General features: G+C 62.3%; 47 protein-coding genes and 2 pseudogenes (1 of these 49 running past the window's edge). 25 read left to right on the top strand and 24 right to left on the bottom strand.

Annotation, left to right across the window (positions count from 1 at the left end):
• Positions 1-373 carry the end of a Na+/H+ antiporter NhaA gene (nhaA, locus tag ASE72_RS00230; protein WP_056015381.1) on the top strand. Its footprint begins 830 nt before the window's first position, so the window shows 373 of its 1,203 coding nt (coding positions 831-1,203); the start codon falls outside the window, past its left edge; the stop codon is at positions 371-373.
• A 126-nt stretch (positions 374-499) separates the two neighbouring features.
• Positions 500-1,576 carry a rod shape-determining protein RodA gene (gene rodA, locus ASE72_RS00225; protein ID WP_200916128.1) on the top strand — a complete coding sequence of 359 codons (1,077 nt, stop codon included), beginning with the start codon at positions 500-502 and terminating at the stop codon, positions 1,574-1,576.
• 441 nt (positions 1,577-2,017) lie between these two features.
• On the opposite strand, the gene ASE72_RS00220 is transcribed toward rodA, so the two are convergent.
• Positions 2,018-2,680, bottom strand: coding sequence for a recombinase family protein (locus ASE72_RS00220; protein WP_056015377.1), 663 nt, complete (start codon positions 2,678-2,680; stop codon positions 2,018-2,020).
• A 209-nt stretch (positions 2,681-2,889) separates the two neighbouring features.
• Here ASE72_RS00220 and ASE72_RS00215 point away from each other — a divergent pair, with 209 nt between their 5' ends.
• The 6 genes and pseudogenes from ASE72_RS00215 (at position 2,890) to ASE72_RS00185 (ending at position 6,665) form a co-directional block, all read left to right on the top strand.
• The gene (locus ASE72_RS00215; RefSeq protein ID WP_056015375.1) at positions 2,890-3,222 is read left to right on the top strand and encodes an ArsR/SmtB family transcription factor; all 333 of its coding nucleotides are present in this window, start codon (positions 2,890-2,892) and stop codon (positions 3,220-3,222) included.
• Between the two features lie 11 nt (positions 3,223-3,233).
• Positions 3,234-3,662 carry an arsenate reductase (glutaredoxin) gene (arsC, locus tag ASE72_RS00210; RefSeq protein WP_082445131.1) on the top strand — a complete coding sequence of 143 codons (429 nt, stop codon included), beginning with the start codon at positions 3,234-3,236 and terminating at the stop codon, positions 3,660-3,662.
• Positions 3,662-4,947 (top strand): annotated as a pseudogene (locus tag ASE72_RS00205) (arsenic transporter). Before arsC ends, ASE72_RS00205 begins: the two are co-directional and overlap by 1 nt.
• Positions 4,944-5,267 carry a YnfA family protein gene (locus ASE72_RS00200; protein WP_056015373.1) on the top strand — a complete coding sequence of 108 codons (324 nt, stop codon included), beginning with the start codon at positions 4,944-4,946 and terminating at the stop codon, positions 5,265-5,267. The pseudogene ASE72_RS00205 and the gene ASE72_RS00200 overlap by 4 nt, the downstream one beginning before the upstream one ends.
• A complete protein-coding gene (arsH, locus tag ASE72_RS00195; RefSeq protein ID WP_056015372.1) occupies positions 5,267-6,025 on the top strand; it encodes an arsenical resistance protein ArsH in 759 nt (252 codons plus the stop codon). The genes ASE72_RS00200 and arsH overlap by 1 nt, the downstream gene beginning before the upstream one ends.
• A gap of 451 nt (positions 6,026-6,476) precedes the next feature.
• The gene (locus ASE72_RS00185) at positions 6,477-6,665 is read left to right on the top strand and encodes a hypothetical protein (RefSeq protein ID WP_041394287.1); all 189 of its coding nucleotides are present in this window, start codon (positions 6,477-6,479) and stop codon (positions 6,663-6,665) included.
• Positions 6,666-6,908: 243 nt separating this feature from the next.
• Here ASE72_RS00185 and ASE72_RS00180 read toward each other — a convergent pair whose 3' ends face one another.
• From ASE72_RS00180 to ASE72_RS00160, 5 genes are all read right to left on the bottom strand, one after another.
• Positions 6,909-7,595 carry a ZIP family metal transporter gene (locus ASE72_RS00180; protein WP_031393017.1) on the bottom strand — a complete coding sequence of 229 codons (687 nt, stop codon included), beginning with the start codon at positions 7,593-7,595 and terminating at the stop codon, positions 6,909-6,911.
• A gap of 11 nt (positions 7,596-7,606) precedes the next feature.
• Positions 7,607-10,831 (bottom strand): efflux RND transporter permease subunit, encoded by a 3,225-nt coding sequence (locus tag ASE72_RS00175; protein ID WP_056015367.1) that lies wholly within the window; start codon positions 10,829-10,831, stop codon positions 7,607-7,609.
• Positions 10,832-10,834: 3 nt separating this feature from the next.
• A complete protein-coding gene (locus ASE72_RS00170; protein ID WP_056015365.1) occupies positions 10,835-12,004 on the bottom strand; it encodes an efflux RND transporter periplasmic adaptor subunit in 1,170 nt (389 codons plus the stop codon).
• Positions 12,001-13,266, bottom strand: a complete 1,266-nt coding sequence (locus ASE72_RS00165; protein WP_056015363.1) for a TolC family protein — start codon at positions 13,264-13,266, stop codon at positions 12,001-12,003. The genes ASE72_RS00170 and ASE72_RS00165 overlap by 4 nt, the downstream gene beginning before the upstream one ends.
• Positions 13,267-13,686: 420 nt before the next feature.
• A complete protein-coding gene (locus tag ASE72_RS00160) occupies positions 13,687-14,349 on the bottom strand; it encodes a cation transporter (protein WP_056018551.1) in 663 nt (220 codons plus the stop codon).
• A gap of 69 nt (positions 14,350-14,418) precedes the next feature.
• Between ASE72_RS00160 and ASE72_RS19465 the strand changes: the two genes are divergently transcribed.
• Positions 14,419-14,823 (top strand): MerR family transcriptional regulator, encoded by a 405-nt coding sequence (locus tag ASE72_RS19465; RefSeq protein WP_235513447.1) that lies wholly within the window; start codon positions 14,419-14,421, stop codon positions 14,821-14,823.
• Positions 14,824-15,232: 409 nt separating this feature from the next.
• Here ASE72_RS19465 and ASE72_RS00150 read toward each other — a convergent pair whose 3' ends face one another.
• The 7 genes from ASE72_RS00150 to ASE72_RS19980 all read right to left on the bottom strand — a co-directional run bounded on the left by ASE72_RS00150 (position 15,233) and on the right by ASE72_RS19980 (position 24,743).
• Positions 15,233-17,716, bottom strand: a complete 2,484-nt coding sequence (locus tag ASE72_RS00150) for a helicase C-terminal domain-containing protein (protein WP_327196447.1) — start codon at positions 17,714-17,716, stop codon at positions 15,233-15,235.
• Between the two features lie 600 nt (positions 17,717-18,316).
• The gene (locus ASE72_RS00140; RefSeq protein ID WP_056015357.1) at positions 18,317-19,591 is read right to left on the bottom strand and encodes a hypothetical protein; all 1,275 of its coding nucleotides are present in this window, start codon (positions 19,589-19,591) and stop codon (positions 18,317-18,319) included.
• Between the two features lie 215 nt (positions 19,592-19,806).
• Positions 19,807-20,613 carry an HNH endonuclease gene (locus tag ASE72_RS00135; RefSeq protein WP_056015355.1) on the bottom strand — a complete coding sequence of 269 codons (807 nt, stop codon included), beginning with the start codon at positions 20,611-20,613 and terminating at the stop codon, positions 19,807-19,809.
• A 99-nt stretch (positions 20,614-20,712) separates the two neighbouring features.
• Positions 20,713-22,908 (bottom strand): ATP-binding protein, encoded by a 2,196-nt coding sequence (locus ASE72_RS00130; RefSeq protein ID WP_162235442.1) that lies wholly within the window; start codon positions 22,906-22,908, stop codon positions 20,713-20,715.
• A gap of 4 nt (positions 22,909-22,912) precedes the next feature.
• Positions 22,913-23,413 carry an ABC-three component system middle component 5 gene (locus ASE72_RS00125; protein ID WP_056015351.1) on the bottom strand — a complete coding sequence of 167 codons (501 nt, stop codon included), beginning with the start codon at positions 23,411-23,413 and terminating at the stop codon, positions 22,913-22,915.
• Positions 23,410-24,594, bottom strand: a complete 1,185-nt coding sequence (locus ASE72_RS00120) for an ABC-three component system protein (protein WP_056015349.1) — start codon at positions 24,592-24,594, stop codon at positions 23,410-23,412. Before ASE72_RS00120 ends, ASE72_RS00125 begins: the two co-directional genes overlap by 4 nt.
• Positions 24,594-24,743: a hypothetical protein gene (locus ASE72_RS19980; RefSeq protein ID WP_156350007.1), complete on the bottom strand. Its 150-nt coding sequence runs from the start codon at positions 24,741-24,743 to the stop codon at positions 24,594-24,596. The genes ASE72_RS00120 and ASE72_RS19980 overlap by 1 nt, the downstream gene beginning before the upstream one ends.
• Before the next feature lie 131 nt (positions 24,744-24,874).
• Here ASE72_RS19980 and ASE72_RS19460 point away from each other — a divergent pair, with 131 nt between their 5' ends.
• The 5 genes from ASE72_RS19460 (at position 24,875) to ASE72_RS00100 (ending at position 31,847) form a co-directional block, all read left to right on the top strand.
• A complete protein-coding gene (locus ASE72_RS19460; protein WP_235532169.1) occupies positions 24,875-25,375 on the top strand; it encodes a hypothetical protein in 501 nt (166 codons plus the stop codon).
• Positions 25,376-25,899: 524 nt separating this feature from the next.
• Positions 25,900-26,595 (top strand): ImuA family protein, encoded by a 696-nt coding sequence (locus ASE72_RS00115; protein WP_056015347.1) that lies wholly within the window; start codon positions 25,900-25,902, stop codon positions 26,593-26,595.
• Positions 26,510-28,300 (top strand): Y-family DNA polymerase, encoded by a 1,791-nt coding sequence (locus ASE72_RS00110; protein WP_327196445.1) that lies wholly within the window; start codon positions 26,510-26,512, stop codon positions 28,298-28,300. The genes ASE72_RS00115 and ASE72_RS00110 overlap by 86 nt, the downstream gene beginning before the upstream one ends.
• Positions 28,297-31,560: an error-prone DNA polymerase gene (locus ASE72_RS00105; protein WP_056015345.1), complete on the top strand. Its 3,264-nt coding sequence runs from the start codon at positions 28,297-28,299 to the stop codon at positions 31,558-31,560. Before ASE72_RS00110 ends, ASE72_RS00105 begins: the two co-directional genes overlap by 4 nt.
• The gene (locus ASE72_RS00100; RefSeq protein ID WP_056015342.1) at positions 31,560-31,847 is read left to right on the top strand and encodes a hypothetical protein; all 288 of its coding nucleotides are present in this window, start codon (positions 31,560-31,562) and stop codon (positions 31,845-31,847) included. The genes ASE72_RS00105 and ASE72_RS00100 overlap by 1 nt, the downstream gene beginning before the upstream one ends.
• A 545-nt stretch (positions 31,848-32,392) precedes the next feature.
• Here ASE72_RS00100 and ASE72_RS21140 read toward each other — a convergent pair.
• Genes ASE72_RS21140 through ASE72_RS19445 form a run of 3 tightly spaced genes read right to left on the bottom strand, consistent with a single transcriptional unit; the run spans position 32,393 to position 36,057 of the window.
• Complete coding sequence (locus ASE72_RS21140; protein WP_082445691.1) at positions 32,393-33,424, bottom strand: TniQ family protein; 1,032 nt, start codon at positions 33,422-33,424, stop codon at positions 32,393-32,395.
• Complete coding sequence (locus ASE72_RS19450) at positions 33,425-34,333, bottom strand: TniB family NTP-binding protein (RefSeq protein ID WP_082445690.1); 909 nt, start codon at positions 34,331-34,333, stop codon at positions 33,425-33,427.
• Positions 34,330-36,057 carry a Mu transposase C-terminal domain-containing protein gene (locus tag ASE72_RS19445; RefSeq protein WP_156340313.1) on the bottom strand — a complete coding sequence of 576 codons (1,728 nt, stop codon included), beginning with the start codon at positions 36,055-36,057 and terminating at the stop codon, positions 34,330-34,332. Before ASE72_RS19445 ends, ASE72_RS19450 begins: the two co-directional genes overlap by 4 nt.
• 369 nt (positions 36,058-36,426) lie before the next feature.
• Here ASE72_RS19445 and ASE72_RS00095 point away from each other — a divergent pair.
• From ASE72_RS00095 to ASE72_RS00065, 7 genes and pseudogenes are all read left to right on the top strand, one after another.
• Positions 36,427-37,101: pseudogene (locus ASE72_RS00095) on the top strand (ATP-binding protein); the annotation flags it as partial.
• A 162-nt stretch (positions 37,102-37,263) separates the two neighbouring features.
• Complete coding sequence (locus tag ASE72_RS00090) at positions 37,264-38,070, top strand: EAL domain-containing protein (protein WP_443024692.1); 807 nt, start codon at positions 37,264-37,266, stop codon at positions 38,068-38,070.
• 73 nt (positions 38,071-38,143) lie between these two features.
• Positions 38,144-38,956 carry a DUF1206 domain-containing protein gene (locus ASE72_RS00085; RefSeq protein WP_056015340.1) on the top strand — a complete coding sequence of 271 codons (813 nt, stop codon included), beginning with the start codon at positions 38,144-38,146 and terminating at the stop codon, positions 38,954-38,956.
• Between the two features lie 100 nt (positions 38,957-39,056).
• The gene (locus ASE72_RS00080; protein WP_056015338.1) at positions 39,057-40,667 is read left to right on the top strand and encodes a M28 family peptidase; all 1,611 of its coding nucleotides are present in this window, start codon (positions 39,057-39,059) and stop codon (positions 40,665-40,667) included.
• A gap of 114 nt (positions 40,668-40,781) precedes the next feature.
• Positions 40,782-42,380 carry a L,D-transpeptidase family protein gene (locus ASE72_RS00075; protein WP_082445687.1) on the top strand — a complete coding sequence of 533 codons (1,599 nt, stop codon included), beginning with the start codon at positions 40,782-40,784 and terminating at the stop codon, positions 42,378-42,380.
• A gap of 11 nt (positions 42,381-42,391) precedes the next feature.
• Positions 42,392-42,769, top strand: coding sequence for a hypothetical protein (locus ASE72_RS00070; RefSeq protein ID WP_235532168.1), 378 nt, complete (start codon positions 42,392-42,394; stop codon positions 42,767-42,769).
• Positions 42,766-43,770, top strand: a complete 1,005-nt coding sequence (locus tag ASE72_RS00065) for a D-alanyl-D-alanine carboxypeptidase family protein (RefSeq protein ID WP_056015334.1) — start codon at positions 42,766-42,768, stop codon at positions 43,768-43,770. Before ASE72_RS00070 ends, ASE72_RS00065 begins: the two co-directional genes overlap by 4 nt.
• 55 nt (positions 43,771-43,825) lie before the next feature.
• On the opposite strand, the gene ASE72_RS00060 is transcribed toward ASE72_RS00065, so the two are convergent.
• Complete coding sequence (locus tag ASE72_RS00060; RefSeq protein ID WP_056015332.1) at positions 43,826-44,125, bottom strand: hypothetical protein; 300 nt, start codon at positions 44,123-44,125, stop codon at positions 43,826-43,828.
• A 29-nt stretch (positions 44,126-44,154) separates the two neighbouring features.
• Positions 44,155-44,658, bottom strand: a complete 504-nt coding sequence (locus ASE72_RS00055; RefSeq protein WP_056015330.1) for a hypothetical protein — start codon at positions 44,656-44,658, stop codon at positions 44,155-44,157.
• A gap of 263 nt (positions 44,659-44,921) precedes the next feature.
• On the opposite strand from ASE72_RS00055, the gene ASE72_RS00050 reads away from it, so the two are divergent.
• Both ASE72_RS00050 and ASE72_RS00045 read left to right on the top strand, forming a co-directional pair.
• Complete coding sequence (locus tag ASE72_RS00050) at positions 44,922-46,127, top strand: ROK family protein (RefSeq protein WP_443024730.1); 1,206 nt, start codon at positions 44,922-44,924, stop codon at positions 46,125-46,127.
• Between the two features lie 70 nt (positions 46,128-46,197).
• Positions 46,198-47,094, top strand: a complete 897-nt coding sequence (locus ASE72_RS00045; RefSeq protein ID WP_056018534.1) for an ROK family protein — start codon at positions 46,198-46,200, stop codon at positions 47,092-47,094.
• Positions 47,095-47,097: 3 nt separating this feature from the next.
• Here the strand turns inward: ASE72_RS00045 and ASE72_RS00040 are convergent, their stop codons facing one another.
• The 5 genes from ASE72_RS00040 to ASE72_RS00020 all read right to left on the bottom strand — a co-directional run bounded on the left by ASE72_RS00040 (position 47,098) and on the right by ASE72_RS00020 (position 51,430).
• The gene (locus ASE72_RS00040) at positions 47,098-47,859 is read right to left on the bottom strand and encodes an SGNH/GDSL hydrolase family protein (RefSeq protein WP_056015328.1); all 762 of its coding nucleotides are present in this window, start codon (positions 47,857-47,859) and stop codon (positions 47,098-47,100) included.
• Between the two features lie 57 nt (positions 47,860-47,916).
• The gene (locus ASE72_RS00035; protein WP_056015326.1) at positions 47,917-48,663 is read right to left on the bottom strand and encodes a dienelactone hydrolase family protein; all 747 of its coding nucleotides are present in this window, start codon (positions 48,661-48,663) and stop codon (positions 47,917-47,919) included.
• Positions 48,660-49,757, bottom strand: a complete 1,098-nt coding sequence (locus ASE72_RS00030) for a sensor histidine kinase (protein WP_235532166.1) — start codon at positions 49,755-49,757, stop codon at positions 48,660-48,662. The genes ASE72_RS00035 and ASE72_RS00030 overlap by 4 nt, the downstream gene beginning before the upstream one ends.
• Before the next feature lie 81 nt (positions 49,758-49,838).
• Positions 49,839-50,645 (bottom strand): class I SAM-dependent methyltransferase, encoded by an 807-nt coding sequence (locus ASE72_RS00025; protein WP_056015322.1) that lies wholly within the window; start codon positions 50,643-50,645, stop codon positions 49,839-49,841.
• A gap of 131 nt (positions 50,646-50,776) precedes the next feature.
• Positions 50,777-51,430 (bottom strand): carbonic anhydrase, encoded by a 654-nt coding sequence (locus ASE72_RS00020; RefSeq protein ID WP_056015320.1) that lies wholly within the window; start codon positions 51,428-51,430, stop codon positions 50,777-50,779.
• A 624-nt stretch (positions 51,431-52,054) separates the two neighbouring features.
• Between ASE72_RS00020 and ASE72_RS00015 the strand changes: the two genes are divergently transcribed.
• Positions 52,055-54,859: a TonB-dependent receptor gene (locus ASE72_RS00015; protein ID WP_056015317.1), complete on the top strand. Its 2,805-nt coding sequence runs from the start codon at positions 52,055-52,057 to the stop codon at positions 54,857-54,859.
• 229 nt (positions 54,860-55,088) lie between these two features.
• The gene (locus ASE72_RS00010) at positions 55,089-56,543 is read left to right on the top strand and encodes a porin (protein WP_082445686.1); all 1,455 of its coding nucleotides are present in this window, start codon (positions 55,089-55,091) and stop codon (positions 56,541-56,543) included.
• 66 nt (positions 56,544-56,609) lie between these two features.
• Here the strand turns inward: ASE72_RS00010 and ASE72_RS00005 are convergent, their stop codons facing one another.
• Positions 56,610-57,455: a Crp/Fnr family transcriptional regulator gene (locus ASE72_RS00005; protein ID WP_056015313.1), complete on the bottom strand. Its 846-nt coding sequence runs from the start codon at positions 57,453-57,455 to the stop codon at positions 56,610-56,612.
• Positions 57,456-57,671 lie beyond the last annotated feature (216 nt).

Below are 57,671 nucleotides of genomic sequence, written 5' to 3'. Positions count from 1 at the left end.
TGCCAATGCCGGCGTATCGCTGGGCGGTATCGGGTTGCAGGCGATCATCGCACCGTTGCCGCTGGGCGTCGCTGCCGGCCTGTTCCTCGGCAAGCAAATCGGCATCTTCGGCGCATTGCAGATCGGCAGGCGGCTGAGGCTGTTCGGTGCTTTGCCCGGTGCCAGCATGATGCAGACATACGGCGTCGTTCTGCTGTGCGGCATCGGCTTCACAATGAGCCTGTTCATCGGTGCCCTTGCATTCCCGGCATCTCCGCATCTCGCGGAGGAAGCGAAGATCGGCATCCTGCTGGGATCGATGATGTCCGCGCTCGCCGGATATGGCGTTCTGCGATTCTCCCGGCCCAAGGCCTTCCCGGCGTCGATGATCTAGTTGCCAGCGCCCGACTGACCACCGCCACCAAGCCTTCATCATTCTACCCGCTGTTGCGGATACCCAAGGACGCCTGCCATTTCCCGCGAACATGTTCCCGTCGCGATCAAGTCGCTGCCATGGTCGATGCTTCTCGCCGTCTGCATCGTCATGTCTGCAAGTCTGCTCACGCTCTACTCTGCGGCGAACGGAAGCATGACACCGTGGGCATTCAACCAAGGTCTCAGGTTCGGCTTCCTGTTCGTGGTCATGCTGCTGGTGTCGTTCGTCCCGGTGTCGTTCTGGCGCGATTATTCGCTGCCTTTCTACGGCATCACACTCGGGCTGCTGCTGATCGTCGAGCTGTTTGGCAAGATCGGGATGGGTGCGCAGCGCTGGATTGATCTCGGGATCATCCGCCTGCAACCCTCCGAGTTCATGAAGATCGCTATCGTGCTTTCGCTGGCGAGCTATTTTGACCGTGTACCCCCCGGTTTCATCCGCCGCCCGATGACGCTGCTGCCACCTGTCGTGATGATCGGTCTGCCGGTCGTGCTCGTCCTACTGCAACCCGATCTGGGCACTGCGATGATGATCGCGCTCGCCGGCACCGCCATCCTCTTTCTTGCAGGCATCCCGCTACGCTGGTTCGTGGGGGGAGGGCTGGCATTCGCCTGTGCGCTTCCCGTCGTCGTGAACAACCTGCTCCACGACTATCAGCGACACCGGGTGCTGATCTTTCTTGATCCCGAAAGCGATCCGCTCGGCACGGGATACCATATCGCGCAGTCAAAGATCGCGATCGGATCAAGCGGCATCTGGGGCAAGGGCTTCATGCAGGGCACCCAAAGCCACCTCGCCTATCTGCCTGAGCCTCACACCGACTTCATCCTTGCGACGATGATGGAGGAATGGGGCCTGGTCGGCGGGGTCGTGATCCTGTTGGCCTATGCGTGGATCATTCGCTGGGCGAGCGGGGTTGCCATGCGCTCAACCGATCGCTTCGTAAAACTTGCTGCGATTGGGCTGACCTTCACGATCTCGCTGTACGTCGGGATCAACATGGCGATGGTGCTGGGTCTGGCTCCGGTCGTCGGCATCCCGCTGCCGCTTCTGTCCTACGGCGGATCGGCAATGATGACGGTGCTGATCCTGCTCGGCATTCTCATGTCATTCGACAGAGTCGAGCGCAAAAGCGGAAGCTCCTCAACCTTTAGCTTTTAATTGCCGAGACAGGTTCTCAATTAGGAACGTGGGGCGGGGAAACGGCACTGCCGACCGGCTGCCGGCCACAGGCGGGTTTCGCTTTCCCAAAATCTGTTCCCGAAATGAAATTCTCGAAATTGCGAATTTCGATGGGAAAACGGGAAAGCTTAGAGTGACGGAAAACACACGATTGTCGTCAGGCGGTAGGTTAGGCGACCGGGGCTGCCCCAACCTATGCGTGGCACACGCGACAAACCCTGTCGCTTTGTCCGACTGTATAGAAACCAAAATCCGGAGGTTTTCCGTCACCTATCAAAATGGGCGGGAAGTCACGCTTGGCGTCAATCCGGGTATACCCTGAGTGGGCAGGGGCTTTGGTACACGAAACCCGTTCAATCAGGGTCGGTAGCAGCTAAAATGGACACCTCATTATGAGGGTCTAGAGTCTGCCTGAACACATTAGCGATGCGCTACTGACTCAGCAGCCCGGATCGCTGCGTCAGCCTCTGCCTGTAGACGGCGATCACGAGCAATCTTGGCGAGCAGCGTTCGACTGCACCCAGTCGCATCCATTATATCGCGCCAGCTTCGACCATCGCGGAGAAGGCTCGAGATCGCCGCGTTGCGGGTCTTGTTCTCGGGGCGTCCCTTATAAAGGCCCGCTGCCTTAGCTTTCGCAGTACCTTCGGCCTGTCGACGACGGCGATCCTCATAGTCCTTGCGGGCAACCGCGGCGAGTACGTCCAGCATCATGGCGTTGACCGCTGCGAACATTCGGCCGGTGAACTCATCGGTCGGTGCCGTCAGGATCCAGGACGTCGGCAGGTCGAGCGCGACGATCCGGACCTGCTTGGTGTCGAGCAGATTGCGCAGCTTGATCCAGTCCGGTGAGGTCAGGCGAGAAAGCCGATCAACCTGCTCGACCAGGAGCACGTCTCCCGGCTCGCAATCCGATAGCAGGCGGAACAGCTCGGGCCGGTGAAGCTTGGCACCACTTTCGTTTTCGACATAGCGAGCCGCAATCCTAAGCCCGTGCTCCGTCGCAAACACGTCGAGGGCACTCTTGGCGCGCGACGCGTCCTGTTCGGAGGTAGATGCGCGAAGGTAGGCTCGGATGAACATGCCGCAGTCTGCTATATGTGGTACTTATTAGTCCAGTCCTTTTTACGCAGTCAGGACGGTAATAAAGTACCAGCGATAGGGGGGTCTGCGAAAGGCATACCTAAAAAGCACTAGCAAAAATTCGATCAATGTCGCGGGAAAGCAGGGGAGGGGAGCCAAGTGTCGCACCCGGCTCTAGCTTAATTTATTATATCGTCTATGCTGGATATATGGAAAGCAACACCGCAATCGCCGCGCTTAGCGCACTAGCGCAAGGAACACGGCTCGACGTGTTCCGCCTACTGGTTCAGCACGAGCCAGACGGCGTCGCTGCGGGCGATATTGCTCGGCAGCTCGATGTGCCGCAAAACACGATGTCGGCGCACCTTGGCATCCTCGCGCGTGCGGGCTTGGTCCGCTCTGAACGGCATAGCCGCTCCATCGTCTACCGCGCAGATCTGGGCGGACTGCGCGCACTGACCCTGTTCCTCGTCAAAGACTGCTGCGCCGGCTCGCCCGAACTGTGCGCGCCACTGCTGGCCGAACTCACCCCCTGCTGCTGAAAGGACGCCCCGTGGCCGTCGATATCGTGATCTATCTCAACCCCGAGTGCGGCACGTCGCGCAACACGCTGGCGATGATCCGGAATGCCGGCATCGAGCCGCATATAGTCGAATATCTGAAGACGCCGCCCTCGCGCGCGCTGCTGGTCGAGCTGATCGATCGCGCCGGGATCACGCCCCGCGATCTGCTGCGTGAGAAAGGCACGCCCTATGCGGAGCTAGGCTTGGGCGACACGTCGCTGTCCGACGACGTGCTGGTGGACGCTATGATGGCGCATCCGGTCCTCATCAACCGGCCGCTGGTTGTCTCTCCGGTCGGCGTGAAGCTGTGCCGACCGTCCGAAGCGGTCCTTGATCTGCTGCCCGAGCCGCAACAGGGGGCGTTTGCCAAGGAAGACGGCGAAAAGGTCGTGGACGCCTCGGGTCAGCGCATCGCCTGATGCTGCTCGCGCTTGCTATCTTCGTCGTCACGATTGCGCTCGTCATCTGGAACCCAAGGGCCTCGGCATCGGGTGGAGCGCGCTGGGCGGTGCAACCGTTGCGCTGCTCGTCGGCGTCGTCTCGCTCTCCGATGTGCCGGTGGTGTGGGGCATCGTCTGGAATGCGACCGCGACGTTCGTCGCGATCATCATCGTCAGCCTGTTGCTCGATGAAGCCGGGTTCTTCGAATGGGCGGCGCTCCATGTCGCGCGCTGGGGCGGGGGGCATGGTCGCCGGCTGTTCGTGCTGATCGTGCTGCTCGGCGCGGCGGTGTCGGCACTGTTCGCCAACGATGGCGCGGCCCTGATCCTGACGCCGATCGTCATCGCGATGCTGCGCGCCTTGGGATACAAGGACAAGGCGACGCTGGCGTTCGTCATGGCGGCGGGGTTCATTGCCGATACCGCCAGCCTGCCGCTGATCGTTTCCAACCTCGTCAACATCGTGTCGGCCGACTTCTTCCGGATCGGCTTTGCCGATTATGCCTCGGTAATGGTGCCGGTCGATCTGGCGTCGATCGCCGCGACGTTGGTCGCGCTGTTGCTGTTCTTCCGGCGCGACATACCGGGCAGCTATGATGTGGCTCAGCTCCGCGCGCCCGCTGACGCGATCCGCGATCCTGCCACGTTCAAGGCGGGCTGGGTCGTTCTCGCCCTGCTGCTCGCCGGCTTCTTCCTGCTTGAACCTATCGGCGTGCCGGTCAGCGCCGTTGCCGCTGCCGGCGCGGTCCTCCTGCTTATCATCGCCGCGCGCGGCCATGTTATCCAGACGCGCAAAGTGCTGGCCGGCGCTCCGTGGCAGGTCGTGATCTTCTCGCTCGGCATGTACCTGGTCGTCTATGGCCTGCGGAATGCTGGCCTGACCGACCACCTTGCCGGCCTGCTCGATCGCACCGCGCAAGGCGGCGTGTGGGGTGCGGCGTTCGGGACCGGGATCATTGCCGCGCTGCTGTCATCAGTGATGAACAACATGCCGACCGTTCTGGTGGGGGGGCTGTCGATCGACGCGACGCACGCCACAGGCGCGATCAAGGAAGCGATGATCTACGCCAACGTGATCGGCTGCGACCTCGGTCCGAAGATCACGCCGATCGGCTCACTCGCGACGCTGCTCTGGCTGCATGTCCTCGGGCAAAAGGGCATCCGGATCGGCTGGGGCTATTACTTCAAGGTTGGCGCGACACTGACGATCCCGGTGCTGCTGGTAACGCTCGCGGCACTCGCGATCAGGATCAGCATGGTATGACGGCACTCGTCTACCTTGCCGCGTCGCTTGCGGAAATCGCGGGCTGCTTTGCCTTTTGGGCATGGTTGCGGCTGGACAAATCGCCCCTGTGGCTGGCTCCGGGCGTGGTCTCGCTAATGCTGTTCGCCTGGCTGCTGACACGTGTGGATAGCGATGCAGCGGGGAGGGCCTATGCTGCCTATGGCGGCGTCTATATCTGCGCATCGCTGGTCTGGCTGTGGGCTGTCGAAGGGGTGAGGCCCGATCGCTGGGACGCGGGTGGAGCGGCGCTCTGCTTGATCGGCACCTGTATCATTCTGCTTGGCCCAAGGACCGCCTGATGCCGCTCCGCACTCTCTCCGATCCTGATAATCTGCCCGCACTCGATCGGCGCTATGCGCTCGATCGTCCTGCCCTTGGGCTGGGCGCTGGTGATCCACCTCCGCGGATCCTGCTGCTCTACGGATCCCTGCGGGAGCGGTCCTTCTCGCGGCTGTGCGTCGAAGAAGCTGCTCGCCTGCTACAATTCTTCGGCTGCGAAACGCGGATCTTCGATCCTTCGACGTTGCCGCTGCCCGATCAGGTGACGGGGGACGATCACCCGGCCGTCCACGAGTTGCGCGAACTGTCGATGTGGTCGGAGGGGCATGTGTGGTGCAGCCCTGAACGACACGGCCAGATTACCGGCATCATGAAGCTGCAAGTCGATCACCTGCCGCTGTCGATGGGCGGGATGCGCCCAACGCAGGGCCGCACGCTCGCCGTCATGCAGGTGTCGGCGGGGTCGCAGTCGTTCAACAGCGTGAACACGCTGCGCGTCCTTGGCCGTTGGATGCGGATGGTGACGATCCCCAACCAATCCAGCGTCGCGAAGGCGTTTGCCGAGTTCGACGAAAGCGATCGAATGAAGCCTTCGGCCTACTATGATCGGATCGTGGACGTGATGGAGGAATTGGTACGCTTCACGATCCTGCTACGCCCGCACACCGCACAACTGGTCGATCGCTATTCCGAACGAAAGGAGGCAGGCGTGCCGATCGATAGCGCCACGGACCTTTCGAGCATCGCAACCTCACCAACGTATCGGAAAGGCGAGTAAAGTCCGCTTAGTGTGGCAAACCGCTCCTGCGACATTGTGCATCACGAAGTGTGCTTCTAGATGCATGCAATGAAACGCCGGGCTCGCCCACTCTCCAAGATATTGCATTCCATGGCGTTTTTCGTCCTGGCAGTGATGTTACTGGTCCGGCATGGTCCGCTCTGCGAGACGATGGCGATGGCCGCGCCTCCGGCTGCGTCCGCGATGATGGACTGCGCCAGCAAATCAGCAGGCGCTCCCGTCAAAAAGGCGCCTGCGTCGGCCTGCGCCATACCGTGCGTTGCAGTTGCCGGCGAAACCGTCGAACATATCGAGCTGGTTCCGTCCTCCCGTCTATCGCCATGGCCGGCTCCACAGACGGGCCTTTTAGGCATGGCATACGCTCCGGCCACACCCCCTCCGCAAACCGTGTGAAATTGAACACCATCACACGTAAATTTCGGAGAATATCATGACCAAGTTTAAGCTCATCAGCGCTGCTTTCGCCCTCACCCTGTCGACTGGCGCATTCGCCGCTGTCGCCAATTGCTGCGCCGACATGGCGTGCTGCAAGGACGGTGCGGACTGCTGCAAGGATGGCGCAAAAGCCAAGGCCGCGGACTGCTGCGATCATGCCAAGGGCGGCATGAAGCACGGCTAAAGCTGGATAGGGGCGGGCAACCGCCCCTATTTTTCTAGTCTACGTCTACTCGGCGCGGCACGCCGTCCCGCCACGGTCGCTGCGACGAGCGGAGAGTTACCCTCAGGGTTGAGGCTCTTCCCCGAACCGCATCCATCGTTCGTTCCATCTCGCGCGCAATTACCGCCAGCGTCTGCCTGGCCTCGATACGCCGACGAAGCTCGGCGTCATCATCATCGGTCCAGGACGTTCCACGTCGAGCGGTCAGCCCAATACCTCCTCAATCAGGAGCAATCCCAGAAACCCGATGAAGAACATCGCGCTGATAAGCGGGGTGTCAGGCTTCTCGTGCGCTTCGACCAACAGCTCTTCCGTCACGAGATAGAGCAGCGCCATCAGACCGAAACTGAGAAACCCGGCGATGACGACGGGCGGAAACGTCGCAACGGGCGTCGCTATCGCTGCACCGATCGGCAGCAACAACGCGATCCCCATAGTAATCGCGATAATACGCGCCTTGGACTTGATCGTCTCGCCCAACTCGGTCGTCACGGTCAGTCCGAGAAACAGAACCTCCAACGTCAACGCGATCGTCAGCAACACGCCGGCTTTCCCGCCAGCGACGAACGCCAACCCGAGAACAAGCCCGTCGATCAGGATATCGACGGCTACCGCACCCAACATGGCGATCGGGCCACTGGCGCGACCCTCAAGGGCTTTGAGCGACAGCATCACGAGAATGCCAAGCGCGCCGCCTGTGAATGTCGCGATCGGTGAACCTTCGTGCATCACCTGGGGCAGGATCTCGGCTGCCGCTGCGGCGAACACGACGCCTGCCGCCAAGTGCTGCATAGCGCTTACGAAGGCATCACTTGGCCGTCTCGATACCGCGAATAGCGAGCCGATCAGTACGGCGACGACGGGAATGAGCGTGAAGGCAACGGCCTGCATAGCTTAAGCCCTCACGCTGTCAGATTCAAAGGCGGCAGTTCGATGTGTCCCCCTGATGGGGCTGGCAGCTCGCGCCGTCCGAAACGAGCGTAGAGCGTCGGCAGCACGAACAAGGTGAGCAAGGTTGCGGATATCAGGCCACCAATGACGACGGTCGCCAGCGGCTTTTGCACCTCGGCTCCAGCACCATGACCAAGTGCCATCGGCACGAAGCCAAGCGACGCAACGAGAGCCGTCATCGCAACCGGCCGGAGCCGCGCCAGAGCGCCTTGATGCGCCGCTACCGCACGATCCATGCCTTGCCGCATCAGATCATGGATGGACGACACCATGACCAGCCCATTGAGGACCGCGACGCCCGATAGCGCGATGAAGCCAACTGCCGCTGAAATGGAGAACGGCATGCCTCTTAGCACCAGCGCCAGGATGCCTCCGACCAGCGCCAGCGGAACGCCAGTAAACACGATCAACGCATCCCTGACGGAGCCTAGCGCGCCGTAAAGCAGGAACATGATGACCACGAAGCATATCGGCACCACAACGCTGAGCCGATCGCGGGCAGATGCCAGATTCTCGAACTGACCGCCCCATTCGAGATACGTGCCGGGCGGCAACTTCACCTGAGCGTCGATGGCTGACCGGGCATCAGCCACGACGCCGGCCACGTCTCGATCGCGCACGTTGGCCTGCACCACGACACGCCGCTTGCCGTTCTCGCGACTGATCTGGTTGGGACCATCGACCACGGCGATATCCGCCACAGTCGATAGCGGTACGAAGCCGCCACTGCCGGTCGGCACCGGCACCTGAGCAACCGTCGTCAGATCGGAGCGCGAGCTTTCCGCCATCCGGATCACGACCGGGAAGCGACGATCGCCTTCAAAGATGACGCCAGCTTGTCGGCCGCCAATGGCTGCTGCAACCGTGTCCTGCACATCACCCGCCGTCACCCCGACGCGGGACATGGCAGTGCGGTTCGGCCGGATATCGAGCATCGGCAAGCCTTCGGTTTGCTCAACCCGCACGTCTGCTGCACCCCGCGTCTTTCGCAGAATGCCGGCGATCCGATCTGCGGTCGCGTTCATCTCGCCAAAGTCGTCGCCGAATACCTTGATCGCGATATCGCCGCGTACGCCCGCGATCAGCTCGTTAAACCGCATCTGGATCGGCTGGGTGATCTCATAGGCGTTGCCCGGCAGAGTAGAGAGGCGCTTTTCCAGCCGGTCCACGAGCTCTTCCTTGGACAGGCCGGGGTCGGGCCACTCCTTCTTCGGCTTCAGGATGACGAAGGTGTCGGTCGCGTTAGGCGGCATCGGGTCCGATGCGATTTCGGACGTGCCGGTGCGCGAGAAGGCGAAGCGGACCTCAGGGGCCTTGGCCAGTGCCTTTTCCACCTGGAATTGCATCGCCTGGCTCTGATCGACCGATGTGCCCGGGATGCGGACCGCCTGCACGAGGATGTTGCCCTCATCGAGCTGCGGCAAGAACTCCTGCCCCAATGTCATGAAAGCGGCCCCGGCGAGTGCCAGCGCACCGATCGCGACGCCGATGGTCAGGGTGGGGCGGCGCATTGCCGCATCGAGTCCCGGCTCATAGCGCTGCCGGAGGAACGTGACGACGCGGCTTTCCTTTTCCTCGACCCGCTTGCTGAGCCAGATCGCAATCGCTGCCGGTATGAAGGTCAGCGACAGGATGAAGGCGAACACCAGGGCGATGATGACCGTCAGTGCCATCGGCTCGAACATCTTGCCTTCGACGCCCGTGAAGGTGAGCAACGGCGCATAGGCAAGGATGATGATAGCCTGCCCGTACACTGATGGGCGGATCATCTCGCGTGCCGATGCCGCGACAATCCCGAGACGTTGCTCGATCGTCAGCACGTCATCGCGACCATGCTGCGCCTCGCCCAAACGCCGTAATGCGTTCTCCACGATAATGACCGCGCCATCCACGATCAGACCAAAGTCGAGCGCACCAAGGCTCATCAGATTGGCCGAAACGCCCGCTTCCAACATGCCGATGCTGGTCAGCAGCATCGTGATTGGAATGACACAGGCCGCGATCAGCGCCGCGCGGAAATTGCCAAGCAGCGCAAACAGGACGACGATCACCAGCACCGCACCTTCGGCAAGGTTGCGGGCAACCGTCGAAATCGTGGAGTTCACAAGCTCGGTCCGGTTCATCACCGGCTTCACAACCACATCGACCGGCAACGAGCGGCCGATCTGCGTCAGCCGTTCGGCAACGCCAGTCGATACCGTGCGGCTATTTTCCCCGATCCGCATGACCGCGGTCCCAACGACAACCTCATGGCCGTTTTCCGACGCCGATCCCATGCGCAGCCCTTGTCCGGTGCGAACGGCCGCAATCTGGTTGAGCAGGATCGGAACGCTCTCGCGGGTGGCAACGACGGTACGGGCCAGCTCGTCGGCGTTGCGGACACGCCCATCCGATCGAACCGCCAGCCCTTCGCCGTTGCGGTTGACCACGCCCGCGCCCGCGCCGGTATTGCTGCGCTGAAGGGCGGTGGTGAGATCCTGAAGCGTCAGCCGCATCGCTGCCATGCGCTGTACGTCCGGAACGACGAGATATTCCTTGGTGTAGCCACCAAGGGAGTCGACGCCGGCAAGCCCGGCCGTGCTTTTTAGCTGCGGCGTGACGATCCAATCCTGCACAGTGCGCAGGTAGGTCGCCTTGTCGGCGTCACTGACGAGGTGATCCCCCTCGGGGGTGATATAGCTGGCATCGCGTTGCAGGCCGGGTTCGCCGTTGCGGTGATGGACCTGATCCAGCTCGCGGTATTCAACGGTCCACATGAAGATATCGCCCAGGCCCGTGGCGATCGGCCCCATCTCCGGGTTCACGCCTTCGGGGAGGTCTTCCTCGGCGGTTCTCAGGCGTTCGGCGACCTGCGCCCGCGCGAAGTAGATATCGGTCTTTTCACCGAAAACTGCTGTGATCTGGGCAAAGCCATTGCGGCTTAGCGAGCGGGTGTATTCAAGGCCGGGAATGCCCGCGAGCGCGGTTTCGACGGTGAACGCAACCTGCTTCTCGATCTGATCGGGGGACAGGGCAGGAGCGACGACGTTGATCTGCACCTGGTTGTTGGTGATGTCGGGTACGGCGTCGATTGGAAGCTGACGCAGCGCGCCAATCCCGAGCAACGCAGCCGCGATGGTGAGAAGCAGGACGAGCCAACGCTTCTCGACGGATAGGGTGACGATGCGACCGATCATGGCTCAGTCCTCATCCCCGCCTGCGCCCTTGCCGAGTTCGGCCTTGAGCGTGAAGCTGTTGGTGGAAGCGATGCGCTCCGAGCCGGTAAGGCCTGCCGTTACGGTAACCTGTCCGCCATTGGTGCGGCCAAGTGTCACTGGAATTGCCCGGAAACCTGTCGCCGTCCGGACGAACACAAACGACTTGTCCTCGATCATCTGTACTGCGGCCGATGGTACGGCGACGGTGCGGTCCCCGGTCGCAGGAACGAGGATCGATACGTTGACCGTCTCACCGACGCGCCATGTGCTGCCGGCGTTGTCGAGGGTGGCGATCACCGGCACCAATCGGGTCGTCTCGTCCAGAATGGGGGACACGAACGTGACGCGTCCCTCCTGACGCCGCCCCGGCGCTGTCACTTCGACACGCACGCCGGGTTTCACCCGACCAGCATCCGTGGGAACGAGTGATGTGGTGACAGTGACCTTCGACAGGTCGGCGACGCGGAACAGCTCTGCATCGGCCGCGACTGCCTGCCCGAGGGTCGCCGATCGCGCGATCACTTGGCCGGCGATCGGCGAGCGGACCGCGATGCGGTTGAGCGCGCCGCCTCCGCTGCCCGTCGCTGACAACTGCTGCTGCGCCAGACGAAGGGCAATGCTGGCCTCCGTTGCGGCCGTTCGCGCCGCGACCAGATCCTGCTCCGGCGAAACGCGTTCGGCGAACAGGCGCTGTTCGCGGCGAAGGTTCGATTGGGCGAGTGCGGAACGCGCGCGCGCAGCCTCTACCTCCGCTTTCAGTGATGCCGCTTCCCGGCTTTCGATGATAGCCAGCGGGTCGCCCCGGCTGACTGACTGCCCGAGATTGCGGGTGAGGGAAACGAGCCGACCGCCTACGGAGGTGGACACAACCTGCACACCCTGAGGATCGCCCTCGATCGTTGCCGATAGCTCGATCGCTCCGGCCACGCCGCCTACTGTAGGACGCGTAACCTCTATCCCGGCATCCGCGATCTGCTGGGCGGACAGGGTAACAATATCCTTTGGGCCCTCCTTGGCTTCGCCGGCCTCGGCACCTTCCGCCTTCTCGGCTCCGGCTTTCTCACCGGCCTCGCTGCTGCCACCCCCGCCGCATCCGGCAAGGAGGATAGCCAGGGTCATAGGCGCGAGCGCCCGCATGATGGTCTTCGTCATTGATTGGTTTCCTCGGGCGAGGGCGCTGCGGCAACGAGCCGTTCGAGGCGTGCCTTGGCGTCGTGATAGGTGGCGAGCGCATCGATCGCGGCGGTTCGTGTTTCGGACAGGGTACGTTCGGCATCCAACAAATCGAGCTGACCGAACTTGCCCTCCCGGTAGCCGATCCGGGCAATCCGAGCGGCTTCGCTTGCCGATGCCAATGCCGGCCCGCTGGCGTTGCGAGCGGTCGTCGCGGCATTCGCGACGTTCGCCTGTGCGCTTGCGATATCCTGCGCGGTATCCAGCTCGGCCGCGCGACGTAGCGCCTGCGCCGAATCGGTCTGCGCCCGCGCCTGCGCCACTGCCGCCTTGCCGTTGTTGAACAGCGGAAACGGGATCGACAGGCCGAACACCGCTGCCACGTCGTTCGTAGCCTCAAGCCGTCGTGCGCTGGCGCTGAGTGTCACGTCGGGAATGCGCTGCGACCTGGCAAGCCGCACCTGGGCCTCTGCCGTTTTTACGTCCGCGCGTGTCGCTGCCAATGCCAGCGTCCCGGCGGTCTCGATCGGCCGCGCTGGACCAAAGCTCTCGACACGGCCGAACCACGCCAAGTCCAACGGTCCTGTGAGGGGTTGGCCGATCCGTCGGGCAAGATTGCTTCGCGCGACCTCGGCAAGCCGCTGCGAGCGCTCCACAGCCGTCTCCGCGTTGATCCGCAATACATCGGCTCGCTGCTGTTCGAGCGGTGATGCTCGCCCCGCCTGAACGCGGACGCCGGCTGCACGCAAAGCCTCGCGGGCGATACCGGCCTGCTGACGGGCGATCACAAGCCGACGCTCCGCTGCTGTCGCCTCGATGTAGAGCTGAGTGACGGCAAGCCGTAGATCAGCCTCAGCCAACGCCGTGCCTATCCGCGCTCGATTACCAATCGCATCCGCGACGGCGATCCGTGCCGATCGTTTGCCACCCAGCTCGATCGGTAGTGCCAATCCTGCTGTTGTCTCGGCGCTGCGAAGGCCGCGATATTGACCGCTACCGGCAATGTTCTCGGTCTCGGCGACGATCGACGGGTTAGGGCGGTAGCCGGCAACCGTGCGGCCTGCCTCTGCTGCCCGGACGGCTGCTGTGGCAGCCTCAAGGCTAGGGGCGGTCGCTCCGGCAAGTGAAAGCGCCTGATCAAGGGTAAGCGGGGGACTGGTCGATGTTGGATCGGCTGACTGCGCCTGCGCGATCGACGCGCATGACGCCACGGCCAATAAGGCCGCAATAAAACGGTGCATGGGAACGGACTCCTGACGAACCTTTGAGCATCCGCACGGGCTTTCCCGGCGAGATTAGGCGTTGGTCAGGCTTGGGGAGGACGTAGGGCTGGGTCCGACGCTACCGGGGCCTTGGGCGCATTGCGCCACACCGACGCATTCATACGAACGCTGCTGGCTGGTCCGGTTGAATCGGACGCGAACGGCACGCCGACATGATGGCCGTGGCAACCGCCATGATGGTGAGGATACGCCTTGTCGGCGTCTGCCGGCACTTGGTCAGCGTCGCCGTCGCAATGATCGAGGGAGCTGACCGCTGTGGTATCAATGCACGTCACGCCTTCGGTCGCATGCGCGACTGATCCAAGCCCGAGCATAAGCACGAGCATGAAACTGAGGAACAGGGCGGAAAGGCGGTGCATCGGCCCGCGTCTTAGCAGCTTACCGACTGCCATGTAACGACTGCTGGTAAGTAGCGGGGACGGGTGAGGGCTCGCTACGCATTTCGGCGCGTGCCTGCCGCATGATCTGAACACCGCCCGATATGCCCAACACAGCCATCAAGGTGGCGACGGCAAGATCAGGCCACGCGCTGTTGAGGCCGAACACCCCGCCTGCGGCTAGCACGACGGCAATGTTGCCAATCGCGTCATTGCGCGAGCAAATCCATACTGACCTCATGTTCGCGTCACCGCTTCGGAAGCGGTACAGCATGACCGCGACGACAAGGTTCGCCATCAGCGCGGCGATGCCGACCACACCCATAATGTCGGCATGGGGCGTCGCGTCGTGGAGCGCACCCCATCCCGCCGCGAACAGGACATAGACGCCTAGCAAAGCAAGCGTCGCCCCCTTCAACATCGCAGCGCGTGCGCGCCAGGCTATCGCCATTCCGGCAACACCAAGACTGATTGCGTAGTTCGCGGTGTCACCAAAAAAGTCGAGCGCGTCGGCTTGGAGCGCCTTCGATCCGCCCGTGATGCCGGCTATGATCTCGATAACGAACATGCCGCCATTGACGGCAAGCGCGATCCATAGCGCCCGGCGCCACTTTGGATCGTTGAGAGTACCCGCCTTGTCGGACGCGCAGCTTGTGCAGGCCATGTTCGCCACCTCGATAGAATCGATCTGACAGCCTATATGCACCCTCTAGTCGCTAGAGGGTCAAGCGCTGTGTCTGAGAAACTGACAATCGGAAAATTGGCTGGTGCGACTGGCACGAAGGTCGAAACGATCCGCTACTATGAGCAGATTGGCTTGCTGCCGGCACCTGCGCGATCGGCGGGGAACTATCGGACCTATGAGGGTGCGCACCTGCGCCGCCTGTCCTTCATTCGTCGTGCCCGCGATCTTGGCTTCTCGATCGACCAAGTACGCGAGTTGATGGGGCTTGCCGATCGACGAGATCAGTCCTGCATCGCTGTTGATGTCGTTGCCAATCAACACCGCGACGCGATCAGGCGTAAGATTGCCGATCTCACCGCACTGGCTGGTGAACTCGATGCGCTGATAGATTCCTGTAGCCGGAACACCGTCGCCGACTGTCGGATCATCGAAGCCCTTGCGCCTCCTGAGTAGTCCCACAGGACTTAACGGCTTCCTGTGACGGATCCTTTGCCAGGCGTCGCCAGCAATCATCATATAAGTCGAGGGTTTTGCGATGCCCGCGACACCGCTGCCGAGGATCGTGATGCTAAGACAGAAACCCTGATACTTAGATACTTACCCCTGCAGTGAGAAATCGACGGTGTTGTTTGATTGGGTGCCGTATGGTCCTCCTTGGCTGGGACTTCAGCCGGACCAAGGCAACAAATAGCCCCGAATTCTATGGATCATCTATTGATCTAAAAAGGACCGGCCTGGAAGGATGCGCTGGGGGTATACCCTAAAGGCACCGGCGAGTCAGGGATGGCCAAGTGGGGGGGGCGATGCACCATAGGTGTCGGACAGCCGCTGCGAAAAGGACCGACCGACACCACCACGATTTCTATTTAGAAAACGCCTTTGTGTAACGAGTTGGGAACTTTGCAGCGGTGAATTGGTGACTATCAAGTAACGCAGCTACTGCCGATGCATCATTGAATGTTCCAAGCGATGCCACCGCCCCGCCGAACGATCGAATAGCGTCCCGTAACGCCCTCAGCTTTTCATCATCAATCACTCGCATATCAGAAGAAGGCGAAGCCTCCTGCTGAAACCTACTCACTGGCTCGATGAGGATAGGAGTGTAAGTGCAGCTTGCGTCGTAATTTAGACGAAACCAAGATATAGATCCTAGCAACTGATTACAGTGATCCTTCGAGATAAGGCGGCCGTCGTTCTTCACGCCAGACTTGCACTCAATGACGAAGAAGTGCAGGCCGCCCACGGCCCAAAGATTGTCCGGGCCACCGTCACGATATTCATTGTCGGGCCGTTGCGATCCAAACCCAACTAATTTTCCCAACTCACGTATCGATGCTTCGAAGCGTTCTGTACGAAGTTCGTCCCATACCAAGTCGTCCGCGAGAGCGTTCGCAAGAAGGACTATCTGGTTTGGGTTGATACAGCGCGACGAGATAAACGACAGGCTTGCCTCGGCTTGTACCGCGGGCGCCGTAATCCGTGTGTGCGTTATACCGGCGATCGGTTTCACGACACGCCGGTTGTCGGAAACCGCCGATAATAGGACGGCCTGAGCCTCAGCGGGATCTGTTATTGTAAGAGCCTCAGCAAGCTGCTGCTTCAAGTAGCCCCGCACGGAGCGATCACTCTCTGCGTTCACCGCTTGCTGCAGCTTCTGCTCTGCTTGCTTACTTTGCGACATTGCAAGGAGATCGAAAGCCTCTCTCTGCAAAACTATCGAGGGATTTACCCAACTGGCTTGTCCCTCTGGTGCGTGGGCGAGGCGGGACCGACCAGCTTGCCACCATTGAACGTTTCCCTCGATGCAGTAATCTAGAAGAGGTCGAAGCGCGCTCGCCGGTTGCCCCTTGACCTGTTGCGTTACCTCCCGCCCCAAATCCAATTGCGCAAGTGTCGCAGGCGTGAACATGGACCTTGCAGAAGGTTGATTAATTCTCTGGGCCAGGCGGTTGCCGAGTAGCAGCACTGCACAGCGGTCTTCGGAGGATCGAACGCCGCGGCCCATGCCTTGTTCCACCTTTTGAACTTGGCGAAGCAACTCTAAATCGGTGCCCTCCAATACCGAGGATTCTATCCTATCGAGTAGTCCTAGAAACTCTGGTAAGCCGTCGATTATCAACAGACGGCAAGCGTCATCAGGTAGGTCAACACCGTCATATCTGTTGACGAGAACAGTGATACCTACATGTTCTCCCCCCTTTAGACGATCGACTCCCAATGCGATTGTGTCACTTTTTAGAATCTGGCCAGCAACGTCCGACCAGAAAGCCGCCCTGCGATCAGACGGTACGATAACAGCAACGTTCTTAGTTCTAGCGATCTCAACTGCCAGAGCTTTAACGTCGCCTTCCACAATATTGGTGTTTATCTCCTGCGGAACGACGATCATACGATCCCCGATTTCGCCAGCTCCCTTCGGTTTGATAGGCGACGAGACCATGCCTGGGTCGGCATCGAGTTTCGTCACAAGGACACCGTCGTCGGCTAGCGTTGCGGTCATGTAGATCCGTCGCTTAGCATGCTGGAATGCGGCGATCTTCTCGATCGGTACGCAGCGTGGGGCTATCTCTAAGCCCGCTCCACCAACTGCGCATTGACAGATCGCGAGTACGTCCTTGAGCAAAGGCCACTTGAATAAGAGACCGTCATCTTCCCGGTGCGAATGAAGAATGGAGATGACCTGTTCGCGCTTTTGGTGCCAAGCCCAGAACGGTATGAGCATCAATGCTTGGGGATCACCATTCTTTAACTCAACCAGGCCAACCTCTGATTGGGCTCTCAAGTCATCCTCAAAAATACGAAGAAGCTCGTTATACACAGGATGAATAGCTGGTAACGATATTGAAAACTGATCGTCTACAGTCGAAAGGCACGCGTGGGCGTCGTCTATCACAATAGATCCGATTGGCTTTCGTATCCCCCCAACACCGAACACCGACTTGCCGTTAACTAGCTTATGTATATTGATAACCAAGATGGTACGACCAGCAAGGAACGCGGGATCATCCGCATCTCCGGTTGCGACAATGCCTAGGTCACGTGCTTCAGTTAAAACCTGATGGAGAAGGTAGTTGTCAGGAACGACATAAACGGCTGGGCCGACGCCCTCGTTGAGACAGCTTTGGAGCGCTAGCAGTCCAACGAGCATCTTACCAGAACCAGTATTCATCTTTATAGTGTTATCTCGACGTCCGCGAAGATCGAACCACTTATCCAATACCTCACCCTGGTTCGCGGATGGAAACCGAAAGCGGGGTTGTCGAACAAGAGTGGTGAAGATTTTCCGAGGCTCCAGAACTGGAGCACCGTTGCCTCCGCCCCCGCCTAGTGCGTTGAAGTCCAACATAATAATCTCCAACCTAACTGCTTTCGGCTTCCGATCTCCGCAGACTATCGGGTGCTGTCGAAAAGGCCACCGCTCCAGGATCGTTTTATTTCTAGCTCTCGCTGTGTAGGATCCGGAAGCATACCTAAAAAACACCGGCTCTGAGCGAAATAAAGCCGCCACGGAGCTGCAGCGGCGCGACGATAAGCGCGCGGAGAGATCGCTTGGGCGGGACGAGCGGCGGAAGCTGCAGAAATGGAACGTCGGCGACCTGTTTACAGGATGGAGCGAGCAAGATCTCGATGCATGGCCCCGCCGGTTCGTCTGCATTCATCGACCTCGCGTACGGGCCAGCTACTGGTTTTACCGGCGAGCCCATGAGACCCTAATGGGGGAGGATGCTGGGGTGGTGTTCGCGGAGCGACCACGCAATCTACGCGCCGAGCTCGGCTTTCTACATGGGTGCGAGGCGATGCTCGCGAACGACGCACGGTTGTTGGACCGTATGTTCAAGCACTGCGAGGAGCAGGGCCACTGGCTTTGCGAGAACGGCGAACGCCTTGTACAGCTGATTGAGCAGGTAGGTAGTGACAATCACTCCTGACCGAGCAGGATTCCAGCTCAACCGGTACTTTCCGCTGCGATCTCTGCCATCGGGCGACACCCAGGGAAGCTCAGATACTCGGACCGGTGCAGCCAGCTCTGATATTGACCGGAAAAGCCGATCGCATGGAGCATGATGCGCGTCACCACCTCCCGCGCCCAAACGATATGATCGAGCAGGCGCGCATCGGGGGCGGACAGGTCGGGCGCGACCCCGGTATGAACGATCACGTTGCGAGCGTCGGTGACGGCGCGCAGCCAGCCGACCGGAAGGTCGCTTGTAACAATCGCGTGAGACGTCAACAGGTCCTCGACCTTGTCGCGGAATGGGCGGCGGTTCAACTCGTCGGCCTTGCCGCCCATGCGTGATGGCGCGCGCTCCGCGCGGAGAAAGCGACGCACGCGCCCGCGAAGGTCACGAAAGGCGTCTGGCGTCATGAAAAGATCGGGAAAGTCAGAGCGGGCAAGGATGCTTTCGAGTGCGCTCATCGCGTTGATGAGCCGGCTCTCTTCGTAGAACACTGTGGCGGTCATCCAGCGGATGGCGGGTTCCAGCCGCTCGACCGCATCGGGCCGCTCCTCGTACGAGGCGACAGCGGTCGCGAATATCTGGTTCATGAAGAGCATGTCGAAGGGCGGCATGTAGGGAGCAGGGGAGGGACTTCGCCGCACCACGCGCAACGTCTTCACGCCGTGACGGACCGACAGCTCGTAGACCGGCAGCACGTAGACGCCGCTCGCGAACGAGAGGACGCGCGATAAATGTATCAGGAAGCGCTCGCTCTCGTCCCACCAGCCTGGCACCTCCTGCGTACCCGCATGCAGAGCGATGATGGCCGATGGTGCCTGGGACGGACGCTCGGCATGGCCGGTGAAGACTAGTCGGCCAAGGTTGGTTTGCCGCTCAATACCATGGAAGGTGCCAAGCTTGCGGACATACCACGCACGGACGTCTTGATGATCGGGCGGCGCATCGCGGCTGAACGTGGCCAGGCCGGCGTCTGCCTCAAGCTCGACCCGATCATCGGGCGGCCGACGCCAGCTGGTGACGTAGAGCGCATCGGTGGCGAACCGCCAGCCATCCGCGGAGCGACCGGTGAGCGAGCAGGCGACTTGCGGTTGAAGAAGTTCGCCTTGCGGATGGAAGACGGTTCCGGCCCGGGCTGGCCTTATATCGCCCAGGCTCAGCATAAGCCCGCCCTCGTTGTCGATGCCGGCATCGAAGCGAATTGGGGCGGAATGATCTCGTAAGGAGAGCGTGCCTTCGAAGGCGATGGGGTCGAGGATCGGCATGGTTCGAGCAGAATACCACGTCCGATGCCCGGACGCGCCGCTCGGGAACAAGGTGCTGAAGAGTGTAACGTTGTTTGCCGCATTCGAGGCAACGGTCGTGACGGACCGCGTGACTGCGCTTGGCAGCGGCGCTGCTTCCCCGCTAAACGATGGAGTGCAGTGGCGACGAGATGGTGGCGGAGGGTGATTTCGCCGAAGTAATGGTCACGAGGCTGTTAGTCATTCTTGCGATGGTACTGTCGCTTGATCATTTTCCCCACCACATAGATAGAAGGGCAAAGCGGATCCCGGTTCTTCAGCTTGGCCATCTCGCGCGCCGGACCGATTGCACCAAACATCACGAAGGCCCCGGCAAAGCTCATCCGGACGCCAAAAAACCCATGAGCCTCGTGGTAGCCATACTGAAAGCTGAACTGGTTTCCCATATCAACATTGCGTCGCTGCCCAACCTTATGTTCGTCAATCCACTTGTCAGCTGTTGTTAGCATCTGGCGCGCGGCGTCTGTGCCGGTCTGAGCCCAGTTGAGATTATACCGATTGCTCGAGCCAGCGAAGCGGGCAGTTATCTTGTAATACAAGGCGTAGAGCACTTTAAGGCCGAACAGTTCAATGTGTGCCTTAGCCGCGGGCGGCGCCGTCGTCGTGCGGTCGGCTTCGTAGATGCCGTGCGTGAACAGGGCGAGGCCTGCGGATGGACGGGGCGGCATCCGAGGCACCGCCTCAGGCGCGTTATTAACTAGGCCAGAAACTAATTTTTCGAATTCTGCTTCGTCAAGGCCACGAGCCGATCGGTCGAAACTGCGGATGTAGAACGCCATGACCTGCTCGCTTAGCCCAGCGATACGGTTGCACTCCGAGCATGACGGGAACAGGAACCCTTCCGGGCCATGTTTTTTGATGAAGACGATCCGAGCGGGAGCGTGATCGATCTCCGTCGTCGGCCGCCTCCCGGCGCAATAGCAGCAAAGCGGGTGACCCGCGATGAACGTAGCGCGATCAACCTTCTGCGGCGTTTTTACCATGCCTTGGCCTCGTCTTCCCACAAACCGGCGTCACTAACCGCCGAAGCTTTAGAAGCGAGGAATTTGCACGCAGTCGAATAGGGCGTCGGACAGGACGCCTCATTCGTACAGGAAACTGTCGTCGATGTCCGCATCCGAACCGTCGTCTGGAGGTAGGATCTCGCTCCATTGCTGGCCGGGTACACCAAACACCTCCACCCCAACCGGAGGGCTGTCCTCCCATATCAATCGCCACGAATAGACTAAATCGTCGTCGCTCGCGTATTCCTCGACATGGAATGGGTGATCGGCAAGGGTCTCCTCATCGATCCCCAGCGCAGCGGCCACAAGCCGGATCAGCCCGTCATCCGTGTCCGGAAGCGGGATTTCCTGTGCGAATAGATCGGGTGTCTTACAGGGCGGCACGCCTGAAAAGTTGAGGGTCGGTAACTCCTCAGAGTATGTTGGGCCAACGACGAGATCGGGCCGCTCCAGGGCCGGGTTCGGCATCGATGTAGTCAGAATAATCTGTATAGGCGTAATCGCAGCCCTAGCTTCCGCTACAATCAATTCCTGAAAGCGATGGCTTCGAGCTAGCTCCATACCTTTGTCCTCGACGTTATCCATCAGCAGAAAACGCGGATGCCAAAACTCTGGGTCACGAGAGGCCGCGCCGACAAGAGCCAGTAGAGCGGCGTTCTTTAGAACGACGTTGCTGCTTTCTGCAAAGTTCATACTACCATCGACAGAGACTGCATCATCTCCAAAATCAAGCGATACCATTTCGGCCTTTTGAAACTCGGCTTGGCGTGGAAGATCGCTATGCAATATACCACGCGCTGATTGGCTAACTTGTCCTAGCGCCCTGCGTCGGCGAGCATCGCCCTGTGCGGATAAGCTTTCGGCACGAGCATTCAACTTCATGAAATCATCGTCGGCCTGATCACGCTCCGAAATAAGTCGGGTAAACCGCTCCGCAACCTCCCGCCGCCCTATCGACTGCTTAATCAGTTCGCCAATTTGACCCAGGCGATTATGAAGCTGAGCGATACGAGCCTGACTTGGAGATCCGGCAAGTTCGAACTGTCCGACGAATTCGCTTCGCGCCCGCCGCAAATCCGACCGGAGACGCCGAAGCTCATTATTCTTTGAGGAGACATTCTGAGACTTCGCAGTCACGAGCTGACGCGACTCGCGCAATTGCAGAGATGTATCAATCTGAATTTCTAGATATCGCGCTTCCTGTTTTCCGGAATCAAAAGGCCTAGTGCAAACGATACAGTGATCGCTGTCATCCGGGACCTCTAAGATCTTGAGACAATTCGGACAATGGCTGAACTCTAGACTCCCGATCGAGCCCGCAAGCTGAGATGTGGCGCCTATCTTTCGAAGTGTCTCTTCAAGATAGTCGACAAAGATATCGAGGTCATCAAGCTCAAGGGCCAGCTGTTCTACCTCTTCCTCAAGACGCCGCATGAGGCGCCGGCGCTGTCGCAATGCGTCCCGCGCTAGGTTGCGGGCGGAAGCGTACTCGTCGTCTTCGTCCACCATCTCGATGCTCTCGAGGGCCTCAATCTCACCAATATGCCGTAACTGTTCAGCCTCTAGATCAGCCTGTTCCTGATCAATCTGATCGAGCCGAACACTTCCAAAGTTTGGTGGCAGGTTTGTCCGAAATGCATCAAGTCTAATTGTTGCGCTATCTAACTTTTTGCGTGCCGATCGAAGCTCTATCTGAGTTTCGTAGAGGGCGTAGCTGTTGACCCCCAAAATGAGATCACCGACCGCTACTCGGATGTCACGAGTATCGAAGCTCTCGAAACGGAATAGTCGCGGAGCTGGCGTGCGTTGGTCCGAGTAGAGCAGCCGCATGATTTGATGGGCGGTGACATTCGATCCCTCACTGCCTGGGGCATCGGGAATGCCGACGGCACGAAACAGTGCTTGCGAGAAGCTCAGCTGCTTCTCGCTCCGTTGAATTGGAAACCGGCTCCACCGCTCTGCAATAGCTGCCTCATCGTTGTCCATTGCGCCAAAGAAGACGGCGATGGGCTCCTTGCGTGTAGTCACGAACCGGCGGAGGGTAATGACTCCCGACCGGGTCAGTATTTCCGCTCGGACTTCCGTGCAGAGCTTAGCCTTTTCCTTCCACTGGTCGAATTCTCCCCCGAGGACGAAAAAAATGAAGTCGGCAATGGTCGATTTACCGGAGCCATTTTGACCGCGGATGATATTAACACCAGGATGAAATCTCTCATCGTACACGCGCCTCGTCCCTGCGAAGACGACGAGCCGTTTCAAAGCCAGAAGGCTCACAGCGCTATGCTCCTGCACGACGTAGCCCGGTTGAGTTGCGTAACGCCCCAGGTTCATTCTCCCCGATGGTTGCGAAGTATGCTGCTATGAAATCGGCAGCTAAACTCTCGCGATCCGTTAGGTGCGGCAGAACAGATTCCTCGTTATAGCTTTGCTGTAAAGCGACGCGCCCCTGGCGAAATAGTTCGAAATCAAGCAGCCCCTTGCCCAATAACGTTTGCAGAGCGTCGCGCTGTACGCCCTCCATTTTCGCGAACAGGACAGGCGCGGCGGGATAGCTCAGAAATTCCGCTGCGGGACGGGCAATCTGAAACGAGCGGAAGGCCTCGCGAATAGGTCCGGGCATGTGCGTCTCGTGCAAGAGCGCCGGGCTAGCGAGAAAAAAGTCACAGATGAAGAGCCGCTCAAGCGTTGGGGCAGGTCTGCTCCACCGGCTTAGCAGTGCCATTATCCTGCGGATTGTGTCGTAGGAATCGAGATGAGCGTACCACTGACGTACGATCATGCAGCGTCCCATCGGATGTGGCATTGCTCCGCTAAGAAGTAGATCGCCTGCATTACAGTGAGCGGCGTTGCACCGTATTCGGCGCCGTACTTATTTACAATAGGATCAATGACTTCACTCTGCAGCGCGGCTGTACTAACCTTTTCAGGTTCGCCTTGGCAAATCTTAGCATGGTAGACGTGTGTTTCGAACCGCTGTTTGACTTCCGCAAGCAGTATGTCGTTTAACCTGCGAGCCGAAGTATGGAGGCCAAAGCGCATGTAGTTTTGCGCAAACCTGTTTTGTGCGTCGTTGGCGAGGGGATATTCATGCTCTTTGCCGGCATCTATCAACTTTTGCTGAAGAGTTCGGCGGTCACTCGTGGGCGCAATGTAGTCATCCTGCGCAAACTGATATGGTGATGCATCAACTGAATGCAGCGGTAGTAATGCCGCGCATTGCCCCGCAAGCTTTTCAAGATGGCGTTTAGTGCTGAGATATATAGTGGCATCGCGGCTGGCCGGCTTGCAAATCGTCAGGTGATCGGCATCTACGGGTACTGCTACTGTGCCTGCGACCCCGGGATCGGCGCTTTTCTGACTTACGATCTGGATGCCGCGGGTCGGCAGCTTTTCATAATAGACGACGGTTTTCACCCCGTCACGGTTGCGATACCACTCATTTAACTCGTCGAGGTGCTCGTTATCACTCTGAAGCAACTTCGTCATTTTTGACGATAGCTTGGGGGCAACGAAGCCTATGGCTGACGCAACGCTCGAGCCCGAGTGAGGCGTCCCGAGGAACATGATAAGCTTACAACTTGTGGAAATCGCCTTCCAATCTTCGTCTGGAGCATCATGACCCGCTCGGATAAGTTGCTTCCCGAGCAGCCCACCCAAGCTGTGAGCAATGATTGCCATCGGTCTCTTGCCCAAGCCGCGCGCGGCCAAATGGTCCAGTACGGCCTTAGCCCGTTCATAGAGCGACATTTCGCCTGCAAGCCACGTAGAGATGATGTCGGTAGGGTAACCGAGCAGGTAAACGTTTGCCTGCGTGAGATCTGTTTGCAACCAGTCGGGCCAGCATTCGATTGCCGAACCTACGGTCCAAGTCGCGCGGGGATCCCCGCCCAGTCCATGGATGAAGATGACGTCGAACGATCCACTCCCGTCGGATAAGCATTCGAACGAGAACTCAGTCATCAACCCCCCTTGAATATGATCGTTTCATCCACTTCCTGTCCAGAAATGGCAAGGATCGTTTGCCTTTTCGACAGGCCATGGCTCATTTGCGTGGGCAGGGCTTCCTCGTCGTTCAACCCTTCCGGCCAGCGTGGTCCTGAATAGCCCATCGCATTCGATCCGTTTCGACTCAGCTGACGGTCGAATGCACGAATGTTTGCCTGTAGGACATAGCAAGAACACCAAAGCGTCAGAACGTCGCTAGACATACGGGTAGCGATAATGTTGGTGGACGGCACCGATGCCGATCCGCCCCGAACATGTCTTCCTGTATCCGATTGATTGGCCCCAGCTATCGCATCTGGTCCGCTTCGTGCGGGCAGGCGGACGCTGCGAACATTGCGGGCGCCCACACGGGCAACGGGTCTTCCACATGGGCGACGGACGCTGGTGGGACAAAGGCCGGTCGTATTGGCGTAATGGCGACGGCAGACGTGTTCGCCGACCGACCGAGAACATCCTCGATTCAGGCAAATGGACACCGGTGGTACTGGCCTGCGCGCATCTCAATCATGACCCCAGTGACAGCGCGCTTAACCAGCTGGCAGCGCTTTGCCAGCGCTGCCACATGATTTACGATGGCCCTGAACATCGTCGTCGACGTTGGATGAACGCACATTACCGGCGTGCGCTCGGCGATCTGTTCTACGGCCCATATCCGATGCGGGGGGCGGACTGGATCACCCCGACACCCATCAGCATGCTCGATGACAGCCGATCGCTATACGCGAACGTCCGGTAGCTCGGAGCACCGGAAACGCTGTGCCGGCTGCGTCCGGGCAAAAAAAGGGCCGCCAAAAGCGACCCGGGAAGTTTTTAGGAGAGGATGCCTGAAAGGCGTCACCTTGGTATCCGGCAGGCCGGGCAATGGCGAATGCAAAACAGGCTAATCCGGATTGCATTTCATGCACTTGGCGGGATGTCGGAGCCAAACTCGTCCCTTGGCTAGCTCGGCGATAAGGCACGGCTGACGAAGGTTCGATAGCGCGGGAAACGGACTGGATCCGGCACGCCGATCCGCATGCCTGACGACAGTCGTTCGCATACGCACACGTGCCGTAGCCCGGCTCCGCGACGCATAGGCAAACGCGGTTCGCAGCATTCCTGGTCGGAACCTTATCCACATGAGTCTCGAGTCTGCCGCTTGACCAAACGGCTCTGGTAACGGAACATAAGGGGAACAGCTAGAGTCTAGACCTTATGATTTCCGCCCTCGAGTCCCTGCCGACGACCATCGCCCATCTGCGGACAATCGCGACGCCAGCGGTGGATCACCGCATCATGCCGTTCGGTATCCCCGCGCTCGACGATCGCCTCGCAAGCAGGGGCCTTCGCGCAGGAGCACTGCACGAGGTCGCCGCACAAAGCTGTTCGATGGTCGATGATGCCGCGGCAACGCTGTTCCTGGCAGGCATCGCTGCGCGAGAGGCTGCTCATACTGGTGGACCGGTGCTGTGGGTGAGCTGTCGCAACGATCTCTACGCACCCGGCCTTGAGCAGGCAGGGCTGTCGTCTGCCGACTTGATCCATGCACAACCTCGTGACGATGCGGCCTTGCTGGCCGTCGTCGAAGACGCGGTGCGCGATGGAACGCCGTCAGCGGTGATCGCCGAGGTAAGCCGGATGTCGATGGTCGCGACCCGGCGCCTGCAACTCGTGGCGGCTGATGCCGACATTCCCGTACTCATCCTGCGACGCAGACGTTATCGCGACCAGGATCCGCTCGTCGAGCCGTCCGCGGCCTGGACGCGCTGGCGGATCGCCAGTGCGTCGTCCGAACGCCTGGGTGTTGCAGGCGTCGGCCGATCGCGGTGGCAGGTCGAGGTCGCACGGCAGCGTGGCGGCGAAGCATTTTCGATGATTTTGGAGGGCTGCGATGAGACGGGTTGTCTCGCTGTTCCTGCCGCACTTGGCCATCGAGCGGCTGAGACGGCTGGACCGGCACGCTACGCGGCTGCCTGAGCGGCCAGCCCTTCAGCTTCCCGTCGACGACGATCCCGGTGCGTGTTCGGTACCGCGGGGCGGCGGATGGCGGCCGGGCGCGCGCTGGGCTCGTGCCAACATGCCGACCAGGCAGGATGTGGAAGGTGAGATCGCCGCGCTGCCCGCGCATGCGAAACCACCCATGCGTGAACTTGGCCGTCGATCGGAGGCGGCGAACCATCCGTTTCACGGACCAGCGCAAGCCGACAGTCACGACAGGGTCGCGGCGACCGTTGCCGCGTTTCACAGGGCACCGCTCGCACTGGTGGGCAAGGTCGGCCGGCGCGAAGAGGTGGTGGCCGCCTGCGATGGCGCTGCCGCGTTAGGGATCACGATCGGGATGGCCGCGACCCATGCGCGTGCGCTGGTGTCCGATCTCGACATCCGACCGTCCGAGACGGAGGCGGATGCCGCGATGCTGGATCAGCTCGCGCTACGCGCGGTGCGCCGCTGGTCGCCGATCGCCGCAGCCACACCGCCCGACGGGCTGTGGCTCGACCTGACCGGCTGCGCGCATCTCCATGGCGGGGAAGAACGGTTCTGCCGGCGTCTGCGCGCGTTTTGCCATCGTGCCGGGTTCACCGCGCGCGTGGCGGTTGCAGACACACCGGGCGCGGCACACGCTATTGCCCGGTTCGGGCCTGCCGACATCGCGATCGTGCCCACAGGGCGGACGGTCGAAGCGCTCAGCGGCCTACCGGTCGCGGCCTTGCGCCTAGCAGGCACGGCGCTTGTCGCCGCCCGCAAGTTCGGCTTCGAACGCGTCGCCGATCTCCTGCCTGTTGCGCGAGGGCCTTTGGCACGCCGGCTTGGGCTGGCTGCCATCACGCGGCTCGATCAGGCCCTTGGCGCGGTCGCCGAACCCATCACGCCGCGCACAGACGAGGTCATGCCGGTCGTCGAGCGCCGATTGCTCGAACCGATCGTCACCGCAGACGCGATCGCGCAGGTCATGGAGGATCTCCTCGGCGACATGGCCGAACTGCTGCGCGCGAAAGGGCTCGGCGTACGATCGCTGCGGCTCGGTGGCCTACGCGTCGATGGCACCGAGCAGGTCGTGGCCGTCGGCACCTCACGCCCAACGCGCGAGGTCTCGCACCTGTTGCGGCTCATGAAGCTCAGGATCGAGCGGATCAATCCGGGCCTGGGGCTCGAGCAATTCTATCTGGCGGCACCGCACACAGAGCCGCTCGACGCGGTCGATCTTGGCGCGGTTCTCGCCGGTGAGGTACTCGTGCGTGATCCGGCCCGTCTCGTCGACGTCGTTGCCGGCCGCATCGGCGCTGACGCCGTGTTCCGGATTGCCCCTGTTGAAAGCCACGTGCCCGAGCGCGCCGTCATGCGTGCCGACCCGGTGGTGGCGCCCGCGGGCTGGCCGAAATGGCGACGACCGACGCGCCTGTTGGCCAGGCCCGAACCGCTGTGGGGTGTCATAGCGCTCATGCCCGATCAGCCACCCCGACGGTTCGAATGGCGTGGCCGTCCGCACAAGGTGGTGGCCGGCGACGGCCCCGAGCGGATCCACGGTGAGTGGTGGCGCCGTGACGCGGAAGTTTGGGCGGTCCGCGACTATTACCGGGTCGAGGACGACACGGGCGGTCGCTACTGGGTGTTCCGACGTGGCGACGGGTTCGTCGAGGACACCGGCGATCTGAGCTGGTGGATGCACGGCGTGTTCGCATGACGGACTATGTCGAACTCCAGGTCCTCACGCACTTCTCGCTGCTACGCGGCGCGTCGAGCCCCGAGGAGCTGTTCGCGGCAGCGGCGCTGCTTGGCTATCCCTCGATCGGGGTCAGCGACATCGGCACCGTCGCGGGTGTGGTGCGCGCTTGGGAAGCGCAGAAGGCGACGGGCGTTCGCTCGATCGCCGGTACGCGCGTCAATCTGTCCTGCGGCCGGCAGTTGCTGCTGTACCCGACCAACCGCCCCGCCTGGTCGCGCCTGACGCGGTTGCTGACATTGGGCAAGAAGCGGGCGGGGAAGGGGGGATGTCTTCTCCACTGGCATGACCTCGAACCCTGGTCGGAGGGCATGATCGCCATCCTGCTGCCGCACGAGGCGGACGAGGAGAACCTGGCGGCGCTCGCCGACCTGAAGACGGTCTATGGCCGTCGCGGGTACATGGCGCTGTTCCAGCGGCGTCGGCCGGACGATGCCGTGCGGATCGATGCGCTGGCGCGGCAGGCGGGCGGCGCTGGCGTTCGTGCAGTGGTGACAGGTGATGTACTCTACCACGCGCCGGAAGCGCGGCTGCTGCAGGACGTCGTGACGGCCGTGCGCGAGAAATGCACCGTCGACGAGCTCGGCTACCGCCGCGAGGTCAATGCCGACCGTGCGCTCAAATCCGCCGACGAGATGGTCCGGCGGTTCAAGGCGTATCCCGATGCGTTGCGTGCGAGCGTCGACATCGCCCGTCTATGCACTTTCGATCTGGGCGAACTGGCCTATCAGTACCCGCACGAGCGGCTGATCGACGGACTGACCGCGCAAGAGGCCCTGCAGAAGCTCGCGGAAGACGCCGTCGACACGATGTTCAACGGTACGGTGCCGGCTGCCTATACCGAGCAGATCGCCCACGAGATGCGGTTGATCGGCGAGCTTGGCTATGCGCCGTATTTCCTGACCGTCTATGCGATCGTCCGTGAGGCGCGCCGGCGCGGGATCCTGTGCCAGGGCCGCGGCTCGGCTGCCAATTCCTGCGTCTGCTTCGTGCTGGGCGTCACCTCGATCGACCCGATCAAGCATGAGCTGCTGTTCGAACGGTTCGTCAGTGGCGAGCGCCGCGAGCCGCCCGATATCGACGTCGATTTCGAGCATGAGCGCCGCGAAGAGATCATCCAGTGGATCTATGAGACCTACGGCCGCAACCACTCGGCATTGACTGCGGTCGTCACACGCTACCGGGCGCGTGGCGCCGTGCGCGACGTCGGCAAGGCGCTCGGCCTGCCCGAAGACCTGACCTCGTCACTGGCCGGGCAGGTTTGGGGGTGGTCGGCCGAAGGTGTCGGCGAGAAGCAGGTCAACGAGTTGAACCTCGACATCGGCGATCGTCGCCTGCGCCTGACGCTCGAGCTGGCCCGCAAGCTGATCGGCGTGCCGCGCCACATGTCGCAGCATCCAGGTGGCTTCGTCCTCACCCATGACCGGCTCGACGATCTGGTCCCGATCGAACCTGCCGCGATGGAAGACCGCCAGATCATCGAATGGGACAAGGACGACATCGATGCGCTGAAGTTCATGAAGGTCGACGTACTGGGTCTCGGCATGCTTGGCTGTATGAACCGGGCGTTCAACATGCTCGAGGCGGACAAGGGGCTGCGCGTTGGCCTCGCCGACCTGCAGGACGACGATCCCGACGTCTACGCCATGATCTCGAAGGCTGACACGCTCGGCACCTTCCAGATCGAAAGCCGCGCGCAAATGTCGATGCTGCCCCGCATGAAGCCGCGGCGCTTCTATGATCTCGTCATCCAGGTCGCGATTGTACGGCCGGGACCGATCCAAGGCGACATGGTCCACCCGTATCTGCGCCGACGGGAAGGGCTGGAAAAGCCGGAGTACCCTCGACCCGAGCTGCGTGCGGTGCTCGAGAAGACCCTCGGCGTGCCGCTGTTCCAGGAGCAGGCGATGAAGGTCGCGATCGTCGGCGCGGGCTTCACGCCGGCAGAAGCCGATCAGCTTCGCCGCGCCATGGCGACGTTCAAATTCACAGGCGGCGTGTCGCACTTTAGCGAAAAGCTTATCGGGGGCATGGTCGAGCGCGGCTATCCGCGTGAGTTTGCCGAGCGCACCTTCCGGCAGCTTGAAGGCTTCGGGTCCTACGGCTTCCCCGAGAGCCACGCCGCCTCGTTCGCCAAGATCTCCTACGCCTCGTCGTGGATGAAGCATCATCACCCGGACGTGTTCTGCGCGAGCCTTATGAACGCGCAGCCGATGGGCTTCTACGCGCCCGCACAGATCGTGCGCGATGCGCGCGAGCACGGCGTAGTGGTTCGTCCCCCTTGCGTCAACGCAAGCCGCTGGGACTGCACGCTGGAGCCCTATGGCGGGCGGTACTTTGCCGTACGGTTGGGGCTCCGGCAGATCCGCGGCTTGTCCAACGCGGATGGCGCCAAGATCGTCGGCGCGCGCGAGCTGGCCGCGTTCGAGAGTGTCGAGGACGTATGGCGGCGATCTGGCGTGCAGCGTGCCGCGATCGAGAAGCTCGCCGACGGCGATGCCTTCCATAGCTTCGGTGCCGATCGTCGGCAGGGCTTATGGAAGGTGAGGGGGCTCAGCGAAGCGCCGTTGCCGTTGTTCGCCGCAGCCGATCGCGCCGACCAAGCGATCAGCGCGGAAGGGATCGAGCCTGATGTCGAACTGCGCCCACTGACCGACGGTCGTGAGGTGATCGAGGACTACCGCGCGCTGCAGCTCTCGTTGCGTGCGCATCCGCTGACCTTCGTCCGTGACGAGCTGGCCAGGCGTGGCGTGACCAAATGCGCAGACCTGGCCACCATTCGCGACGGACGGCATGTCGAAGTCGCCGGCATCATCCTCGTTCGCCAGAAGCCGGGGTCTGCCAAAGGCGTTCTGTTCATCACGATCGAAGACGAGACCGGGATCGCCAACGGCATCCTGTGGCCCGATCGGTTCGAGCGCCAGCGCCGTACCGTCATGTCCGCGTCGATGATCGGCATGAAGGGCAGGGTGCAGAAGGAGGGCGAGGTCATCCACGTCATCTGCGACCGGATCATTGACCACGGCGATCTTCTGCACCGGGTCGGCGAGATGTCGTTCCCGCACCGGACCGGGCGCGGTGACGGTGCGAAGCATGCCGGCTCCCCCGATCGCGGCGACAAGGGCTGGAGCCCGAACCCGCGCAACTCTTACTGGCCACCCCATGCGGACGGCATGGATCCGGAAGCCGTCATGAAGTTCAAATCTCACGACTTTCATTGATGGCAAAGCTCGTCCGCCATCAACGCGTTGTCATCGCGCTGTCGGTGCATATCTTGCGGGGCGGCGTTGCGCGCTGCTCGGACGCGCGCGTCGACGTCGTCGAGATCCGGTTAGCACTGCGCTGCCTGCTCCCGCACTGCCCGGAACGTTGGCCACTCGAACTCTACTGGGATGCTGCAGCCCAAGAGAACGAGATCGGCAGGGCACAGGGAGTGACCGCGGCGTTCAACGGGATCGTCCGCCAGCTGCGGCGCGCCGGCTGTTATGAAGAGGTGTCCGAACCGTGAGTGCTATATTACCTGAGCCAGCTGCTATCATGCTTCACGAAGTTAGCGATGGTTACCCCCACCTCGCCATTGGCCAGCGTTCAGCTCTGATCCCACACCGTGATAGTCAGTACTTCGTTGGCTTGGCACAGCGCCAGCTCAGCGCGCTTGATAGTAATTTCCCGTGGCATACGCCACGGCACGTCGTCTTCTGCTGGAGGTACCTCTCCAAGAAATAGCGGCACGATCGATCCCGCCAACGCCGTGTATAGGTTAGGATACCCACCGGTCTTCACCAGTTGGGCCTCCCCGTGCTCGACCAGTTGATCAAGCCAGATTATACCTCTAGACCCAACCTTCCAATCGGCCAGCACTGAAGTCCGGGTCAAATTCGAAGGACAGTTATCAGGCGGCTGTCGATAAATTGTAATTCTCCAACCGATCATGCCGTTTCCTATTCTGAACCAACCAAAGCGACGGCGCCTCGCATGTCGTGTCGTGCTTCTAAGACCGAAGCCGTGGAACGACGCCAACATGCATGATTACATGACGAAGTGCATCGGTACTCATGGATGACCGTGGGAGGTCGCTGATAAGCGCACTGGCTTGAGCTTGCGAGGCGGCACGTCAGGTGATGTCAAATATGTATCAATAACTGCATCGTAAGCGAACGGCAGGACTCCAGAGTTTCCTCTGATGGCCCACGATCGCCACATTCCAGCCTCCGCGCAAAACGCGACAAATTTGAAGGGCCAGCCCTGAAGAAGTCGAGCTACGATTGCCATCATACGATGGCGTTCAATAACCGAAAGAAACTCAGGCATCGGCAGCTTCGACTCAAATAGGGGGGGCGCCGGATCTAAGCCATGCTCTCGACAAACTACGTCCCTGAGTCGACTGGCTCGGGGGTTAGACGTCACAATGCTTAGAATTTGACGGACGAGCGTGAAATAGCTGAGCGGGTGCCCACACCCAAGCTCGGGCATGGCGGAGGGCGGGCCTAACCACGTTGCTCGCATGCGATGTTCGAGCTGCAGTGTCAGGGCGTCCCCGAACATCGTAGGATGGTCCCGACGATCGGTGAAGCAATGGCTGCAGTATGGATCCTCCCCGCGATGAGGGGATGCTGGTAGTGCACACTGATGACAACGATCTGCTAATACATATCCGTGGCTAGAGCACGTTGTAGAGAATCCCAGTCGCCACGCCCTTCTATAATATGGGGCCTTTCCTTCTTTTAAGCAGGAAGGGCACCATTGTTGTCCGGAGCGCCTCCTGGTTCGATGATAGATGCCCAAAGGCAGAATCCAACGGGTAAGGCCGGTCAATCTAAGTCTATCAAATACGATGCCTTCTAGAGATCTCAGTGATGTAGCATGCCCTCGATTTTCAGCGGTTCCCGTCATCACACAAAGGTCGTTGATGAAAGACCGAGATCCTAAAGAGTCTAAGTCTCTATTCCATATCTGAAGGCCAGGCCACTTAAGATGGCAAAATGTATGCAGCTTAGATGAGTTGCCATAAGCAACACGTCGTAACCATGACGAGAGAATCTCGTCATCATACGGCTTTGGGCGCCACGGCAGGAGTTGGGACACTTACGTTCTCACCCCAAGCATGTGCTCCGCAGCAGCACGACGTTCACTGGGAGGAATCCATCGAAGTTCGTCTATGAGTATGTTATCCACAAACTCTTGACCAGACCGGATCGCTTCGCAAGCAGCGGATAATATCAATCTTACTATTTCTCCTATGGTCCCTTCAGAAAGCCCTACAATACGCTTAATCAATTCGGGATCAGATAGGCTTGACTGTTTTCTCAATGGCAGGAGCGTCTCAATAGTGTTTAAAAGTGCCTTGGTGTAACCATCAACCCGCCATTTCGGTAAGGGCCAATGCTCGAAACGGTTAGCAAGTTGTTCATCCGATTGTAGGGCTCTTACAGATGTTGCTAATCCGCAGGCAATCAGATGAATACCGTGCTCATTGGATATGTACCTGAGGAGATTCAAAAAGCCCCGCTGATGCTCTATTCTACCGGCATGTATGTTATGAATCTCATCTATAACTAAGACCTTGGTGTTTACTAAGCCTAAAAGGCGTATTGTCTGGCTTTGAAGCTGACTTAAAACAGCAGTTCTTCGTACCGGTGACTGTAGTCGGTCGAGTATGGCCATATAAAATTGGCGCGGATCGGGGGTGGGAGGCATCTGCACGTAAAGAACTGAAGCTAATGACGCGTCTGCGTCAGGGTCATCAAAGTCAGGATGAGATTCAACAAATCGTCGCACTAACATTGTTTTCCCATTGTTGGTGGAACCGGCAATTAACATGCTTGCTGGGCGGTGCGACCTCGGCGCGATGACGATTTGCTCCATCCGCGCTCGAATGAGTTTTGCCGCTGCGTAGGATATAAAAGGGATACTCTGGATCGCATTGATCCGCGTCTCTGCAGTCGAGCCGAGTAAATCCCGCGCCGTTTTCGAAAGGCGGCGGTCGTCCGTCATTCGTCGATCTCAAAAATATCATCTTCTGGCAAGTCAGGCAGTTTGGAGAAGCTCCAAGGCCTATGGGAGCTGGAACGGGCGGTGTCGTCACCTTGTCCTTCGTACGATGCGTGTGTGCCTTCTGCGTTTCGTGCGCGCCTTTCAACGGCGAGGCGACCTCTTCGAGCGGCCGCTTTACTTTCCGCAGCTTTTTCGACGATGCGGCGCTGCGCTTCGACGGCCTCAAACAGGGCGGTCTCGTCATAGTCAGAATTTCTTTCCAATCTCACCTTTTGGCGTGCCGCTTCGAGCTCCCAAAGAGATACTGACGGCCTAGCAATGTCTCGGGAACGGATGTGATAGTAGCGACCATCATTCGGCGATAAAAACCAAATAGCTGATACATCTCTTGGATCTCGTCGAACTATGAATGGATCCGCGTTATTGGAGCCCATGTACTCCCGTAAAACATCGTCCATGTAATGGACGCCGCCCCAGCGAATGCCGCGTTGCGTGATGCGCCGACGCTCCAGGGGTAAAAAATCTATTAACAAGCGTTCCGGGTCATTAATCAATGGCGGGATGCCGCGCCCAGGTTGAGATGCGGTGCCGAAGATGCCTTCTCTCCATCGGGTATTGGGCGTCTTGCTGTGATAAGAATGGGGAGTTCGATGATACTGACCGGCAAAAAAAGTTGCGAAAAAGCGTTCCAACTCTTTCAATGTCATAGCCGCGCCGGCATCAGGGTCACGGTCTCCCTTTTCGGCGATTGAGCCACCGGTCGCTCCGGGCAATATCTTGACCGCTCCCATGGCAGTTCGCATCATACGTTCGACGATGCCTCCAAAATGCGGCATTCCCGGCGGGCGGTATTCGATATTCATTCCCCAAGCGATGCAGCCCTTTTCGACCGCCTCCGAATGAAAGTCTGAGCCATTGTCGACATAGAGGCAGTCCGGTCGCCCGTGCATTGGCCAATCAAATTGTAAACCTATTCGCCCCGCCCATTGCTCTTTCGGCAAGATGCTATGAACGAGGCAGAGACCGACAGATGTCGCAGAAGGAGCCTCTAAGCTTAAGTGGAAGCCGAGAATTGCGCGCGAAAACTCATCTATTGCTATCGTCAAGTATGGTCGTCTTAGTGGTTGCCTATTCAACTCGTCTACGACAATCAAATCAACCATCGTGTGGTCTATCTGTATTCTCTGAAGTGGCCATTGCGTATCCAACGTTTTTCCTGGCATCGCTTTGTATCGTTCGCGGGCGAATTTCTTGCCTTCTCGGGCCGCTACGATCTCGATATCCGGAATCTTTTTTAGCCGGCGTTTAATCGTGCCTTCATCGGGAGGCGGAAGACCCGCCGAGGCGCACTTGCGTCTGATCTCCATTACGGTCTGAGTAACCGTTGGTCGCATGCGGCTGAGATGAAACCCATCTAAAACCTCAGAGATGACGTCTTCCACCTCAGGTTTAATGAATGTCATGCCACTGCGCCCGTGGCCTTGTCTTGGAGCAAGATCAACTAGGCGCCGGGTAGCCCCATAACGTTTGATTAGATACCAAACCGTCCTGGGCGAGCAATGGAGCTTCCCTGCGGCTTCCCGGACCTGCTCGCCGGTATTTTGGCTAGATAGCAAAAGCGAATCAATAATGGGCTTTCGTTCGAGAGCTTTCTTCATTTGACGGTCGGACATTTCCGAGCCGTCTATGGTTAAAGGCTCTACTTGGTCTTCGATACCCTTCATCGCCTTGAAAATCTCCGTGCTGACTAGGCACTGCAAACTATGTGCGCTGATGTCGGTAATGCTACTTTCGCCCGGGTGAGTCTACATTGACTTAGTGGGAGAGGGTGTCCGAAATGCTTCAAGGTGAACCGTTATCCGGACACTTGCTGACTACCATCATTGATCAAGAGCGTCATGTAAATGAGGGGGTATTAGCGAACGATTGTTAATCTGATGGGAAAGAAGTTCAGACGAACTAGTTTCGCACCAATGCTATCGCGGTGCCCGTATGCGAATGTAGTGCAATGCTCAGCCAGCCTCAGTGCAAACGTTAGTGCGAGCCGAGCCGGGTGCGGGCGGGTGGGCAGTGCAAACCGGTGTACCTGCTTTACAGGCGGGCTCAAGGTCAAGCCGGGCGAGGTGAGCCTCGCGCATCTCGGCGTGCTGTTCCTCGACGAACTTCCGGAATTTCAGCGCGCGGTGCTCGATTCGCTGCGCCAGCCGCTCGAGACCGGGACGATCAGCGTCGCACGCGCCAATGCGCACGTCACGTTTCCAGCCCGCGTCCAGTTGATCGCCGCGATGAACCCGTGCCGGTGCGGACATCTGGGGGATGCAAGCCTCGCCTGTTCACGCGCGCCGCGTTGCGCTGCGGACTATCAGGCCAAGGTGTCGGGGCCGCTGCTCGACCGGATCGACCTGCACGTCGAGGTCAGGGCGGTGACGGCGGCGGATCTGGTGATGCCGCCCGCGGGGGAACGGTCGGCGGCTGTCGGTGCACGCGTAGCCGCAGCGCGCGCGGTTCAGGTCGAGCGCTATCGGGATCATCCCGTGCGGACCAATGCCGAGGCGGATGGCCCCGTCCTCGATGCCGTTGCGACGCCCGATGCTGCGGGTCGCAAGCTGCTCGCGCAGGCGGCCGAGGCGATGCGGCTGACCGCGCGCGGCTATACGCGGATTCTCCGCGTCGGCCGGACGATCGCCGATCTCGCCGCCGCGCCCGAGGTGACACGGATCCATATCGCCGAGGCGCTGAGCTATCGTCGCAAGCCCCCCGTCAACTGATCCGGGACTGCGACCGCGGGCGCACAAGCCTGGGCCATCGCCAAGACGGTTTATTAATCCATGCAATATACATGAGTTGCATTCACAGAGTGCGGGGCGTGGTCGCGCCGTTTCTCATGACCGTATTTCGCCGACGTGCGCCTGGAATTGACGATGAGCTTCATGGACCGTGTCCCCCTCGTCGCCGTCGGGCGGAATGCGCAGAACGCTGCAGGCGGTACGCAGCGTTGCGGCGCCTGCCGGAGCGGAGGCGGGGTGCCCTTCGGCTTCACGATGGCGTTTCAGCCAATCATCGACATCCTGACCGGCAAGATCTGGGCGTATGAGGCGCTGGTTCGCGGTGCCGGTGGCGAGGGCGCGCAGACGGTGCTCGACCGGGTTTCGGCGGACATGATCTATGCGTTCGATCAGGCGTGCCGGGTCCGGGCGGTCGAGATGGCCGGCGCGCTGTTCGTGCCCGGCGGCGACATCAAGCTGTCGATCAATTTCATGCCGAACGCGGTGTACGAGCCCAATGCGTGCATCCGCGCGACGCTGGCGGCGGCGGCGCGCGTCGGGTTCGACAAGCGCAACCTGATGTTCGAATTCACCGAGAACGAGCGGATGCAGGACGTCGCGCATGTCCGTAGGATCATCGCGGCTTACCGCGCGCAGGGCTTCACGACCGCGATCGACGATTTCGGTGCGGGTTATGCCGGGCTCGGGCTGCTCGCGGAATTGCACCCCGACGTCATCAAGCTCGACATGATGCTGATCCGCGGCATCGATACGTCGGCGGTCAAGCGCTCGATCGTTGCGGCGGTGGTCGCGCTCGGCGCGGACCTCGGGATCGAGCCGCTTGCCGAGGGGATCGAGACGCCCGGCGAACTCGCGACGCTGCGCGCGCTCGGCGTGCGGTTGTGTCAGGGGTATCTGTTCGCGAAGCCCGAAACAGGCGCCCTGCCGCCGGTCGCGGCCTGGGGGAGCTAGGGCCCGTCCGATCCTTGCCGGAACGTCGCGTCATGCCGAGTGTTGTGCACGCGTAACGAACCGGGGGAATGCGGTGACGATTTCGGATGCACGCGCGACGCAGCTTGCGCGGCTTGGCTTTGCCGCACGCGGCCTGGTGTACCTTCTGGTCGGCTGGTTCGCGGTCGATGCGGCGATGCGCGGCGGGACGATCGCCGACAATCAGGGCGCTATCGGGTCGCTCGCGGACGAGAAGCTGGGCGTGGTGATCCTCGCGATCGTGGCGGCGGGGCTGCTGGGCTATGCGATATGGCGGTTGACCGAGGCGATCGCGGATCCGGAGCGGATCATGCAGGATGCCAAGGGTGCGGTGAAGCGGATCGGGCATGTCGTCAGCGGCGTTGCGCACTTGATCCTGGCTTGGACGGCGGCGCGGCTGGCGCTGCATCCGGCGACGGGTTCGGGTGGCCGATCGCCCGGCGACGACAGCGCACGCGACTGGACCGCGTGGCTGTTGTCCGTTCCGCTCGGGCGGTTTCTGGTGGCGGCAGTCGCGATCGGCATTCTCGCGGCAGCACTGATGCAGGCGCAAAAGGCGTGGAAGGGTAATTTCATCCGCGACCTGCACAATGATTCGTCGCTGCCCTCCTATGTCTGCACGATGGGTCGGCTGGGCTATGGTGCGCGCGCGGTCGTGTTCGCGATCGTCGCGGGGTTCTTCGCCGTGGCGGCTTGGCAGTCGCACGCCACCGAGGCGGGCGGCATGGCCGACGCGCTCGCGATGCTGCAGGATCAGCCGGGCGGGAAGTGGCTGCTGGCGGCGACCGGCATCGGGCTGGGACTGTTCGGCGTCTACAGCTTCATCGAGGCGCGCTTCCGCCGGGTTAGCGTTCGTATCCCGGGTTGACCCGCAGCGCGATCAGACAGGCGGATTAAATCGCTGACAAGACAGTGAAGTTGACCGATCACCGCTTGTTCCCGGGCAGTTTCGAGGGCAATTTGCACGCATGAAAAGACTTCTTCCGCTGTTGCTGCTGACCGCTGCCGCCGATCCTGGCCCGCCGATCCTGTCCGCGGACCGGATCAAGGCCGATATCCGCACACTCAGCGACGATTCCTTCCACGGCCGTGGCCCGACACAGGCCGGCGAGCCGATCACGCTCGACTTCCTCGAGGCGCGGTTCAGGCAATTGGGGCTGAAGCCGGGCGCTGGCTCCAGCTTTCGGCAGCGCGTCCCGTTGCTGCGCTGGACGCGCGACAGCGCGGCGTTCACGCTCAGGCTCGGTCGCCGGGACGTCACGCTAAACCCCGGCGTCGAGATCGCCGCGTCGTCGCGGATCGTCGGCGCGACGCAGCTCGACACGGTGCCGATCGTGTTCGTCGGCTACGGCGTGGTCGAGCCCAAGCTCGGCTATGACCCGTATCGCGGTGTCGACGTTCGCGGCAAAGTCGTCGTGGCGCTGGCGGGCGATCCCGATGTCGAGGCCGGGCGCGACCTTGGATTTGGCGGGCGCGCATCGAGCCCCGCGGCGCGGACCAAGCTGAACGAGGCACAGAAGCGCGGCGCGGCGGCGTTCCTGACGATCCACGAGACGTTTCCGGCGAGCTATCCCTGGCTCCAGATCGCCAATGGCGATGCGGTCCCCGGCTATGCGCTCGATACCGGCGCGATCCCGCCCGCCTTCGGGGTGCGCGGCAACATCCGGAACGATATCGGCGTCGCGTTGCTCAAGCAGGGCGGGCTCGACTATGCCGCGGCCAAGCGGTCCGCGCAGCGTGCGGACTTCGCGGCGATCGAGCTCAAGGGCGCAGCATTCTCGGCGCGCGTCGAGACACGGATCGAGCATGTCGAGAGCCACAATGTCGTCGGCGTGCTGCCCGGAACCGATCCCGCCGCGGGCAGCATCCTCTATGGCGCGCACTGGGATGCATATGGCGAGAACGCGTTCGACCCGCCCGCGGACCGGATCCGCAACGGCGCGATCGACAACGGGACGGGTACTGCCACGCTGCTCGAGATCGCGCGGGCCTATGCCGGCGCCGCGCGACCACGCCGGTCGGTGGTGTTCGCGCTGTGGACGGCAGAGGAAAAGGGGCTGCTCGGGGCGAGCTGGTACGCCGATCATCCCGTCCTGCCGCTTGCGACGACGGCGGCACAGTTCAACCTCGATCCGCACGTCGTGCTCGGCCGTACACGCGATCTCGAACTGATCGGGGTCGGACGGACGCCGATGGAGGCGGACCTCGCGCGGGTAGCGGCGGCGCAGGGGCTGCGGATCGTGCCCGAGGAAAACACGGAGGCGGGATGGTTCTATCGCTCGGATCATTACGCGCTGGCGCAGAAGGGCGTGCCCGGCGTGTATTTCCGCGCCGGCCGCGATCTGGTCGATGGCGGTGCGGCGGCGGGCGAGGCGAAGCGGAGTGCGTTCAATGCGCGATGCTATCACCAGACCTGCGACGAATATGATGCGCGCTGGGATCTGACCGGCGCGGCGCAGGAGGGCAGCGTCGCCTATGCGCTGGGCCGCGAGGTCGCGCAGGGACGGTCGTGGCCAGTCTGGAACGCAGGCGAGGCGTTCCAGATCGAGCGCGCAAAAACGGACGCCGAACGCCGTTGAGATCACTGCTGAAATCTCCGCGCGCCGGTGCATATTTACCTGTGTCGACGCGGTTTATTCAGGTTGCAGCGATATTGCCCGTGCGACGCAGGGCGCGAACGCTATAGGGAAGCCATGCAAAGCCTTTCAAAGACCCTTTTGTCCGTCACGCCCGGCGATATCCGTGATGCCCTGCCGGTGGTGACGACCGAGTCCAAGCTGCGCGGCGTGCTGCGCCGGACGCCCGCCCGGCTGCTCGGAACTGGCGTGATCGCCGCGCTGATCGTGCCGTTCGGCGCCGGGGCGGCCGCGTCGGCGCAGCAACAGCTCGTGCCGCCGCAGTTGCTTCAGCCGCAGGTCGCCCCGCCGCAGGCTCCGCCGACCTATGTGCCGGCACCCGTCATGCCCGCCGTCGCGCTGCCGACGCTGTCGGAATCGCAGGTCAAGCAGCTCCAGAAGCTGCTCGCGTCGGACACGATGGGGCAGGGGCTTGCGGTTGCGCGCCCGACGCTGGTGCTCGACGTCGACAACGACACGCTCGTCCGCCAGGCGCTCGACCATGCGCGTGCGGTGCATGCCGGGCGCCTGTCGGAGGCCGATTTCCAGCAGGATTGGGGCATGCGTCCGCCCGCGTTCGATCCGCTTCCCGGTTTTGCGGACGCGGTACGGCGAGACCGGATCGTCGCGTGGTTCGCGGCACTGCCGCCGCCCTATTCGGGCTATGACGGGCTGAAGGCCGGACTCGAGCGCTACCGCGAAATCGCGGCGTCGGGAGGCTGGTCGGCGCTCGCATCGGGTCCCGACATGACGATCGGCGCAAGCGGCCCGCGCGTCGTCGCGCTGCGTCAGCGGCTCGCGGTCGAGGACAAGGCGGTCTCGACCAGCGGCGACCGCTATGACGCGGCGCTGCTCGACGGCGTTCGCCGGGCCCAGCGCCGTTATGGCCTGAACCCGAGCGGGATCGTGTCGGTCCAGACGCTTGCAGCGCTCAACGTGTCGGCCACCGAACGCGTCCGCCAGATCATGGCGAACATGGAGCGCTGGCGCTGGCTGCCGCAGGAGCTGCCCAAGGATCGTATCCAGGTGAATATCGCCGCCGCGGTGCTGACGGTGTTCGACGGCGACAAGCCCGTCACCTCGATGCGCGCAGTCACCGGTCGGCCGGGCGACGAGACGCCGATGTTGACCTCGACGATCCACAGCGTCGTCATCAATCCGCCGTGGAACGTGCCGACCTCGATCGCCACGCGCGAATTGTGGCCGAAGGAGAAGGCCAATCCGGGGTATCTCAAGCGGAACGGCTTCAAGGTGATCGGCGGCACGCGGTTGCAGCAGTCGGCGGGGAACCAGAGCGCGCTGGGACGCTACAAGTTCGACTTCGACAATCCCTATTCGGTGTATCTCCACGACACGCCGTCGCGCGCGAAGTTTGCGAGCTTCGACCGTCTGGCGAGCCATGGCTGCGTCCGGCTCGAAAAGCCGGGTGAGCTCGCCGAGCGGCTGTTGGCGGGCGATCCGCAATGGACGTCGGAGGCGATCGCCGCGACCGTGACGAAGGGTGATACGGTCCGCGCGCGGCTGGCCAAGCCGGTCTCGGTCTATCTGCTCTACTGGACGGCGTTTGCCAGCGGGAACGGGCAGATGAATTTCCGGGCCGATCCCTATAGCTGGGACGCCAAGCTCGCCGCCAAGATCGAGGCACGCTCCGCTCGCCAGGCACTGGCGGCACGATAAGGGTAATGAACATGACGACATACAGCATGGGCAAGCGGACCAGCGGGATCGGCTTCGCGGTTGCGGCAACGATGATGACGGCGGTGCTGGGTGGCTGTTCGCGCTCCGAGCCCGAGGCACCGCCGGTGACCGAAAACATGTCCTACGAGGAAGAGGCACCGGTCGAGGAAACCGCGCCCGTCGCCGCCGAGCCCGCGGCGCCGCCTCCTGCGGAGGTCAAGGCCGAGGCCCCGCCCGCGGCGGAGATCGCGCCCGACGTCCAGATGCAGGACGACGCGGACGCGACGGGGATGACCGCACGGGTCACGCGCGACGGGTCTTCCACGAAGGACGCAGCGCCCGATACCGCAGGTGATGCTCCGACGACCAACGAGACGGAGCCGGAGTGAGACCGGCGACGGTATCACCGACCGCGACCGGCCGGCGCCTCTCGCGACTGTCGATCCATGTCTGCGCGCTGACCGCGCTCGCGATGCCAGCGGCGACAGCGATGGCCACACAGTCGCGGGACGCGCCCGCCGATCAGGCGTCGGCGTATTTGGGAACGTCGTTCCCGGGACCCGCGGGACCGATGGCAGCACCGCAGCCCGCCCCGCAGCCCGCGCCCTTGCTCCCGGCCATCGATACCGGTCCACCGCTGGTGGTGGCGTCGACGCGGACGGTGTCGGCCATCCTGATCGATGCGAGCGACGGGCGCGTGCTGTACGCGCAGAGCGCCAATTTGGTGCGGCGGCCTGCGTCGCTGACGAAGATGATGCTGTTGTTCCTGACGTTCGATGCGCTCGATGCGGACAGGCTGCAGCTTACCGATACGGTCAAGGTCTCGCGCGCGGCGGCGAACCAGCCGCCGTCGCGGCTCGGGTTCAAGCCCGGGGGAAGCCTGACCGTGGGCGAGGCGATCCGTGCGATCGCGGTGAGTTCGGCGAACGATGTCGCGGTGGCGCTCGGCGAAAAGCTCGGGGGCACCGAGGCCGGGTGCGCGCGCAAGATGACCGTCAAGGCCCGGACGCTCGGGATGCACCATACGTCGTTCACCAACGTCACCGGACTGCCGGGCGCGAATGCGACGACCGCGACGGACATGGCGCTGCTCTCGAAGGCGCTGATTGACAAGCATCCGCGCCGCTATGCGTATTTCGGAACGCGGTCCTTCACGTGGGGCACGCGCAGGCTGCTCAACCACAACCACATGCTCGGCGCCTTTGCGGGCGTCGATGGACTGAAGACGGGCTATACCGTCGAGGCGGGGTTCAACCTGGCGGCATCGGCGAAGCGAGGCAATACGCGGCTGATCGCGGTCGTCCTGGGGGAGCGCACGGGCCCCTCGCGCGATCGGCTGGTCGGGCAGATCCTCGAACGCGGGTTCGACAAGATCGCCAGCGGCGGCTGAGCCGCCGAGCGTGCGGGGGCGCTGCCCCGCACGCTCGTGGATCAAACGCGCCGGATCAGACGCGCTGGATGAGCTCGATTTCCGCCTCGACCTCAATCTCGTCGTCGTCCGCGCTGGCGTTGCCCTCATCGCCCTCGGGCATGACGAGATCGACCTTCCAGTCATAGACCTTCTCGACGTCGCCGCCCTGGACCCAGACGCGGACTGCGCCCTGCGTGATCTCGCCACCCATCGCCCCAACGAAATCGGCGACGAGCGTCTCGGCTGCATCCTCGTAGTCGGTCGCGCCGGAGATGCACGCGGAATCCATCTCCTCGTCGAAGTCGATCAGTTGCGCCCAATATTGTTTCGCCATGCCGGGATTCCGTTCGTGTGTATGGAGCGTCAGCGATGCGACGCAGTGCCGGCACCCGGCGTATCGAGCGTCGCGCCTGGCAGCAAGGCGCGTGCCGTCTTGTAGCAATCCTCGATATGCGCGTTCCCGACCAGCTTCATCGCGCCGAAGCTGATCCCCGCGGCGACCGCGGAGCCGATGAACGGTACGAACTTGGCGACGGAGCCGGCAGCGACGCGCGCGCCGACACGGCGGAGCAGGCTCGTGACGATCCGCTTGGTGACCGTGCGGCCGATCACGTTGTTGCCCATGCTGGACGCCATCACCAGGACCTGCTGCGCGATCTTGGGCTCGAGCTTCTGAACCTGGTCATGATCCAGTTCGAACTTCGCACTGATCTGCGGCAAAAGCGACGTGAGCAGACCGACGTCCGCGACCAGATCGATTCCCGGCACGGGGACGACCGCGGCGCCCGCCGAAACGAGCGAGCGCTTGGTGACGAGCGCGCGGCACTCGGTACGGACGCGCTCCAGATCCTCAAGCCGTGTAATCATGCAACCGTTCTTCCACAAAGGATTGAATTGACGGCGGATACCATAGCATCTCGCGAAGTGCGATGTGGCATCGACAGCGCCGGAGCGGTGCTGCGACGGCATGCCAGATGCCGCCATCCCAGCCACGGGATCGTGCTCCGGCGCGCCCCACGATGCGCAACTTGCCTTATTTATTTGACCGGTTCGGGACGATGCCCGACTGTCGCCCTATAGCGTCGTTGGGGAGATGGCAGACAGTGGCGTTTTCGGATTACCAGCCCCAGATGGGCAGCAGTGTGACGGCAGACGAGCGCGCGGTTCGTCTCGGGCCGAGCCTGTCGGGGACCAACCTCGAACGGGCGGGGGATTACAACCAGCGCGTCGTCCTGCAGGTCATTCGCCGTCACCCCGATATCACGCGTACCGAAATCGCGACGATGACGAACCTGACCGCGCCGACGATCGCGAATATCACGGGGCGGCTGTTCGAGGCCGACCTGATCATCGATGCGGGTCGGCGGCATGGCGGGCGTGGACAGCCCGCGGTGCGGTTGCGGATCAATCCCGATGGCTGTTTCGCGATCGGCCTGAATATCGACCGCGACCATGTGACCCTGGTGTCGCTCGATCTCGCAGGCACCGTCCGGTCGCGGGTGACGCGCCAGGTCTCGTTCGCAATGCCCGAGGACATCGTCGCGTTCGTCCGCGACGGGGTCGCTGACATCCGCGCGTCGGGCAAGGTCCGCATGGACCGCGTGCTGGGCGTCGGCGTCGCGCTTCCCGACGATCTCGGTCGCGTGCCGATGCCGCATCGGCCTGCCGGCTATGAACGCTGGGCCGATGTCGATCTTCAGGCCTTGCTCGGCGATGCGGTGCCCTGGTCGGTGCATATCGATAACGACGCCGCGGCGGCAGCGATCGGCGAGGCGCAGTTCGGCAGCGGCCACGACCATGCGAGCTTCTTCTACATATTGGTCAGCGCCGGTCTTGGCGGCGGCGTGGTGATCGATGGCTCCTATTACCGCGGCGCCGGCGCGCGCAGCGGCGAGATCGGCTTCCTGCCGCTCGCCGGTGCGCCCGATCGCGTGTTGCAGGATGTCGTGTCGCTGTCGGCGCTCTCGGCGCGGCTCGAGCACGCCGGGCTCGATCTCGGCACGGTGGAGACGACGCAGGCGTTTCCCGCCGCCTATGCACAGCATGTCGATGCCTGGCTCGATGAGGCCTCAAGCGCGCTCGTGCCCGCGTTGACCGCGGTCAACTGCCTGATCAACCCCGCCGCCGTCCTGATCGGCGGTCGCCTGCCCGATGACGTGCTCGACCGGCTCGCGAGCGACGCACACCGCAAGCTGACCGCCGCCGCACCGAATATCCCCACGATCGCGCCGATCCACCGCGCGATGCTGTCTCAGGATGCGCCCGCCGTCGGCGCCGCCATCCTGCCGTTCCTCGACCGGATTCTTCCCTCCGATGCAATCCTGATCAAGGGTTGATCAGTAAAGCAAATTGACTTTATCGAGCGACACTGCTGGGTGAGCGCAAGAAAAAGTGGAGTGGGATGCAGTGATCCAGATCGGTATCGATTTCGGTGGCACGAAGATCGAGGCCGCGGCGCTCGACGCCGATGGTCAATTCCTGACGCGGGTACGGACGCCCAATCCCGGTTGTTATGACGCGGCGATCCGGGACCTGTGCGGGCTGATCGCGCAGGCGGAGAGCGAGGCGGGCGGTCGGGGTACGATCGGCATCGGTACGCCCGGTTCGATCAGCCCGCGTGACGGCCTGATGCGCAATTCGAACGCGACCTTCCTGAATGGCCGCCGTTTCCGCGAGGATCTGGAGGCGGCGCTCGGTCGCGAGGTGCGCATGGCGAACGATGCGAATTGCATGGCATTGTCGGAAACGGTGGATGGCGCCGCGGCAGGCGCGCGCTCGGCGTTCGGCGTCATCGTCGGCACCGGCGTTGGCGGCGGGCTGGTGGTCGACGGCCGGATCGTCGAGGGCGCCAATGGCATGGGCGGCGAGTGGGGCCATGTCCCGCTCCCGTGGATGACCGCGGACGAGTTTCCCGGGCCGGCCTGCTGGTGCGGTCTGCACGGGTGCCTCGACATGCTGGTGTCGGGCACCGGGTTTCGTAACGATTATGTGAGGCGATCCGGCGTCACGCTCGATGGCCCCGCGATCGTCGTCGCGGCCGAACGGGGCGACCCCGACGCGGTCGCCGCGCTCGACGCCTATGTCGACCGGCTCGGTCGCGCGATGGCGATGGTCGCCAATATCGTCGACCCGGACGTGTTCGTGCTGGGCGGCGGCATGTCGAACGTCGCGGCGATCTACGATCCGCTGCCGGCGATCATCAGTCGCTACAGCTTCGGGCGCGACTGGAAGGGGCGCGTCGTCCCGGCGCGCTGGGGCGATTCGTCGGGCGTCCGCGGCGCCGCGCGGCTCTGGCCGGCCTGAGCCCTACCGCGCGATCGCCTTTGGCGCGGGCGTGGCAAGCGAAGCGCGGATCGCCTTGTCGGCGACCGGCGCCATGACGGCATAGCCTTTCGCATTCGGGTGCACGCCGTCGGAGGCGAGCTCGGCGCGCATCGCCTTGCCGTCGTGGAGCGCGGTCCAGTAATCGGCGTAGGTCGCGTTGTTGGACGCCGCATAGGCCTTGAGCCAGGCATTCATTGCGATGATCGGGTCGGCGGTCGCAAGACCCGGCCGCCACGGGAAGCCACCCGCGGGCGGGATCGACGCGAGGATCACCCGGATACCGTGCGCGCGCGCGAGCTCGGTCATCGTCCGGATATTGGCCTTGGTCTGGTCGGGCGACATCGGGCCGGTATTCCCGGCAATATCGTTGGTGCCCGCCATGATGTGCACGACCGCGGGCCTGAGGTCGATCACGTCCTGACGGAAGCGCAGCACCATCTGCGGCGTCGTCTGCCCGCTGATCCCGCGCCCGACGCGGTTCTTGCCGGCGAAGAAATCGGGCGCCTGGCTGACCCAGCCTTCGGTGATCGAATCGCCCATGAAGACGATGCGCTGCGCCCCGCTTGCGGCATCGGGCAGCGCGGCGTTCGCGGCCTGATAGCGCCCGAGCCATGCCCAGTCGGTCCGGAGCCGCTGCTCGGCATCGCTCGGCGCGGCGGCGGGTGCGGGTGCCGCATCCTTTTCCTGCGCGGATACGGGCGCTGCCGTCGCAATCATCGCCATGCTGAACAGTATCGATTTCATCAGAGAAGCTCCGGGCTAAGGCGACGCGGCGATCGCGACAGGATTATGCCGTGACGATCACGACGCGAGGACACGGCGGAACATCGCAAACATCCAGCCCGTCGCTTCGACGAACAACGCAGGGTCGTAGCGCGGCCCCTCGTCGCGCAGAAACGCATGCTGGCCGTTCACCTCGTGCCATTCATAGGTAGCACCAACGGCTTCGAGCCTGGCCCTGATCGCCTCGCGCCCGGTAAAGGGAACGTGCGGGTCCTGGCGTCCCCAGACGAACAACGTCTCGGCCTTGAGTTCCGCCATCCGCGCGAGGCTGTCGTCGTTGCGACCGAACCCGAGCGTGCCGCTATGGATGTCGGTCGCGTAGAAGCAGGCGGCGGCGGTGACGCGCGGATCGAGTGCGGCGCGATAGGCGAGGTGCCCGCCGAGGCAGACGCCCATCGTCGCCAGCCGCCCGTTGCAGGCCGGATGCGCGGTCAGCAGGTTGAGCGTCGCGGTCGCATCGGCATCGAACGCCGAGACGGGCTTGGTCAGTTTCAGCAGATTGCCACGATCCGTTCCCGCCGGATCGTAGCGCAGGACGGTGCCCGGCGTTTCGTAGTCATGGTAGACCTCGGGCACGGCGACGCAATAGCCATGCCCTGCGACGAACGCGGCAAGCCTGCGGATCGGCTCGGTGACCTGATAGATTTCGGAAAACAACGCCACGCCGGGATAGCGCCCCTCGACCGCCGGACGGAAGATATGCGTCCGCATCACGCCACCGGTCGCGAAGGGAACGTCGATTGTCTCGTCGCTGCGAATGATCATCGGGTGGGTGCTCGCTGGTCGTGATGGGGGATGACCAGGATGCTCATCGCGCCGACCGGGTCCGCGTTGAGCACTTCGAAACTGCCGCCGAGCTGGCGTGCGAGCGTGGTGGCGATCTTCGATCCGAGGCTGATGCTGGTGCGCAGATCGAATGCGGGAGGCAGGCCCGCACCGTCATCGACGACGCTGAGGTGAAGATGCCCCGCGACCTCGACCAGATCGATCGCGATGCGACCGTCGTCGCGCGTGGCAAACCCGTGCTCGATCGCGTTGGCGATCGCCTCGGCAAGGATCAGCGCGAGCGGGATCAGCGCGTCGGGTGGCAGCGTGATCCCCTCGGGCGCGGAGACGCTGTGTGCGATTCCGGGCTTGCCGCCCGCCTCGATCACGTCGGCGGCGAGATCGCGCAGGAATTGATGGAGCGCGATCTGCGACCCGCTGGTGTCGTAAAGCTGCCGCTGGATGCGACCGATCAGCGTCAACCGCGTCGCGGCGTTGTCGAGCGCCTGGATCGCCGCGGGATCGGTGACACCGCGCTTCTGCAGCGACAGGACCGCACCGATCATCTGCAGGTTGTTCGAGACGCGGTGCTGGAGTTCGCCGAACAGGATCTCGGTGCGTTCGGCGAGTTGCGTGCTGCGCAGCGCCAGGTCCGCATTACGCTCGCGTTCGTCGCGCAGCCGGTGGTTGGCTGTCTGCATCCAGTCGACGAGCATGATGTCGACCGTGACCACGCCCGCATAGAAGAGCAGCGCGACCGCGGTATCGACGCCAAGCGCGAAGCCGTTGATCGGGGGAATGAAGAAATACCACGCCATCAGGCCGCACAGCACGGCGGCGAGCGTGCCCGGACCGCGGCCCAGCAGGAACGCGCAGATGATCACCGCGGGGAAGAAGGTCAGGTACGGGAAGCCGGGCGGCAGCAGGTGATCGCTCGCCATGCGCAGGACGCACGCCCCGACCGACAGGCCGACCGCCAGCATATAGGCGGCGATCGGCCGGTCGGTGAGCAAGGGCAGCCGCTCGAGCAGGCGCCGCGGGCGCTGATCGACCAGCGGCATGGGCGGGGAGGACAGGGGAAGACCGTGGTTCACGCCCCGTCGTACCAGCCCCGTCAGTTTGCGCCAAATGCGCGTGTCTCGTTTGAACCGCGATGTTTCGTACAAGATTTCGGTTTAGCGCGGCTTCACGAATTTGAGCGTCATCCGGTCGCTCTCGCCGATCGCGGCATAGCGCGCCCGATCGACGTCGCCCTCGGCATAGTTGGGCGGCAGCGTCCAGACGCCCTTGGGATAGTCGTGGCTGTCCTTGGGGTTGGCGTTGATCGCGCTTTCGGCGGCCAGCTTGAACCCGGCGCGGGTCGCGAACGCGATCACCGACGACCGCTTCATATAGCCGCTCTTGCCTTCGACGATCGTCCCCGTCTCGGGCAGGTGATGCTCGACGAGGCCGAGCGTACCACCTGGCTTGAGCATCGCGAACATCTGGTCGAACGCGGCCTGCGTCTGGTCGACCGCACCGAAGCGCCAATTGTGCACGTTGCGGAACGTCAGCACGACGTCGGCGCTGCCCGCAGGCACCGCGGGCTGGTCGGCGACGCGCGGGAACATCGCATATTTGACCGAGCGATAGGCCGCGGGCTGCGCCGCCTGCTTGCCGCGCACCGCCGCAAGACCCTTTTCGTTCGGCGCGGCCGCGTAGAGCGTGCCCTTCGCCGCGAGATAGGGCCCGAGGATCTCGGTATACCAGCCGCCGCTCGGCCAGATCTCGACGACCGTGTCGGTCGGCTTCACGCCGAAAAATGCGAGCGTCTGCGCAGGGTGGCGATATTGGTCGCGCGCGATCGTCTTCGCGGTGCGCGTATCCGCCTTCGTCGCGGCGATCAGCGCGGGGCTCGGGACGGGACCCCTGACGGGATCGGGTGCCGCGATCGCGCCGGTTGCGAGCGACAGGCCGGCGGCGACAAGAAGGACGTTTCGCATCGGAATACCTCATGACGGGAAGCCGACAGCATAGACCCCGCGCTTGCCTGACGGCAAGGCGGGGTCTGAACCGTCCCTCGACGATCGGCGCGGTGGCCGATCAAGGACTTACGCGGCGACGGCCACGGTTATTACGCAGCGGCTCGCGGCTGCGCCGGCTCGAATTTGCCGGTCTCGTTGATGACGCGCAGGATGCCGTCGTCGATCGAGAAGACCGCGCCGCGGATCTCGAGCTGGTCGGCTTCCTCGGCCTCGCGAACGAACGGGAATGTGCGAAGATTGTCGATCGACGTCTGCACGGCTGCCTGCTCCATCGCCTCACGGGCCTCTGTCGACGTCAGATCGGCATGGTCCGACGAGACCTTCGCCTTGGCACCGTCGAGGAGGTGGACCCAGTCGCTGATAAAACCACCCTTGCCGCGCTCTGCATCGGTGAAGGTGCCGGCGAGCGCCGCCTTGCAGCCACCGCACTGGCCATGGCCAAGCACGACGATCTCGGTGACCTTGAGTTGCGTCACCGCGAACTCGACGGCCGCGGACACACCGTGATAGCCGCCGCCGGTTTCGAACGGCGGGACAAGGTTTGCGACGTTGCGCACGACGAACATCTCGCCGGGCAACGTGTCGAAGATCTGCGCGGGCTCGACCCGGCTGTCGGAACACGCGATCACCATCACGCGCGGCTCCTGTCCGCCCTTCAGCTTTTCCCAACGGTCGTGCTGGCGCCGCCAATCGGACGTGCGGAATCGCTGATAGCCATCAACTAGGTCGGCAAAATCGGTCATATGTATCGTCTCCCGGGATACGGCCACAACGGCCAGATCGAACCAACCCCATCTACCCACTGTTGTTCCCTGCGAACACCATTTTGCCCCCGAACCTGAGACGAGGCGGGCATTGCGCCGCACGAGTCGCGTCTCGAGGCGTTGCTCACGATTGCCCGATAGGCGGCGATGACCGCCGTTAACCACCGGCGAAATATGGGTGGGCCTATATTGGTCCGTTCAATGGGGTGAAACGGCGGTGGGCGGCCAAGGGCAGCTCCAAAGTTGCGATACCGGCTATCGCCAGTCGGTGGCGATACTCGCAATCCGCCAAGCTAATAAAGGTCAGCACAAGTTACCAAATGCTCGCAAGCAGATGTTGATCCAGTTGAAAAACCTGTGACGCTATACGTTCGTCATGCTGACCAATGTCTCCGGTGTGACTATTGTGTCGCGGCTGTATCAAAACGATAATTGGTAATAAAAAGGTCATTTTCGCAATAGATTCGATAAGCGAATTGGTTATATCGCTGCGTCACGCGGTCGGATCGGTGACCAAAACAATACCGGCTGATCGGGTTTGGAGCGATGCGGGCGGCCGTGTCGGGGATGGCGCTGCGGCGTCGAAGGGAAGGGGCTTTGACCATGGTTTTCCACAAGCAGGTTTTACTCGCCACGAGCGCACTCGCGTTCGGGATGACGATGTCGGCGGCCTCCGCGCAGATTGCCCCGGGCTCCGCCGACGCGCAGGTCGGTACGACCACGCAATCCTCGACCCCCGATAGCGCGAATGCCGACAGCGACATCGTCGTCACCGGTATCCGTGGCAGTCTGCGCAGCGCGATCGCGGTCAAGCGCGAGGCCAATGCGGTGGTCGACGTGATCAGCGCCGAGGCGATCGGCAAGTTCCCGGATCGCAACGTCGCCGAGTCGCTGTCGCATATCCCCGGCGTCAGCATCGACCGTCGTTTCGGCGAGGGCGAAAAGGTCGCCATTCTGGGGACGGACCCCGCGCTCAACCGCATGCTGCTCGATGGCCACGCGCTGGCGTCGGCCGACTGGGGCGGCAACGACAACGACCCGTCGAGCCGCACCTTCAACTATTCGCTGCTCGCACCCGAACTGGTCGACCGCCTCGAAGTCTACAAGTCGCCCGAACCCCGCATCGAGGAAGGCAGCCTCGGCGGGACGGTCATCGTCCGCACGCGGCGGCCGCTCGAATTGAAGGCCAATTCGATCTTCGCGTCGGGCGGCTATTCGTACAATGACCGCTCGGACAAGGGCAATGTCCGTGGCTCGGGCCTTTACAGCTGGAAGAACGACAGCGAGACGATCGGCTTCCTCGCCGCCGCCACCTACGACAAGCAGAGCCTGACGCGGTCGGGCGTCGAATTCTTCGGCTATCAGAGCGGCGCCGACTTCTTCCAGAAGGACGCAAATGGCGCGGTCCGCCGCGACGCGAGCGGGCAGGGCCTCCTGCTCAATCCCGCGGCGACCGTGACCGGCGGCACGAAGGAGGACCTGATCAACGCGGTGGCGCCTTTCGGCATCAACTACGCGTATTTCCAGCAGACCCGCGAGCGCAAGAGCTTCTCGGGCACCGCGCAGATCCGTCCGGTCAGTAACCTGACGCTGACGCTCAACGGGCTGCATATCGACGGCAATTACAACAACTACAGCCAGTCGATGTACACGATCCCGGTCGCATGGACGGGCAACGTCCTCCAGTCCGCCAATGTCAGCAATGGCGTGGTCGACTCCGCCTCGTTCGGGGCCGCCACCAGCCAGAGCGCGCAGCTCGACACGCTGGTCCGTCGCACCAAGCTGAAGACCAACAACCTCAATTTCTTTGCCGATTATGAAGACGATACCGGCGCCAAGGTCTCGTTCGCCGGCGGCTGGAGCAAGGCGACCGGCGGCCGCAATCCGGAATATCTCTTCAACGTCCAGACCCGCCTGCCGTTCAGCTATGCCTTCACCAAGGACAGCGCCACGGTCAATTTCGTCGGTGATCCGACCAATGCCGCGAATTATTTCACCAACCCGAACAACAACCCCGCGCAGATCGAGGGCCGTCCGGTCATCATCAACGGCACGGCGCTCAACGCGGCACAGATTGGCGGGCTCGACTATAGCGTCACGACCGACCGCGATATCTTCGGCGGGTATGACGCGACGATCCCGGTGTCCTTCGGTCCGTTCACGCAGCTCCTGCTCGGGGCGCGCGTCACCGACCACGTCAACCGCATCGATGGCCGCGGAATCAACACCTATCTGACGACGTCGCAGCTCGCGTCGCAGCTCAACGTGCCCACCGCGTCGACGCCCGACGGCACGTTCAGCGGCAGCGGTGGTCTCGGCAACGCGACCCAATATCTGAACCTGTCGCAGCAGGCGGTCATCGACATCCTGGCGAACGCGATCAACTCGCCGCTGACCACCAAGATCGGTGCGACCACGCGGGTCAAGGAGACCGTCGCGGCGAGCTATGCCCAGCTCAACTTCGACCAGGGCGGATTCCGCGGCAACATCGGCGGCCGCCTCGTCTATACGCAGGACGTGTCGGATTATGCGCTGACGCTGTCGACCGCGGCAAACCCGAACCCGACGCCCACGCCGACGACCACGACGACCGATTACCTGAAGTTCCTGCCGAGCTTCAACATCGCCTATGAAGCCAGCTCGTCGCTGATCTTCCGCGGTGCGGTCGCGCGCGTGATCTCGCGGCCACGCTATCAGGATCTGGCCGCGTCGATCTCGCAGAACGACACGACGCGCGATGCGGGCGGCGGCAACCCCAACCTCAAGCCGTACGAATCGACGAACTACGAGGCGACGGCCGAATTCTATCCGCGCCCGGGCAGCCTGATCGCGGTCGAAGCCTTCCGCCGCGAGATCAGCAACTACATCATCACCACGCGGACCGAGGGTGTGACGCTGTTCAATTCGCTCACGGGGCAGCTCGAGAACAACTACAGCGTCTCGCAGCCGATCAACGGCGGCAAGGCCAAGGTCAACGGTATCCTCGTCTCGGGCCAGAGCGAGATCTGGGGCGGGTTCGGCCTGCAGGCGAACTACACGTTCCAGGACAGCAGCACCTCGTCGAGCGATGCCTCGGGCGCCGAGCTGAACTTGCCCTATCTGTCGAAGCATACGGTCAACGTGATCCCGTATTTCGAGAGCGGTCCGTTCCAGGCGCGGCTGAGCTACAATTACCGCACCAAGTATTTCCGCACGATCGGCCGGCTCGGCTCGCGCGAAATGGTGGCGGCGTATAACCAGCTCGATCTGTCGGCCGGGTTCAACCTGACCAAGCAGGTCACGCTGTCGCTCAACGCGCAGAACCTGCTCGACGAGACGTATCGCCAGTACAACGCGACGCCTGACCGGCCGACCGCGTTCTACAAGAACGGCCGCACCTACGTCGCGTCGCTCTCGTTCCGTATGTAGGCTGACGGAGCACTGCCGTAGCGGGCCGGGAACGGTTCGCCACGGTGTCCGATGGCTGAACCGTTTCCTTTCAACGCCATGCTGCCGAAAATCACGTAACGGCTGCTTGCGGTGCGCGCGCGGCTGGGGCATCGGCCAGCCGTGGCAAGGCGGGGTCGACCTGTCCCTGCCGGACCGGGCGGGCAGTGGGGCTCGTACCGCAGTACCGAGCGTCCGATCGATCATGGTTATGCAGCGCCGTATCATCACCCTCGCGGTCGGCTCCGGGGTCTTCCTGGCCTCCGCCGGCGGCGCGAGCGCGCAAACCGTCCAGGACCTCCAGCGTCAGATCGACGAACTCAAGGCGACGATCGCCGAGCTCAAGGCGGCGCAGGGTGGTCCGGGCGGGTCTGTGATGCAGACCGCGCAGAGCAGCCCGCCGACGGCGGCGCCGTCGGCGTTAGCGCCTGCGCGCGCCGCACCGACCATGGTACCGCCGTCCGCGACGATCATGCAGGCATCGACACCGCCGCAGCCGGTATCCGCGCCCAGAAAACCCTGGTACGAGACGATCAACGTCCGCGGGTATACGCAGCTGCGGTTCAACGAGATCGTGTCGGGCGATCGTCGCGCACCCGATGGCGTGTCGCGACTGCGCTCCGTGCATGACGGCGGCATCGGCGACGACACCAACTTCACCTTCCGCCGCATCCGGCTCGTGCTGGAGGGCGATCTGAGCGACCGCGTGTCCTTTTACCTGCAGCCCGATTTCGCGAGCAGCGTCAGCAACCAGTCGGGCGGCGAACGGCGCGAAGCCTTTGTCCAGTTACGCGATGCCTATGTCGACACCTTCCTCGATGCGGACAAGCGCTTCAGCCTGCGCTTCGGCCAGTCCAAGGTACCCTATGGCTGGGAGAACATGCAGTCGTCGTCGAACCGCCTGACGCTCGATCGCAGCGACGGGATCAACAGCGCGGTTCCAAGCGAGCGCGATATCGGCGTGATCGGCTTTTATACGCCGCGCCATGTCGACCGGATCTGGTCGCGGCTTCAGAAGGACGGCCAGAAGCTGTTCGGCAAATACGGCGCGTTCGGTATCGGCGTCTTCAACGGGCAGGGAATCAACCGCACCGAGACCAATGACGGCGTGATGACGGTCCTGGCGGCGACCTGGCCGTTCGAGCTCGACGGGCTGGGGCAGCGCTGGACGGGGCAGGTGCTCGAGATCGGCGGTGCGCTGATCCGCAACCGGGTCCAGCCTGAAATTCGTGACGGGGGCACCAGCGACCGGGCGTTCGCCGACGACCGCATCGGCGTCCATGCGATCCTGTATCCCCGGCCGCTGGGGTTTCAGGCCGAATGGAACTGGGGCCGCGGACCTGAATATGATGTCGTGCAGCAGGCGATCACGACCCGTGCGCTCAACGGCGGGTATGTCCAGGCGATGGGCCGAGTGAAACGGTCGCTGGTCGGGCCGTTCATGCCCTATGCCCGCTGGCAATATTACCGGGGTGGCTGGAAGGCGCTGACCAATGCGCCGCGGCTCGAGACCGACGAGCTGGAGCTGGGTATCGAATTCCAGCCGGTGCCGCCGCTCGAACTGACCATCGCCTATTCGCACATGAAGCGGCTCGAGGCGGACGAGCGACGGACGGGGCGCGCGGAAGGCGACCTGATCCGCACGCAGCTCCAGTGGAATTACTGACCAACCGCTGACATCGCGATGGGTCGGCGTACAGGTGGTGCCGCCTGGCGCGGTTGGCCGACAGCTTCAGCCGGGCGTTCCCATCGCGACCTGACGGGGCGGCGTTGCCGCCGGGGCCTCCGCCGGGATACGACCCAGCAGATATCCGTCGTCGAATGTCGCGAGCGCGACCAGCGCCTCCCAGTCGTGAATCGTCAGCCGGCGTTGCGCGAGCGAGACCAGTCCCTCGCGTCGCAGCTCCTGCAACACGCGATTGATATGAATCGCGGTCATCGCGCAGGCATCGCCCAGATGGAATTGCGTAAGCGGGAGGTCGCAACTCCCTCCCTTCGCAAGCCCGACCAGGTCGGAACGTCGGTAAAGCTCGCAAAGCAGATGCGCGAGACGCTGTTTCGCGGCGCTGTGACCGACGTTGATCGTCCACGCGCGCTGGATCGCGGCGGTCATCAACGCATCCGACCAGAGCGCACGCTCCAGCCCCGGATACCGTGTCGTAACGTCCGCAAGCGTCGTAGCGCCGATCTGTACGACCTGCACCGCGTTGATCGACGCGATCGACTGGTCGCCTGCGCCAAGCGCGAGGATGTCGAAATCGCAGACATCGCCCGGCATGTAGAAGGCGACGATCCTGCGTCGACCATCCGGCAGCATCCTGTAGCGGCAGGCCCAGCCGCCAAGAAGCAGATGAATGCCGCGCGACCCAGGCGCCCCGCCGGCCAGCGCCGAGCGAGCGGGAAGCCGGAGCAAGCCCCGATCGCTGACATCCTGGATGACGGACCGTTCCTCGACGGAAACCTGATGCACCGCAGACAGCTTGCGGACCAGTGGATCGATCGCCGCGCGCTGGGGCCGCGATGATGACGGCCGGATCGTGGACGGTACGGCCGAGAGTTTGGGATAGTCGATCGCCATCCCGAAGATACGGCCGGATCCTAATCTGGATGAATGTCAGATCCAGATTGGCCAATTTAGGCGTGGCGTCCCGGTGTGCCCCTCAAGGCCGCCCTGTGGGGCACGGGGGGCGTTGAAACGCGTGAGTTTGGAAAAATTGCCATAAAAGTGAAATTTGCATTTGACGGGGTTGGGGGAGGGGCCTAGAGGGGTGTCACCGCAGCGGAGTGCCTTACG

The sequence above is a fragment of the Sphingomonas sp. Leaf20 genome (assembly GCF_001421535.1).
In the GTDB taxonomy this organism is placed as follows: domain Bacteria; phylum Pseudomonadota; class Alphaproteobacteria; order Sphingomonadales; family Sphingomonadaceae; genus Sphingomonas.
Note: the sequence above shows the minus strand (reverse complement) of the source record. Positions and strands in the feature narration are given on the sequence as shown.

Coding starts and splice junctions, on each gene's coding strand:
- rodA (WP_200916128.1), top strand. CDS start 500: ATGCTTCTCGCCGTCTGCATCGTCATGTCTGCAAGTCTGCTCACGCTC.
- ASE72_RS00220 (WP_056015377.1), bottom strand. CDS start 2,680: ATGTTCATCCGAGCCTACCTTCGCGCATCTACCTCCGAACAGGACGCG.
- ASE72_RS00215 (WP_056015375.1), top strand. CDS start 2,890: ATGGAAAGCAACACCGCAATCGCCGCGCTTAGCGCACTAGCGCAAGGA.
- ASE72_RS00200 (WP_056015373.1), top strand. CDS start 4,944: ATGACGGCACTCGTCTACCTTGCCGCGTCGCTTGCGGAAATCGCGGGC.
- arsH (WP_056015372.1), top strand. CDS start 5,267: ATGCCGCTCCGCACTCTCTCCGATCCTGATAATCTGCCCGCACTCGAT.
- ASE72_RS00185 (WP_041394287.1), top strand. CDS start 6,477: ATGACCAAGTTTAAGCTCATCAGCGCTGCTTTCGCCCTCACCCTGTCG.
- ASE72_RS00180 (WP_031393017.1), bottom strand. CDS start 7,595: ATGCAGGCCGTTGCCTTCACGCTCATTCCCGTCGTCGCCGTACTGATC.
- ASE72_RS00175 (WP_056015367.1), bottom strand. CDS start 10,831: ATGATCGGTCGCATCGTCACCCTATCCGTCGAGAAGCGTTGGCTCGTC.
- ASE72_RS00170 (WP_056015365.1), bottom strand. CDS start 12,004: ATGACGAAGACCATCATGCGGGCGCTCGCGCCTATGACCCTGGCTATC.
- ASE72_RS00165 (WP_056015363.1), bottom strand. CDS start 13,266: ATGCACCGTTTTATTGCGGCCTTATTGGCCGTGGCGTCATGCGCGTCG.
- ASE72_RS00160 (WP_056018551.1), bottom strand. CDS start 14,349: ATGGCCTGCACAAGCTGCGCGTCCGACAAGGCGGGTACTCTCAACGAT.
- ASE72_RS00150 (WP_327196447.1), bottom strand. CDS start 17,716: ATGTTGGACTTCAACGCACTAGGCGGGGGCGGAGGCAACGGTGCTCCA.
- ASE72_RS00140 (WP_056015357.1), bottom strand. CDS start 19,591: ATGCCGATCCTCGACCCCATCGCCTTCGAAGGCACGCTCTCCTTACGA.
- ASE72_RS00135 (WP_056015355.1), bottom strand. CDS start 20,613: ATGGTAAAAACGCCGCAGAAGGTTGATCGCGCTACGTTCATCGCGGGT.
- ASE72_RS00125 (WP_056015351.1), bottom strand. CDS start 23,413: ATGATCGTACGTCAGTGGTACGCTCATCTCGATTCCTACGACACAATC.
- ASE72_RS00120 (WP_056015349.1), bottom strand. CDS start 24,594: ATGACTGAGTTCTCGTTCGAATGCTTATCCGACGGGAGTGGATCGTTC.
- ASE72_RS19980 (WP_156350007.1), bottom strand. CDS start 24,743: ATGGGCTATTCAGGACCACGCTGGCCGGAAGGGTTGAACGACGAGGAA.
- ASE72_RS19460 (WP_235532169.1), top strand. CDS start 24,875: ATGCCGATCCGCCCCGAACATGTCTTCCTGTATCCGATTGATTGGCCC.
- ASE72_RS00110 (WP_327196445.1), top strand. CDS start 26,510: ATGAGACGGGTTGTCTCGCTGTTCCTGCCGCACTTGGCCATCGAGCGG.
- ASE72_RS00105 (WP_056015345.1), top strand. CDS start 28,297: ATGACGGACTATGTCGAACTCCAGGTCCTCACGCACTTCTCGCTGCTA.
- ASE72_RS00100 (WP_056015342.1), top strand. CDS start 31,560: ATGGCAAAGCTCGTCCGCCATCAACGCGTTGTCATCGCGCTGTCGGTG.
- ASE72_RS19450 (WP_082445690.1), bottom strand. CDS start 34,333: ATGACGGACGACCGCCGCCTTTCGAAAACGGCGCGGGATTTACTCGGC.
- ASE72_RS19445 (WP_156340313.1), bottom strand. CDS start 36,057: ATGAAGGGTATCGAAGACCAAGTAGAGCCTTTAACCATAGACGGCTCG.
- ASE72_RS00090 (WP_443024692.1), top strand. CDS start 37,264: ATGGACCGTGTCCCCCTCGTCGCCGTCGGGCGGAATGCGCAGAACGCT.
- ASE72_RS00080 (WP_056015338.1), top strand. CDS start 39,057: ATGAAAAGACTTCTTCCGCTGTTGCTGCTGACCGCTGCCGCCGATCCT.
- ASE72_RS00075 (WP_082445687.1), top strand. CDS start 40,782: ATGCAAAGCCTTTCAAAGACCCTTTTGTCCGTCACGCCCGGCGATATC.
- ASE72_RS00070 (WP_235532168.1), top strand. CDS start 42,392: ATGACGACATACAGCATGGGCAAGCGGACCAGCGGGATCGGCTTCGCG.
- ASE72_RS00060 (WP_056015332.1), bottom strand. CDS start 44,125: ATGGCGAAACAATATTGGGCGCAACTGATCGACTTCGACGAGGAGATG.
- ASE72_RS00055 (WP_056015330.1), bottom strand. CDS start 44,658: ATGATTACACGGCTTGAGGATCTGGAGCGCGTCCGTACCGAGTGCCGC.
- ASE72_RS00050 (WP_443024730.1), top strand. CDS start 44,922: ATGGGCAGCAGTGTGACGGCAGACGAGCGCGCGGTTCGTCTCGGGCCG.
- ASE72_RS00040 (WP_056015328.1), bottom strand. CDS start 47,859: ATGAAATCGATACTGTTCAGCATGGCGATGATTGCGACGGCAGCGCCC.
- ASE72_RS00035 (WP_056015326.1), bottom strand. CDS start 48,663: ATGATCATTCGCAGCGACGAGACAATCGACGTTCCCTTCGCGACCGGT.
- ASE72_RS00025 (WP_056015322.1), bottom strand. CDS start 50,645: ATGCGAAACGTCCTTCTTGTCGCCGCCGGCCTGTCGCTCGCAACCGGC.
- ASE72_RS00020 (WP_056015320.1), bottom strand. CDS start 51,430: ATGACCGATTTTGCCGACCTAGTTGATGGCTATCAGCGATTCCGCACG.
- ASE72_RS00015 (WP_056015317.1), top strand. CDS start 52,055: ATGGTTTTCCACAAGCAGGTTTTACTCGCCACGAGCGCACTCGCGTTC.
- ASE72_RS00010 (WP_082445686.1), top strand. CDS start 55,089: ATGCAGCGCCGTATCATCACCCTCGCGGTCGGCTCCGGGGTCTTCCTG.
- ASE72_RS00005 (WP_056015313.1), bottom strand. CDS start 57,455: ATGGCGATCGACTATCCCAAACTCTCGGCCGTACCGTCCACGATCCGG.